Origin of the sequence: Microseira sp. BLCC-F43, assembly GCF_041929235.1 — a bacterium.
Classification (GTDB): domain Bacteria; phylum Cyanobacteriota; class Cyanobacteriia; order Cyanobacteriales; family Aerosakkonemataceae; genus Microseira.
This window is the reverse complement of record NZ_JBHFNP010000111.1, coordinates 1-57,671: the sequence shown is the minus strand read 5'-3', so window position 1 is coordinate 57,671 and position 57,671 is coordinate 1. Positions and strand designations below refer to the sequence as shown.

At 45.2% G+C, this 57,671-nt stretch carries 52 protein-coding genes; 29 read left to right on the top strand and 23 right to left on the bottom strand.

Annotation, left to right across the window (positions count from 1 at the left end):
* Positions 1–157 precede the first annotated feature (157 nt).
* Positions 158–1,180 (top strand): SDR family oxidoreductase, encoded by a 1,023-nt coding sequence (locus tag ACE1CM_RS16465; RefSeq protein WP_374878594.1) that lies wholly within the window; start codon positions 158–160, stop codon positions 1,178–1,180.
* Positions 1,181–1,269: 89 nt separating this feature from the next.
* On the opposite strand, the gene ACE1CM_RS16460 is transcribed toward ACE1CM_RS16465, so the two are convergent.
* Together ACE1CM_RS16460 and ACE1CM_RS16455 are read right to left on the bottom strand one after the other, a co-directional pair.
* Positions 1,270–1,671: a type II toxin-antitoxin system VapC family toxin gene (locus ACE1CM_RS16460; RefSeq protein ID WP_374878593.1), complete on the bottom strand. Its 402-nt coding sequence runs from the start codon at positions 1,669–1,671 to the stop codon at positions 1,270–1,272.
* A complete protein-coding gene (locus ACE1CM_RS16455; RefSeq protein WP_374878592.1) occupies positions 1,668–2,285 on the bottom strand; it encodes an antitoxin in 618 nt (205 codons plus the stop codon). Before ACE1CM_RS16455 ends, ACE1CM_RS16460 begins: the two co-directional genes overlap by 4 nt.
* Before the next feature lie 682 nt (positions 2,286–2,967).
* Between ACE1CM_RS16455 and ACE1CM_RS16450 the strand changes: the two genes are divergently transcribed.
* From ACE1CM_RS16450 to ACE1CM_RS16440, 3 genes are all read left to right on the top strand, one after another.
* Positions 2,968–3,321 carry a hypothetical protein gene (locus ACE1CM_RS16450; RefSeq protein WP_374878591.1) on the top strand — a complete coding sequence of 118 codons (354 nt, stop codon included), beginning with the start codon at positions 2,968–2,970 and terminating at the stop codon, positions 3,319–3,321.
* A 108-nt stretch (positions 3,322–3,429) separates the two neighbouring features.
* A complete protein-coding gene (locus ACE1CM_RS16445) occupies positions 3,430–4,620 on the top strand; it encodes a GTPase (RefSeq protein ID WP_374878590.1) in 1,191 nt (396 codons plus the stop codon).
* Positions 4,621–4,901: 281 nt separating this feature from the next.
* Entirely contained in the window at positions 4,902–6,122 is a 1,221-nt protein-coding gene (locus ACE1CM_RS16440) for a hypothetical protein (RefSeq protein WP_374878589.1), read from the top strand.
* Between the two features lie 110 nt (positions 6,123–6,232).
* Here the strand turns inward: ACE1CM_RS16440 and ACE1CM_RS16435 are convergent, their stop codons facing one another.
* The gene (locus ACE1CM_RS16435; RefSeq protein WP_374878588.1) at positions 6,233–6,799 is read right to left on the bottom strand and encodes a TetR/AcrR family transcriptional regulator; all 567 of its coding nucleotides are present in this window, start codon (positions 6,797–6,799) and stop codon (positions 6,233–6,235) included.
* A 99-nt stretch (positions 6,800–6,898) separates the two neighbouring features.
* Here ACE1CM_RS16435 and ACE1CM_RS16430 point away from each other — a divergent pair, with 99 nt between their 5' ends.
* Complete coding sequence (locus tag ACE1CM_RS16430) at positions 6,899–7,459, top strand: carboxymuconolactone decarboxylase family protein (protein WP_374878587.1); 561 nt, start codon at positions 6,899–6,901, stop codon at positions 7,457–7,459.
* Entirely contained in the window at positions 7,432–7,617 is a 186-nt protein-coding gene (locus tag ACE1CM_RS16425; RefSeq protein WP_374878586.1) for a hypothetical protein, read from the top strand. The genes ACE1CM_RS16430 and ACE1CM_RS16425 overlap by 28 nt, the downstream gene beginning before the upstream one ends.
* A gap of 344 nt (positions 7,618–7,961) precedes the next feature.
* On the opposite strand, the gene ACE1CM_RS16420 is transcribed toward ACE1CM_RS16425, so the two are convergent.
* Entirely contained in the window at positions 7,962–11,711 is a 3,750-nt protein-coding gene (locus ACE1CM_RS16420) for a HEAT repeat domain-containing protein (protein WP_374878585.1), read from the bottom strand.
* 31 nt (positions 11,712–11,742) lie between these two features.
* Here ACE1CM_RS16420 and ACE1CM_RS16415 point away from each other — a divergent pair, with 31 nt between their 5' ends.
* Positions 11,743–12,177: a hypothetical protein gene (locus tag ACE1CM_RS16415; RefSeq protein WP_374878584.1), complete on the top strand. Its 435-nt coding sequence runs from the start codon at positions 11,743–11,745 to the stop codon at positions 12,175–12,177.
* A gap of 24 nt (positions 12,178–12,201) precedes the next feature.
* On the opposite strand, the gene ACE1CM_RS16410 is transcribed toward ACE1CM_RS16415, so the two are convergent.
* From ACE1CM_RS16410 to ACE1CM_RS16400, 3 genes are all read right to left on the bottom strand, one after another.
* Positions 12,202–13,257, bottom strand: a complete 1,056-nt coding sequence (locus tag ACE1CM_RS16410) for a DUF1611 domain-containing protein (RefSeq protein ID WP_374878583.1) — start codon at positions 13,255–13,257, stop codon at positions 12,202–12,204.
* A 78-nt stretch (positions 13,258–13,335) separates the two neighbouring features.
* Positions 13,336–13,815: an SRPBCC family protein gene (locus ACE1CM_RS16405; protein ID WP_374878582.1), complete on the bottom strand. Its 480-nt coding sequence runs from the start codon at positions 13,813–13,815 to the stop codon at positions 13,336–13,338.
* 53 nt (positions 13,816–13,868) lie between these two features.
* Complete coding sequence (locus ACE1CM_RS16400) at positions 13,869–14,915, bottom strand: dipeptide epimerase (RefSeq protein ID WP_374878581.1); 1,047 nt, start codon at positions 14,913–14,915, stop codon at positions 13,869–13,871.
* Between the two features lie 139 nt (positions 14,916–15,054).
* On the opposite strand from ACE1CM_RS16400, the gene hemJ reads away from it, so the two are divergent.
* The 4 genes from hemJ (at position 15,055) to ACE1CM_RS16380 (ending at position 16,692) form a co-directional block, all read left to right on the top strand.
* Positions 15,055–15,624 (top strand): protoporphyrinogen oxidase HemJ, encoded by a 570-nt coding sequence (gene hemJ, locus ACE1CM_RS16395; protein ID WP_226582786.1) that lies wholly within the window; start codon positions 15,055–15,057, stop codon positions 15,622–15,624.
* Positions 15,625–15,840: 216 nt separating this feature from the next.
* Entirely contained in the window at positions 15,841–16,170 is a 330-nt protein-coding gene (locus ACE1CM_RS16390; RefSeq protein WP_374878580.1) for a DUF433 domain-containing protein, read from the top strand.
* Positions 16,171–16,231: 61 nt separating this feature from the next.
* A complete protein-coding gene (locus ACE1CM_RS16385; RefSeq protein ID WP_374878579.1) occupies positions 16,232–16,438 on the top strand; it encodes a hypothetical protein in 207 nt (68 codons plus the stop codon).
* Positions 16,435–16,692 (top strand): hypothetical protein, encoded by a 258-nt coding sequence (locus tag ACE1CM_RS16380; RefSeq protein ID WP_374878578.1) that lies wholly within the window; start codon positions 16,435–16,437, stop codon positions 16,690–16,692. Before ACE1CM_RS16385 ends, ACE1CM_RS16380 begins: the two co-directional genes overlap by 4 nt.
* Before the next feature lie 13 nt (positions 16,693–16,705).
* On the opposite strand, the gene ACE1CM_RS16375 is transcribed toward ACE1CM_RS16380, so the two are convergent.
* Positions 16,706–17,101, bottom strand: coding sequence for a hypothetical protein (locus ACE1CM_RS16375; protein WP_374878577.1), 396 nt, complete (start codon positions 17,099–17,101; stop codon positions 16,706–16,708).
* 95 nt (positions 17,102–17,196) lie between these two features.
* Positions 17,197–17,991 carry a 5'/3'-nucleotidase SurE gene (gene surE, locus ACE1CM_RS16370; RefSeq protein WP_374878576.1) on the bottom strand — a complete coding sequence of 265 codons (795 nt, stop codon included), beginning with the start codon at positions 17,989–17,991 and terminating at the stop codon, positions 17,197–17,199.
* Between the two features lie 144 nt (positions 17,992–18,135).
* Here surE and pheS point away from each other — a divergent pair, with 144 nt between their 5' ends.
* Together pheS and ACE1CM_RS16360 are read left to right on the top strand one after the other, a co-directional pair.
* The gene (gene pheS / locus ACE1CM_RS16365; protein ID WP_374878575.1) at positions 18,136–19,140 is read left to right on the top strand and encodes a phenylalanine--tRNA ligase subunit alpha; all 1,005 of its coding nucleotides are present in this window, start codon (positions 18,136–18,138) and stop codon (positions 19,138–19,140) included.
* Positions 19,141–19,400: 260 nt separating this feature from the next.
* Entirely contained in the window at positions 19,401–19,589 is a 189-nt protein-coding gene (locus ACE1CM_RS16360; RefSeq protein WP_374878574.1) for a hypothetical protein, read from the top strand.
* A 161-nt stretch (positions 19,590–19,750) separates the two neighbouring features.
* Here the strand turns inward: ACE1CM_RS16360 and ACE1CM_RS16355 are convergent, their stop codons facing one another.
* Positions 19,751–20,323: a Uma2 family endonuclease gene (locus ACE1CM_RS16355; RefSeq protein ID WP_374878573.1), complete on the bottom strand. Its 573-nt coding sequence runs from the start codon at positions 20,321–20,323 to the stop codon at positions 19,751–19,753.
* Between the two features lie 206 nt (positions 20,324–20,529).
* Positions 20,530–21,969 (bottom strand): RecQ family ATP-dependent DNA helicase, encoded by a 1,440-nt coding sequence (locus tag ACE1CM_RS16350; RefSeq protein WP_374878572.1) that lies wholly within the window; start codon positions 21,967–21,969, stop codon positions 20,530–20,532.
* A gap of 396 nt (positions 21,970–22,365) precedes the next feature.
* On the opposite strand from ACE1CM_RS16350, the gene ACE1CM_RS16345 reads away from it, so the two are divergent.
* Positions 22,366–23,103 (top strand): glycerophosphodiester phosphodiesterase, encoded by a 738-nt coding sequence (locus ACE1CM_RS16345; RefSeq protein WP_374878571.1) that lies wholly within the window; start codon positions 22,366–22,368, stop codon positions 23,101–23,103.
* A gap of 99 nt (positions 23,104–23,202) precedes the next feature.
* Positions 23,203–23,427, top strand: coding sequence for a Ycf66 family protein (locus ACE1CM_RS16340; protein WP_374878570.1), 225 nt, complete (start codon positions 23,203–23,205; stop codon positions 23,425–23,427).
* A gap of 17 nt (positions 23,428–23,444) precedes the next feature.
* Here ACE1CM_RS16340 and ACE1CM_RS16335 read toward each other — a convergent pair whose 3' ends face one another.
* From ACE1CM_RS16335 to ACE1CM_RS16310, 6 genes are all read right to left on the bottom strand, one after another.
* On the bottom strand, positions 23,445–23,891 hold the full coding sequence (locus tag ACE1CM_RS16335; protein ID WP_374878569.1) for a type II toxin-antitoxin system VapC family toxin: 447 nt from the start codon (positions 23,889–23,891) through the stop codon (positions 23,445–23,447).
* Positions 23,885–24,190, bottom strand: coding sequence for an antitoxin family protein (locus ACE1CM_RS16330; RefSeq protein ID WP_374878568.1), 306 nt, complete (start codon positions 24,188–24,190; stop codon positions 23,885–23,887). Before ACE1CM_RS16330 ends, ACE1CM_RS16335 begins: the two co-directional genes overlap by 7 nt.
* A gap of 118 nt (positions 24,191–24,308) precedes the next feature.
* Positions 24,309–25,922: a 2-isopropylmalate synthase gene (locus tag ACE1CM_RS16325; RefSeq protein ID WP_374878567.1), complete on the bottom strand. Its 1,614-nt coding sequence runs from the start codon at positions 25,920–25,922 to the stop codon at positions 24,309–24,311.
* Positions 25,923–26,057: 135 nt separating this feature from the next.
* The gene (locus tag ACE1CM_RS16320; RefSeq protein WP_374878566.1) at positions 26,058–26,183 is read right to left on the bottom strand and encodes a hypothetical protein; all 126 of its coding nucleotides are present in this window, start codon (positions 26,181–26,183) and stop codon (positions 26,058–26,060) included.
* Between the two features lie 98 nt (positions 26,184–26,281).
* Positions 26,282–26,800: an NYN domain-containing protein gene (locus ACE1CM_RS16315; protein WP_226582827.1), complete on the bottom strand. Its 519-nt coding sequence runs from the start codon at positions 26,798–26,800 to the stop codon at positions 26,282–26,284.
* A 337-nt stretch (positions 26,801–27,137) separates the two neighbouring features.
* Positions 27,138–27,338, bottom strand: a complete 201-nt coding sequence (locus tag ACE1CM_RS16310) for a hypothetical protein (protein ID WP_374878565.1) — start codon at positions 27,336–27,338, stop codon at positions 27,138–27,140.
* A gap of 552 nt (positions 27,339–27,890) precedes the next feature.
* Here ACE1CM_RS16310 and ACE1CM_RS16305 point away from each other — a divergent pair.
* The gene (locus ACE1CM_RS16305) at positions 27,891–30,479 is read left to right on the top strand and encodes a CHASE2 domain-containing protein (RefSeq protein WP_374878564.1); all 2,589 of its coding nucleotides are present in this window, start codon (positions 27,891–27,893) and stop codon (positions 30,477–30,479) included.
* 177 nt (positions 30,480–30,656) lie between these two features.
* On the opposite strand, the gene glmU is transcribed toward ACE1CM_RS16305, so the two are convergent.
* The 4 genes from glmU to ACE1CM_RS16285 all read right to left on the bottom strand — a co-directional run bounded on the left by glmU (position 30,657) and on the right by ACE1CM_RS16285 (position 36,483).
* Positions 30,657–32,012 carry a bifunctional UDP-N-acetylglucosamine diphosphorylase/glucosamine-1-phosphate N-acetyltransferase GlmU gene (glmU, locus tag ACE1CM_RS16300; RefSeq protein ID WP_374878563.1) on the bottom strand — a complete coding sequence of 452 codons (1,356 nt, stop codon included), beginning with the start codon at positions 32,010–32,012 and terminating at the stop codon, positions 30,657–30,659.
* A 1,195-nt stretch (positions 32,013–33,207) separates the two neighbouring features.
* The gene (locus tag ACE1CM_RS16295; RefSeq protein WP_374878562.1) at positions 33,208–34,326 is read right to left on the bottom strand and encodes a two-component system response regulator; all 1,119 of its coding nucleotides are present in this window, start codon (positions 34,324–34,326) and stop codon (positions 33,208–33,210) included.
* A gap of 322 nt (positions 34,327–34,648) precedes the next feature.
* On the bottom strand, positions 34,649–35,149 hold the full coding sequence (locus ACE1CM_RS16290) for a GNAT family N-acetyltransferase (protein ID WP_374878561.1): 501 nt from the start codon (positions 35,147–35,149) through the stop codon (positions 34,649–34,651).
* A 134-nt stretch (positions 35,150–35,283) separates the two neighbouring features.
* Positions 35,284–36,483: an RNA polymerase sigma factor, RpoD/SigA family gene (locus ACE1CM_RS16285; RefSeq protein ID WP_374878560.1), complete on the bottom strand. Its 1,200-nt coding sequence runs from the start codon at positions 36,481–36,483 to the stop codon at positions 35,284–35,286.
* A gap of 397 nt (positions 36,484–36,880) precedes the next feature.
* Between ACE1CM_RS16285 and priA the strand changes: the two genes are divergently transcribed.
* On the top strand, positions 36,881–39,502 hold the full coding sequence (gene priA / locus ACE1CM_RS16280) for a primosomal protein N' (RefSeq protein ID WP_374878559.1): 2,622 nt from the start codon (positions 36,881–36,883) through the stop codon (positions 39,500–39,502).
* Between the two features lie 95 nt (positions 39,503–39,597).
* Here the strand turns inward: priA and ACE1CM_RS16275 are convergent, their stop codons facing one another.
* Complete coding sequence (locus tag ACE1CM_RS16275; RefSeq protein WP_374878558.1) at positions 39,598–40,125, bottom strand: hypothetical protein; 528 nt, start codon at positions 40,123–40,125, stop codon at positions 39,598–39,600.
* Between the two features lie 243 nt (positions 40,126–40,368).
* Here ACE1CM_RS16275 and ACE1CM_RS16270 point away from each other — a divergent pair, with 243 nt between their 5' ends.
* Together ACE1CM_RS16270 and ACE1CM_RS16265 are read left to right on the top strand one after the other, a co-directional pair.
* Positions 40,369–41,277, top strand: a complete 909-nt coding sequence (locus tag ACE1CM_RS16270; RefSeq protein ID WP_374878557.1) for an XDD3 family exosortase-dependent surface protein — start codon at positions 40,369–40,371, stop codon at positions 41,275–41,277.
* A gap of 342 nt (positions 41,278–41,619) precedes the next feature.
* Positions 41,620–42,369 (top strand): PEP-CTERM sorting domain-containing protein, encoded by a 750-nt coding sequence (locus ACE1CM_RS16265; protein ID WP_374878595.1) that lies wholly within the window; start codon positions 41,620–41,622, stop codon positions 42,367–42,369.
* Positions 42,370–42,462: 93 nt separating this feature from the next.
* Here the strand turns inward: ACE1CM_RS16265 and ACE1CM_RS16260 are convergent, their stop codons facing one another.
* Positions 42,463–43,242 carry a tetratricopeptide repeat protein gene (locus ACE1CM_RS16260; RefSeq protein WP_374878556.1) on the bottom strand — a complete coding sequence of 260 codons (780 nt, stop codon included), beginning with the start codon at positions 43,240–43,242 and terminating at the stop codon, positions 42,463–42,465.
* A 413-nt stretch (positions 43,243–43,655) separates the two neighbouring features.
* Here ACE1CM_RS16260 and ACE1CM_RS16255 point away from each other — a divergent pair, with 413 nt between their 5' ends.
* The 10 genes from ACE1CM_RS16255 to ACE1CM_RS16210 all read left to right on the top strand — a co-directional run bounded on the left by ACE1CM_RS16255 (position 43,656) and on the right by ACE1CM_RS16210 (position 57,597).
* Complete coding sequence (locus ACE1CM_RS16255; RefSeq protein WP_374878555.1) at positions 43,656–46,340, top strand: Calx-beta domain-containing protein; 2,685 nt, start codon at positions 43,656–43,658, stop codon at positions 46,338–46,340.
* Positions 46,341–46,821: 481 nt separating this feature from the next.
* Positions 46,822–47,529: a hypothetical protein gene (locus ACE1CM_RS16250; protein ID WP_374878554.1), complete on the top strand. Its 708-nt coding sequence runs from the start codon at positions 46,822–46,824 to the stop codon at positions 47,527–47,529.
* Positions 47,526–48,482: a DUF1822 family protein gene (locus ACE1CM_RS16245; protein WP_374878553.1), complete on the top strand. Its 957-nt coding sequence runs from the start codon at positions 47,526–47,528 to the stop codon at positions 48,480–48,482. Before ACE1CM_RS16250 ends, ACE1CM_RS16245 begins: the two co-directional genes overlap by 4 nt.
* A gap of 105 nt (positions 48,483–48,587) precedes the next feature.
* The gene (locus ACE1CM_RS16240) at positions 48,588–50,888 is read left to right on the top strand and encodes a CHASE2 domain-containing protein (RefSeq protein WP_374878552.1); all 2,301 of its coding nucleotides are present in this window, start codon (positions 48,588–48,590) and stop codon (positions 50,886–50,888) included.
* 81 nt (positions 50,889–50,969) lie between these two features.
* Positions 50,970–51,839, top strand: coding sequence for a DUF928 domain-containing protein (locus tag ACE1CM_RS16235; protein ID WP_374878551.1), 870 nt, complete (start codon positions 50,970–50,972; stop codon positions 51,837–51,839).
* An 11-nt stretch (positions 51,840–51,850) separates the two neighbouring features.
* Positions 51,851–55,024, top strand: a complete 3,174-nt coding sequence (locus tag ACE1CM_RS16230; RefSeq protein WP_374878550.1) for a tetratricopeptide repeat protein — start codon at positions 51,851–51,853, stop codon at positions 55,022–55,024.
* A 48-nt stretch (positions 55,025–55,072) separates the two neighbouring features.
* Positions 55,073–55,246 (top strand): hypothetical protein, encoded by a 174-nt coding sequence (locus tag ACE1CM_RS16225; protein ID WP_374878549.1) that lies wholly within the window; start codon positions 55,073–55,075, stop codon positions 55,244–55,246.
* 24 nt (positions 55,247–55,270) lie between these two features.
* Entirely contained in the window at positions 55,271–56,536 is a 1,266-nt protein-coding gene (locus tag ACE1CM_RS16220; RefSeq protein ID WP_374878548.1) for an anhydro-N-acetylmuramic acid kinase, read from the top strand.
* 18 nt (positions 56,537–56,554) lie between these two features.
* Positions 56,555–57,001: a hypothetical protein gene (locus tag ACE1CM_RS16215; RefSeq protein ID WP_374878547.1), complete on the top strand. Its 447-nt coding sequence runs from the start codon at positions 56,555–56,557 to the stop codon at positions 56,999–57,001.
* Between the two features lie 284 nt (positions 57,002–57,285).
* A complete protein-coding gene (locus ACE1CM_RS16210) occupies positions 57,286–57,597 on the top strand; it encodes a helix-turn-helix domain-containing protein (RefSeq protein ID WP_374878546.1) in 312 nt (103 codons plus the stop codon).
* The last annotated feature ends 74 nt before the right edge of the window (positions 57,598–57,671 follow it).

Here is a 57,671-nt window from a genome sequence, read left to right as displayed (position 1 = left end):
GCATGGTTGGTAAAACCCGCCCCTACATTAGTTGAATGATATGGATATACATCAATCTACTTCTTTTAGAAGAGGATTGTTAAAAAGCTAAAAGATACTTTTAATGATTAGCGATCGCAAATCATTTGCAATTATTGTTTGTTTAAAGTAAAAAGTCATGGCTATTTCACTTAAACCGCTGCGAAACCAAGTCATTGTCATTACCGGCGCTTCTAGCGGCATTGGCTTGGTAACCGCGAGAATGGCTGCAAAGCAAGGCGCTAAGCTAGTTGTTGCAGCGCGGAATGAGGAGGCGCTGCGTCAACTGGTGGAAGAGATTCGCGCTTCTGGGCGTGAGGCAATCTACGTCGTCGCGGATGTGGGGCGAGAAGAAGATGTGAATCGGATTGCGGATGCAGCGATCGCACACTTTGGACGCTTCGATACCTGGGTTAATAACGCGGGTGTATCGATTTTCGGTCGCTGCATGGATGTTACGATACCTGACATGAAGCGCATGTTCGATACTAACTTTTGGGGCGTTGTATATGGTTCCCGCGCTGCTGTGAAACACTTTCAAGATCGGGGAGGTAGCGGGGCGCTGATCAACATCGGCAGCTTTTTTGGCGATCGCGCCACGCCGATCCAGTCCACCTACTGTACTACAAAGCACGCGCTGCACGGCTTTTCGGATGCGCTGCGGATGGAGTTAGAAAAGGATAAGATACCCGTCTCGGTAACGTTGATTCACCCCGGTAGAATCGACACGCCATATAACGAACATGCCCGCAGTTATATGGCAAAACAACCGGCGCATCGGGGGATGATTTACCCGCCGGAAGCGGTAGCAGAAGCAATTTTATATTCAGCCGAACATCCGAAGCGGGATATGTACGTTGGCTTCCAGGCGAAATTCTTTGCGGTGTTAGGTGCTTTAGCGCCGCGATTGATGGACAAGTTGATGGAAATTTGGATGTATCCTTCCCAGCAATCGGATCGCCCTTCGCGCGATCGCGAAGACAACGCACTCTACCATCCTGGCTATGGGATGCACGAAAGAGGAACCCACCAGGGATGGATTCGATCCGGTAGCTTGTATGTGAAAGCATCAAAGCATCCAGTTGCTACCACCGTAGCTGTTGTAGCAAGTCTCGGCGTAGCAATTTGGTGGCTGACAGCGTCCTTTTCCCAAAGTTTTTGAAGTAGGGTGCGTTAGGCGCATTTGCATATTTTATTTTTGGGCAATTAATTCATTTTTGCGCCGTAACGCACCGTCAATTTATTAATAATTTAATCTGCCCAATTTTCCAAACTTAATCCTGGAATTTGTGACAACTCTCTCACATTATTTGTAACTATAATCAGACCAAGGCTGATTGCTTGGGATGCGATTAACATATCCATCGAGTCGATTGCAATACCCCTGGGTTCCAATTCGGCTCTAATTTGTCCATAAGTCTGGGTTGCTCTTTCATCAAATGGCAAGACTTCTAGAGGAATTAAAAACTGACTCAAGGCGGCTCTATTTTGCTCTGAACGTTGGCTTTTGTAAGCACCATATTCTAGTTCTGCCACCGTTATGGATGAAACCCCTATATCAGATAGGTTGAGGGTTTGAAATTTTGCCAAAACTTTGGCAGGCTTCTGTTTGATGATGTAGATGCAAATATTAGTATCTAGTAAAAACCTCATTCCCATGCCTCTCTAATTTCTAGAATGGGTTGTTCTCTAGTTTCCATGAAGTCTTCAGAGAATAGGTTTAAACTATCAAACAAAGCTTGCCAAGGATTTTCTTTGGGAATCAGAACAATGACGCCGCCAATTTTTTTGATATAAACTTCACTACCTTGGATTTGAAATTCTTTAGGCAAGATGACCGATTGATTATCGCCATTCATCAATAATTTAACTGTTTCCATTTTTGACCTCTCTATCTGTACTATATTATCTATCTCTACAATTGCCTTTTGCTTGTAGCCAGCATTTTCTAGTATAACTGGAACTTCTTTCCAATTTCTCGGTCGCTTCTGGGTGAGAGTTTCAATATAGCGATACAGTCCTCTCGATAAGTCTACTCTCAGTCCCTTGATATCTCGGTGGAGTACTGTAGCAATTTCCGGAGGACTTTGACCGCAAAGTATTCCACGAAGATAGGCTTGTTCTAGAGGCGTCAGTTGTTGTTTTTGAATTTTCGTATACAGTCGCTTTGCTGCTGTTAAATCCTTGTAAAGTTGTGAGAGATTCCAGCTATTAGCCGCTTGGGGAAACTTTTCTGACTGTGATGTTAGGAGTTGGGAAAATGCCATATTTAGGGGTAAAGTATTCTGTGGCGATGGGCAAGAAAGTGATAGCTGCTACCCCAGAAACAATTTATTTATATTTATATCTACGTAAGTATTGAATATCAATCAGTAATTGACTGGAGTTTTATGGAATGTTTTTAATAAAAATTCAATAAATGCAGGTTTTTTTAAACTTTGCTTAAAAATTAGACGTACTTTTCCGGATGGGATGACAACCCCAGAGAAGTTAGTTAGATCGGGTTTTGAGCTTGGTTGACTACTGACAGGGGTTCAACCGGCAGCTTACAACTGCCTGTGATACACCCATATGACTTACGTAAAACACCTTTGTTTCTATGAAAAATCGTTGATTTGGCAACTAGAGATCTATACAGAAACAAAGGTGATAGCAAGGTCGTGCGTAAGTCCTGACCCAATTGAAAACCGTTGTAAGTCCGTATCTTTTTGGCGGTCAACCTGGAGCAAAGCCTGATGGGACAAGGTTTCAGGTGGTCTGACCTAACAAAACTAATAAACTATTGGAAAAAATTGCTAATAAAACAGCTAATAAGTGTTAGGTATATCTCGGAATTGCTTGTTTAAAGTATTAATTAAGTACTGATTATCCTGATGGGGGAGTAATACAGATATGGGGATTTCTTTTCCTGTCAATGGAGAACATCATGATGATGTAGGAGGTGGACATATGAACACCTCGTTTACCATCAACTCGAATGGTAATCTGTATGCTACCACTCGAACTTGGACGAATGTAAAATTGATGGGGTTTACAGGTGGTGTTTTCATCGCAATAACCGATGAACAAAAGTTTCCAATTTGGGCAACTGAGCAACACAGATATGGTGTTGATGGTAAATGGATAAAACGGAGCGATCGGACTGAAACCTGGCAATCAACAGTTCCGCTAGATATTTTATCCAGAGCAAAGGGCTATGCCATTATTCAACAGCATACTCCAAGACCTAGAGTATTGGATTGGCTTAAGTCAGAAGAAGGACAAAGAATTATTCTGGCTGCTGTTGTTATATTGTCGATGTAAATAAACGGGGTTATGCCAATCCAAACTTGATATTGTTCGCGCTGCTGTTGTGCTTTTGATGTTCTAAAAAACTTTGATGTTAATGACCCGCTAAAATGAGGTTAAATCATGTCACAGACTTCTCTCTCAGTTTCAATTAACGACTTTCAAAAACGCTTTCAAGAAAATATTCAGCAAGAATTCAACCAACTGAAAAAGCCAAATATTTTAATTATTGGGAGAGCAGGTGTTGGTAAAAGTTCATTGATTAATGCAATCTTTGGCAGCGATGTGGCAAGAGTCGGAGCAGGTAAACCTGTTACTTTGTCATACAAATGCTATTCTAGCCCTGATGTGTTAGTGAATATCTATGACTCAGCCGGATGGGAAGGGGGTGCTGAAGGAGAGCAGAAGTTTTTAAAGGATACAGAAAATTTTCTGAATCAGCGTCAAACAGCAAATTTAGAAGATCGCATTCACATCGTTTGGTATTTAGTAGATGCTCCAGGGGCGCGTTTTACAGACTTTGACGCTAGGATCGTTCGGAACTCACTGAAAGATATACCCGTACTGTTCATCCTATCAAAAAGCGATATAGCGGATGAAAATCAGATTGACAGCCTCAAAAATGTCATTGATGAATCGAACATACCCAACCAAGTAGGTATCATCGAAGTTGCAGCAAGTCCGATGATGAAACGCGGAAAACTTACCTGCGAACCTTATGGTCTTGATGAAGTCGTTTGTAAAACCCTGGAGATACTTCCCGACTTACTTAGACGTGCATTCATAGCTGCCCAGCAAGTAAACCTCAGTGAGAAAGACAAAGAAACGAGAGATATCATTATTGCAGCCACAACGGCTGCTTTCTGGATTGGATTTTCCCCTATCCCCTTCTCAGATACTCCTGTGTTGTTGGCTGGGCAAGTTGGCTTGGTTGCCCGTATAGCAGTCATTTACGGTTTCAAGCCTGTTCAAGTCGTGACGAGTTTTGTAGGAGGAATAGTAGGAGGAGTTTCTACTGCTGTTATAGGACTTCTCCTGGCAGACTTTCTCAAATTTATTCCGGGTGTAGGAACATCGCTTGGAAGCTTGGTTGATGGAACAATTGGTGCCATACTAACAGCCGCGCTTGGTTTCAGCTTCAGGGCGTTGTTCCGCGAGATTGTTAAATCCAATATTAAGGGTGAACAAGTGCAGTATACCGAGGAGTGGATGCAGAGTTTTCTTCAGAAGAGATTTCAGCAGGAATGGGACAGGCTTCTCAAAAATAAGAAACTCGATAAGAAACTCGATGACTACGAACCTCTAGATGAATAGGCTCTAATTCAGGGAAGCTAGGGTGGGTAAGTGTCCATCCAGCTTTTTGCTGCGATCGCACCAAACCCAACTAAATCATTAGCTTTGAGACAATGCAACAGGAACTTAGCTAGTTTTTGGAGCAAGGTATAGAGAGTGTTAGTGCTAGATCGATCGAAGGTGGGCTGCTAATTACTTTACAGTGACGAAATATGCGCGAATAGCCCTAATTTTGACAGCAGTTTTCAAGTCAACAAAAAACTAATTCAATCAAATAAGTTAGACATTAGTTGGAGCTTAAAATGCGTAAACAAGATGGATTTTGGGGTTTTCTCAATACCTTTAATCTTGGGTTATCAGGTTACTTAATTGCTTCTGTACTGGGTGAGTCTTTAGTCAAGACTAGCGAGAATTTAGCTGAAGCTACCACTAGAGCATCGCAATCTGTAGAACAATCAGCAGAATTATTATCTGAGACGACCAGAGAAGCTATCCCAAAAGTAATTATGAAGCCATCAAAAATGTTTATACCAGTGGTTTTTGCAATAACTACTTTAACTACCACATTAATTCTGGCAAAAACACCAAAATTGAATGCAGAGCCTAAACTTAATACAATATCTCAATCAAATCTTATATATGAAGATATACCACCTGCTCCTCCTCTACCTGTTCGTCCTTTTGTTGTTTTTGTAAATGGTTATCAGGACTGCTGTGCTTGGCGTATGAATAAGCTTGAATCAAGGCTATTGGCTATGAATGCTGAAATTATTAAAGTTCCTTATAGTGATTTTATAAATGGAGCAATAACTTGTAGGGGTATCGAACTAGGACGTTGTTTTACGAGTACTGATGTTGAATTTTTGAGAAAAGGTGAAGATTTTATCAATAACCATCTTGACAGAAACCGTCCTTTAATTTTAATTGGACATAGTTTTGGTGGTGATTCAATTTTGAAACTTTTACCTCGGATAAAGCGTCAAGTTCAATTTGTAGCTGTTATTGATCCTGTTACAACAGGTGGATTGCGGCTTACTTCAAGAAATATTCCAAGAAATGTAGGTTATTTTTTTAATAGATGGCAAACAAATTTTAGTTTAAATCCACGTAATTTGCCGGAAAATATTACTGTACTTCCAATTAATTTCAGGTGTTCAAAAAAAATTAATTGTAATGCAAGTATCTGCGATCAAGACGCTCAAAATATCGCTAGAAATGCTGACTTTTCTCCAATAAGAGATGGTAGATATCAAAAGAGAGTTACTCATCAAGGTCTTGCTGAAGATGAGTATATTCAAAAAATAGTTGGAGACAAAATACAAGTAGAATTGGGTATTATTACAAACGGTTTTTATAGACAAGATGGTAAACCAAATGTTTATCTCGTAAATGTAAATAATCGTGCTTTTTGTCACGTTCAGAGTCCTGCTCAAATGGAAAGATTTGGAGGTTTTGGTAGAGTTGTTGTTTTTCCAAATGACTCATTTAAAATAGGCTTAAGAGATGCTGGTGCGTGTTATTAGAAGAAATAAGCACTTCTTATGAGTAATGGTTAGCGATCGCTCTCAACTTCAAAAACTTTGTCAATCTGCAATAATTTTTGCAGCTAGGTTTAGAGATGTTTAAGCGATCGCTAACTAGCATCAATCAAAACAGACAAAATATTGCGAGCTTGTTGCGCTCCTGCCGGATTTCCTTCAATTGTTGCCATTAAACTAGCGCCCCCAATTAACAGTAAGTATTGCTGCGAGAACGATCCTGGATCGCGCACTCCTGCTTCAGAGGCTAACTGCATAATATATGTACGGATTGCCTCTCTTAAATCAACTGAAACTTGATGAACTGGATGAGCAGCATCGGCAATTTCTAAAACCGCGTTGATAAAAGGACATCCCCGAAAATCAGGTTTAGCATACCATCCTTGAAGCACATCAAACGTAGCAAGCAATCTTTCCTTCGCTGTATTACCTCTGTCAGCAACAGATTCCTCAAACCAGCGTATCCACTGTGCTGAACGATGCTGCATCACTTCCAGAATTAAATCATCTTTTGAGGGAAAGTGCCTGTACAGCGTTCTTTTGGCAACCCCCGAAGCGGCAATCACCTCGTTAATACCAACATTTTGAATTCCCTTTTGATAAAAAAGCTGCGACGCAGTTTCTAAAATTCTTTGCCGCGCAGCACTTGATTCGCCAGTCATGTTTTTTGCAGTAGACAGATTTGTCTCCATACAGCTATACTAGCATCTATGATAGGTAGACAGATTTGTCTACCTGAGAATTGTTTGGAGTGAAAACCGATGGAATTTACGATTCATACGCTGGAAACTGCACCCGCAGCCTCAAAGGAAGCCCTGATTCATGCCAAGGAGACATTTGGTTTAATTCCCAATTTGGAGGGAATCTTAGCAGAAGCACCCGCAGCCTTGAAAGGCGGAATGGCATTGTGGGATTTGTTTGCCTCCAGCAGTTTGACACCAATTGAGCAACAAATTGTTTATCTAACTGCAAATTACGAACATGATTGCCGTTACTGTATGGCAGCTCATTCCGGGTTAGCGAAAATGGTTGGTATGGCTTCTGAAGATATTGATGCACTTCGGAATGGACAACCTTTGGCAGATCCTAAATTGCAAGCATTGCGCCTATTTACGCAACGAGCGATCGCAACAAGAGGCTGGTTAGAAGATCGAGAAATCGAAGAATTTTTGGCAGCAGGTTATACTAAACAACAAGTTTTGGAAGTAATTTTAGGAATAGCTGTCAAAATTATCCACAACTACACAAATCATATTGCTAAAACACCTCTAGATAAAGCATTCCAGCCCTATGTTTGGTCAAAACCTGCAGTAGCGATGTAGGTAATCTGCTAACGGCGATCGCTTGCGGCGTGCGAGCGATCGCAATCCACATTTTGGACGCGCATAGGGTGGCTGAAGACCCAGCACAATATCTTCTCTTTGAACATCCATTTCTACCAGCGGGTTCGGAAACTGATGCAAGCTCTGAACAAACCTAAAAATTGACCAAAAACTGCAACACCTGCGTCAGTTAAAACCGACTGGTTTGATTGCATTTAGTCGGTTTTAACCGACTTGAGCTAAAAGCCTTTGAAATTTATTTCCGGGTGGGTTCTGATGCAAGCTCTGAACAAATCTAAAAATTGACCAAAAACTGCTACACCTGCGGCACTCCTAACAAATCTCAGGACTAAAGCTGCGTGTCAAAATTACTGGCTGGTGCGTGACGTTACAAGTCTCATTGCTACGTTGAAATATGCTCACAACGTCACGCACCCGGAGAGAAAAAATATGCCAGTTGCGTAAGTCCTTAAATCAGCAATCTGCAATCTGAAATCTCAAATCAGATCGTCATTTCATAATAAGGCAACGGATAGGGTGCAATACCTTCCCAACGCGCATCTGGTTTCCAAGCGCCGTTAAGTTCTTCGCGACGCCTTGTATAAACCGTCATCTTATTATCTTCAACTTTCATCAGATTGTATTGCAGCGGAAATCCGGGCGTCCACTCGCGCACGGGGGCGCCAAAAGTTCCAGCACCGATAATATTAAGTTTGCGTCCTCCTGCACTGACATCATAGCTGTAAAGACTCTTATCGGATTTGTGGACATGTCCGTGCAACGCAAAGCGGAAACCTCCTTTTGCTAACCGTTCCATAAAGCCGCTATCTTTGATTCGATCTTCAAACGGACTGGAGAGGGGATGATGCCAAACTGCCATCTTCAAAAAGCCTTCATAGAAGTCTTGATTGTCGCGAATTTTATTCAGGGCGAAGGTGATAGCATCGGGATGAATGCTAGCTTCTTTGGTTTCATTGCTATCTAATTGCCAAGAAGAATTTAGACCTAAAACTAATATTTTTAGCCTGGGCATGTGATACACAATCCCTTGATGTTCGTATTCCAAGGGATAAGATTCCATCCTGATAGCTTGATAAAAGTTTCTGAAGTGGTCAAAACGCCGTTGGTGTACCTCGTGATTGCACTTTAAAACCAACCTGCCATTTTCTCGACATTTTTCATAAGCTTTGTCGCCTAAATCCCAGTTGAGGTCGTGGTTACCGGGAACGATAATAATATTGGAACGCTTGATCCGAAATTCCCCAGCCAATTGGGTGATAAACTTTTCCGCAGCATGGTATTCTTCTTCCGTCGAGCGATTGGCAATATCGCCAGAAAGAATTAGCGCGTCGATTTGATTAAAATCGAGTTCCGATGACAAATCGTTTAAATCGTCAGCGAGGGTGCCGTACCAATTATTCGCCTCGGCGAGGGTGCCAAAGTGTAAATCTGAAAGGTGAAGAATGAAGGATTTGGGGACAGAAATAGTTTGGACGGTTGGCATAGATGCTGACTCTTCTACTGTAAGATCGATTGGGGTGAGTGTGAGGGTATGATTGTAAAAATTGCAGCGCTCTTGAATTGCTGCAATGGTATCGAGCCAATAAATTTCTTCTGTGGTCAGAAGAAACTCGTTCAGACGAGGTAATATTTCTGAACTGGATAATTTTTCTAACGCATAAGCTGCACTCCTACGAACGTCAAAATTTTCATCTTCCAATGCATAGCTAAGCACTTCGATTGCCGCGGCATTGTCGATTTTTCCTAACGCATACGCTACGCTTTTACGCACTTCAACACTTTCATCTCTCAAAGCGTAGAACAAAGCTTGCACCGCCTCTGCATTGCCTATTTCTCCTAACGCTGCAACGACGGTTATGCGAATATGATAGTTTGGGTCATTTAAAGCATAAAGTAAGGCTTTAGCAGCGGCGCCATTGCCGATTTTTCCCAAAGCATAAGTGGCATTTCTGCGAACCTCAACATCTTCATTTTTTAAACTAGAAAGCAGCGATTCAACCGCTGAAGCATCGCCAATTCTTCCCAAGGCATAGGTTGCACTTTTGCGAACATCAACATCTTCATCCTTTAAACTAAAAAGCAGCGATTGAACCGCTGCTGGATTGGGGATTTTTCCTAAAGCTTCCGCCGCCTTACTGCGAACGTTAGCATTTTCATCTTTTAATACCAAAAGCAGCGATTGAACAGCTGCTGGATTGGGGATTTTTCCTAACGCCTCCGCCGCACTACTGCGAACGTAATCATCTTCATCGTTTAAAGCCAAAATCAGCGATGAAACCGCCGCCTGATCGCCGATTTTTCCTAACGCTTCCGCTGCACTCCAACGCACGACATAATCCTCATCGTTTAAAGCATAAAGTAGGGCTGCGGTTGCTCCATCATTGCCAATATTTCCTAATGACTCGGCGGCGATGCTGCGAACGTAAGAATCATCATCGCTTAAAGCATCGAGTAGCGGCTCAACTGCGGTGTCTTTATTGATATTGGTTAATGCATCCGCCGCACTCCAACGCACATAATATTCTTGATCTTTCAAACCTTGTACTAGGGCATCGACAGCGGCAGCATTGCCGATATTTGCTAAGGCATCTGCTGCGCTGTTGCGAACATCGGAATCTTCATCGTTTAAAGCGGGGAGCAATGCTTCAACAGCGGCTGGATTGCCGATTTTTCCTAATGCTTCTGCCGCACTCCAACGCACCATATAATCTTCATCGTTTAAAGCTTGAAGTAGGGCATTTACGGCGGCGGTATTGCCAATTTTTCCCAGGGTGGCAACGACGCTGACGCGCAGGTCAGAATCTTCATCGTTTAAAGCTTGAACGATCGCATCGACAGCGGTTGCGTTGCCAATTTTTCCTAATGCTGTCGCGACGCTTCTGCGAACAATATAATCTTGGTGTTTTAAAGCGGGTAGGAGGGTTTCCGTTGCTGCTTCAGTGCCGATATTTCCTAATGCTTCAGCGGCAATACCGCGAACCACATAATCTGTATCGTTTAAAGCTTGCACTAAAGCGGTAACCGATGCTTCGGTGCCGATGTTGGCGATCGCATAAGCCACACTTCTGCGAAGATCGGAATCAGGATGCTTCATCGCTTGCACCAACGCCCCCACCGCCGCTTCGCTGCCAATCGCAGCTAACGCCTCCGCCCCCCGCCTGGAAACATCCGGATTTTGATGTTTCAGCACCTGTACTAACGCTGCTACTGCTGTCTCCGTACCAATAGCAGCAAGCGCTTCTGCTGCCCGCTTACAAATACGCGGTTCTTGATGTTTCAACGCTTGCAATAAAGTTCCAAGTGCTAAATCCGAGCGGGTTTTAGCTAATAACCGCATCTTGATTGGTAGCGGAATTTCCATCTGGGTAATTAACCCAACTGTTGCTACTTGAAACTCTGGTTTTGTCGCACCTGCCAATCTTGCTCCTAGCTGCAAGTCCACATCAATGGCTAAATTCACTACCCGCAGCGCCTGCTGTTGTTCGTTTACCAACTCCAACATCAGCGCTAAAGGTTCTGTCCATTTCAGATAGTTTAGGTATTGGCGTTTCAACTCCTCATCGCTGAGATGGGGTAATTTTTCCAGCAAACTTTCAGCGGTGTAATATTCCTGAATCAGCGGGTGCTGAAACTCAATTTGATTGCCTACCCCCAGTTGAATTAAGTGATGCTTGAGTAAATCTTCCAGTCGAGAAATAGCACGATCTCTAGGTTTATCAAACTGTTCATCCCGCAGAAACGCCGTCATAATTTCTTCCGCTTCTTGCCTGGGAATTGCCAATTGCAACTCAGTTTGTTTGTGTCCCTGGGTCATTTTAAACGCTAAATGCTGCAACAACGGCTGCCACCAGCGCCGCGACTCATCCATTACCGGGGCATCCTGCTTGAGTTTCTGGGTAAACTGGCGAAACACCAAACCCAGGTTAGAAGGCACAACTCCCGTGGCGCTAAACAGGGAACACAGCATCATTAAAGGCAGCGGCGTTTGCCCAAACTCCCGCAACCGCTTGCCCAATTGTCGCAGCATCTGCTCGCCCCCTTCTGGCAGATACTTGTTGACAAATTCGCGCATCTGTGATTCGGTCAGGGGCAGCATTTCCAACTTTTTGCCAATGTCTAAGTCGCCCCCCACACCAAAATCCCGCGTGGTGAACACCATCGGCGTGGTGGCGTTTTCGTGCCGAAACCTGGATAAATCTCGCCGCGCTGCCTCGGAAGGCAACTCGTTCAAACCATCGACTAAAAGCAGAAATTGCCTAAATATGCTGGAAAAGGAATACTTTTTCCTGCAAAACACGATTGAGGATTACAACAAGCAGATTTGGGCGATTAAAGCGCTGGGAATTAGCGGCACGGCAGGGGTTGTGGCGCTGATGTTACAGATGAAAATTAGCGCGATCGCTACCATTGGCTGTTCAATCCCCTTGTTTTTTTGGATACTAGAAAGTCAGTGGAAACACTTCCAACGCGGTTTCTATCCCCGCGTCGCCGAAATTGAAACACTTTTGCTCGAGTGTGGTTATTGTTCTCCGGGAATTTACGGAGGTTGGTCGCGTACTTTAAAACGCAGTTTGATTCCCAAGCGCCAAGGTTACCTTTGGGATGGATTGTTCAATCCCACCGTGTATGTGACTTACATTTTGCAAATAGGGTTTTTGTTGGTAATGGCGGCGATCGCACCGGGGTTTTTGAAGTAATTGCTAATTGCTAATTGCTAATTGCTAATTGTTCAAAATGCTATTAGCTATTACCGCATCTAATAATACTTCAGCACCAAACCTGACTGGATCGGTGCAGGTTAGATTTGTTTCAGCTTGGATTTGCGCGATCGCACCAATGGCGGCAGTATCATCTAAGTGTCCGGTATTGAGAGCGATCGCGGCTACTTTTGCAGGTTTAAATGCACCCGCCGCACTTGCTACACTTTCGTATAATTTAATCGCTTCTGGTAAAGGTGGAATTGGCACTTGGGGATGGTTGCGGATGTGAGATTGTCCCGCGCGATGGACTAATATCAAATGGGTGGGTTGCGAACCTCGAATTAAAGGTAAAGTTGCAGTTGAACCTGGATGGAGTAGGGAACCTTGTCCTTCAATAAATAGGATTTCATTATCTGCATTTCGCATTACTAACTGTTCCACTGCACCAGCGGCGAAGTCAACTCGGACTGCATCTAAAGGTATGCCATCGCCGGATATCATAATACCAGCTTGTCCAGTCCCCAGGAATTTGGAACGTAACCCGCGTTTTTGGGATGCTTTATTGAGTTCTAAGCTAGTGGACATTTTACCTACAGCCATGTCTGTACCAACTGTTAAAATGCGGAGACAAGAAATACTTCGCGCCTTAGCACTTGCTACACCTAACCCCGCAGGTTCTTGACGGACATCCCAAATCCATTGTCCGTCTTTCAACAAACTTTTTAATTCCGGATTATTCGCCATTGGCGTATGCAGTCCGTTGACAATTGATAACCCCGCCGCCACTGCTTCTTTTATTTCCGCTTGCCATTCTTCTGGCAAAATACCCCCAGAAGGTGCAATCCCAATCCCCAGAACATCGGGTGCATAAGCTAGCGCTTCCGTCACCGAAGCAACAATCGGAACATCGCGCGGAATGCGAGTTAATTCTGGCAAAGATTTACCAGCGCACTCGCGGTCAATTACCGCTACAATTGATGCTTCACTATAGCGTAAAAGCGTCAACCCAGTTTTGCCTTGAGGCCCAAGAATACCCTCGTGCAGTAAGATAGCTACTTTTTGGTGATTTTTTAGCATAGTTGTCAGTTATGTAGGGGCGGGTTTTACCTACCATATATAATCATAATCGACAATTGTTGTAAACCCGCCCCCTGGTTATACAACATTTTCCACATATTTTTTGATTTCAGCTAGACAACTTTGCTGTGCCTTTTGAAACTGTGCCGACATAATCAAAGCCACGATCGGGTAAGCCAAGACCGATGTCACTTCAAAGTAAAATTTCCAAGTAACTATTGTGGAATCATTAGACGGTGTAAGCGTCCAATCTCCCCCACCGGATCTAACCAAGTATGAAAAGGGCGGCTTGAATCCACTAACTATTTTATAGGTTTGTTTTGTCGGGCGCGTCAGCTTAATAATTTCTTCGTCAATGACTGAATTATCATAGTTTGTCACTCGACGTATTACCCCTGACCGCATTTCACCACCGCCCACAATTTCAGCACTCCGAATTGCCGGAATTACACCATATCCTTTAAATACTTTGGGCAAACTAGAAACCGCTGTGGCAAAGTCAAACACTTGTTCTGGTGATGCTTTGATTTCAATCGATGCTTGTGACTGGACTTTCATTATTCCCTTTTAGTTAAAGTCAATCTCAAATCCCAAATCTTAAATCTTAAATCTTAAATCTCAAATCCTTTAACTCCAATTCCTGGTAAATCATTTGGGATCAGACATCCATCTTGCATAAATGCACCCGTGAAGGGGTCATCAATTAGATTGAGATGACTGTCTAAATCTAAATAATCAGCTAGCGGCGAGAGGTGGGAAAGGGCAGTATTAGCAAGCGTACTATCGGAATAGCAACCGAACATGATTTGCAATCCACAAGCACGCGCTGTATTAATCATCCGCATCGCTTCAGTTAACCCCCCCGATTTCATCAATTTTATATTAATTCCATCGACACAATCTGCCAGATGGGGAATATCTTTGCTGCTGAAGCAGCTTTCATCAACAAAGATGGGAAGCGGTGAAGATTCTTTCAATTTGAGTAAATCTTTTTCCTGGCCTTTTGCTAGGGGTTGTTCTACATATTTAACGCCTAAATTGCCTAACCAATTGCACATTTTTACCGCATTTTCAAGACTCCATCCGCCATTGGCATCGATGCTCGTTGGAATATTTGGGGCTGATTCTAGCACTGCCATTAACATAGCTTTATCGGCTTCAATGCCATCGGGACTGCCGAGTTTGACCTTCAAAACCTGCACTTTTGTGACTTGAAACCAATCTCGCAGGCGCTGTCTTGCTTTTTCGGGCGAGTTAATGCCAATTGTGACAGAAGTTGGCACAATTTGGTTGCGATTTAAGCCCCAGAGTTGCCATAAAGGTAATCCGACTTTTTTACCCATCCAGTCGTGCAAGGCGACATCAATAGCAGCACGAGCAGCCGATGGTAATTGATTGTCTATCAAAATTTGCTCGATTTGTTGCCTGTCGGTTGGGGTAAAATTTTTCAAGATGGGAGCAACTTGCTGTAACGCGGCGACAATTGTTTCTGTAGTTTGTCGCGCTTCGCCGATAGAAAATGGGGAAGCTTCTCCAATTCCTTCAATTCCGTCTTGTTCTATAATGACCAATACATTTGTAGATTGGGCAGTGGTGCCGCGACTGATAGTAAGAGCGAAACGTTTGTTGACTGTAAAGGTTTGAATATGAATTTGCATCAGATGGGGTGAGAGGGGTGGTAAGGAGGGAAGCGGCGCTCAAGCGCCTACTACGAACGGCCTACTACAAACGGTGCGATCGCTTGGTAGAATCAGCCAAGTAAGCAAAAACAACTTGAATTGAAGGATAACACTAATCATGGCGTATTTCTGGTTTAAGGCTTTCCACATCATTGGCGTAGTGGTTTGGTTTGCTGGGTTATTTTACCTAGTGCGTCTGTTTATCTATCACGTAGAGGCGAACGAACAACCAGAACCCGCTCGCTCGATTCTTAAGAATCAATATCAGATTATGGAAAAACGCCTCTACAATATCATCACCACGCCAGGAATGCTGGTAACGGTGGCGATGGCAATTGGTTTATTGACTGTGGAGCCTGATATTTTAAAAAGCGGTTGGCTTCATGTCAAGTTGGGCTTGGTAGTTGTCTTACTCGGCTATCATCATTATTGCAGTCGTCTGATGAAAAAGTTGGCAGCAGATGAATGTAAATGGACTAGCAAGCAATTGCGAGCTTTAAACGAAGCACCGACTTTACTTTTGGTGGTTATTGTGATGCTGGCTGTGTTCAAAAATAACTTACCAACGGATTTGACTGCTTGGGTGATTTTTGGCCTAATTGTAGCAATGGCGGCAACGATTCAGCTTTATGCTAAGAAACGTCAGCGGGATAAAGAGAAACTCTTGACGCAAGCTGTTCAGGAATAGCTAGATAACTCAAGTTGCTAGTTATAAACTTGGGCGTTGCTAATAGCTAATTGCTAATTGCGAGAATGATGTGAAGCTCACAACAATAATATCCTCCATGAGCCATGAGCCATTAGCCATGAGCATAACTAGCAACTTGAGTTAGATAACCGACTTCTTGGAGAAGTCGGTTATCTGAGTGCTAATATCATCAATACAGTAGTAGCCCAAGTGCTTATGACATTGACAATTGCAGCCGAACCGGCGCCATTACGAGTTAACGCCGATGGTGTAGTTCTTGTCGGTAAAACCCGCGTACGCCTAGATACTGTGGTTTATGTATTCCAACAAGGAGCAACAGCAGAGGAAATCGTCTATCGCTTTCCATCGCTGAAATTAGCTGATGTATATGCCACAATTGCTTTTTATCTCAATCATCAGCAGGAATTTGAAACATATTTACAGCAAAGGCAACAAAAAGCCCAAGAAATTCGTAAAATGAATGAGGCAAAATTTGAACCTCAAGGCTTGCGCGATCGGCTACTTGCTCGCAAGGCAATGCAGTAAGTATGTTGAAATTGCTGGCAGATGAAAACTTTGATAACACAATTGTTAGAGGCTTGCTGTTATGAACATTAATACTCTGCAAGAAATTGAACGTGCGGTCAGTCAATTATCCCCAGAGGATCTTGCTGCTTTCCGTATCTGGTTTGCAGAATTCGATGCCGCTATCTGGGATCGACAGTTTGAAGCAGATGTGGCTGCGGGTAGGTTGGATGCGTTGGCTGAGAAAGCGTTGCAAGATTTAAAAGAAGGACGTTGTAGCGATTTGTGAAACATCGCGCAACTCCAGATTTTTGGTACTACTATCGACAGTTGCCGAGTGATGTTCAAGAACTCGCAGATCGAAGCTACGAGTTGCTTAAGCAAGATCCCCGGCATCCATCGCTGCATTTCAAGAAAGTGGGTCGATTTTGGTCAGTGCGAGTCGGTTTGCACTATAGAGCGCTAGCTGTAGCACAGGATACTGATATAGCTTGGTTTTGGATTGGTTCACATGCAGAATATGACAAACTTTTGGGGTATTGAGAACATCTAATTATTAATGACTTTCAAACGGAATTTGCCACCAATTTTCTAAATAAGAGCGCAATTGTTTTGAAAACTCCATCCGCAGTTCAAATTTCTCGCTTTTGGCTGGCTTTCTTTCTTCATCCAGCATCCACCCATAGTCGCTTCCCAAACGCAATTTTCCCTGCCAATCTGCAACGGAAATAACCAATTGAGAAGCGGGACTATTATCTACATCTTTAACCCGAAACACGTAATTGAAATTATTTTGCTTGCCAGATGCGACGGTGGAAGGTTGCCCAAATTTCTCTTTTAAGCATTGTCCCACTTTTTCCGCCAAGCCGGGTTTGTCCAAATCTTCTAAGGTTTTGACGGCTAAAGTCAGGGCAAAATAGAATTCTTCGACAGGTACAAATTCGAGTTGCATTGGTAATTGGTAATGGGTAATTGGTAATTGGTAATTTCAGATTTGAGATTTCAGATTAGAGATTTAAATGTAATCTAAAATCTGCAATCTGCAATCTAAAATTTGAAATTCCAGGACTGTAAGGTTTTGATCCCACCAGCACAGGTGAGGTCAAATTGCAAGGGGGTGACGGTAATGTAATTATTGCGGATTGCTTGCACGTCGGTTTCAATGTCGGGCGGTATGAAAGGATGGGGTGCGGGTTCTAATTCTTCCTGCAATTCCCCGGTTAACCAATAATAGGTTTTGCCGCGCGGATCGGTGCGTTTTTCAAACACATCGAAGTAGCGGCGCACTCCTTGGCGGGTGATGGCGACGCCAGCGATCGCTTCCCAAGGTACGGGCGGTACGTTAACATTAAGCAGCATCAACTGTGGTAAGGGATTTTCGCCTAATTGTTCCATCAATTGTTTGGCAAACTTTGCCGCCGCCGCAAAATCACGCATGACAAAACTGGTTAAACTAAACGCAATTCCGGGAATGCCTTCGATTACCCCTTCCATCGCCGCCGAAACAGTACCAGAGTATAAAACATCCGTGCCTAAATTGGAACCTTGGTTAATCCCAGACAGAACATAATCCGGTTTACTATCCAATAATGCCCACAGTCCCAACTTTACGCAGTCAGAAGGCGTTCCAGAACAAGCCCAAGCTTTCACAGTTGGATGGAAACCTGATTCTACCACCTCGGCGCGGATCGGATCGTGCAAGGTCAAGCCGTGTCCGGTTGCAGAACGCTCCCGATCCGGGCATACTACCGATATGTCGTGACCTGCTTCGGCTAGGGTATTGGCTAGGGCGCGAATACCAGGGGCAAATATACCGTCATCGTTACTAATTAGCAATCTCATGCGGTTCGATACACTTTAAAATAGGCATCTTCTTGTTGCCTTCTTAAAATACCGCGGATGGCGTTGCTTGCGATCGCGCCGGTCTAGTCTAAACTGGTAAATTGGGACAAGACTGTTAAAATAACGCCCCCGATTTTTCCTTGTATGACTAATCAGCCTACCGATTTAGAGGCACAACTAGAAGAACTCAAGCAACAAGGGCAACAAGCGATCGCTTCTGCTGCCACTTTAGATCAAATCGAACAGTTGCGCGTCGCCTATCTGGGTAAAAAAGGTCAACTGTCCCAGATTTTAGGGGGTTTGGGTAAATTATCCCCCGAGCAACGCCCTCGCATCGGGGCCGTCGCAAACGTTGTTAAAGAAGCTTTGCAAACAGCTTTAGAAGAAAAGCGGGAAGCTTTACAAGTTGCCCAAATTCAAGCTCAACTCGCAGCCGAAACCCTCGATGTCACCATGCCGGGAGTTTTCTTTCCCCAAGGTCGGTTGCATCCCCTCAATAGTACCATCGACCGCGCTTTAGATATTTTCGTCGGTCTTGGCTACACCGTCGCCACCGGCCCGGAAATGGAAACCGATTACTATAATTTTGAGGCACTCAATACCCCCGCAGATCACCCCGCCCGCGATATGCAGGATACTTTTTACCTGCCGGATGGAAATTTGCTGCGGACCCATACTTCTTCCGTCCAAATTCGCTACATGGAAGAAAACGATCCGCCGATTAGAATTGTCGCGCCCGGTCGAGTATATCGTCGCGATACCGTCGATGCTACCCACTCGGCAGTTTTCCACCAAATCGAAATTTTAGCCATCGATGAGGGTCTGACTTTTACCGATCTCAAAGGCACAATTCGGGTATTTTTGCAACAGATGTTTGGCGATGAATTGCCCGTCCGCTTCCGCGCCAGTTATTTTCCCTTTACCGAACCTTCGGCAGAAGTTGACGTACAATGGCGCGGCAAATGGCTGGAAGTCATGGGCTGCGGTATGGTCGATCCAAACGTGCTAAAAGCCGTAGGATACGATGCAGAAGTTTACACTGGATTCGCTGCCGGTTTTGGCGTCGAACGCTTCGCAATGGTGCTGCACCAAATTGATGATATCCGCCGTTTGTATAGCAGCGATTTGCGGTTTTTGCGGCAGTTTTAATTGGGTAATCGCTAATTGCTAATTGCTAATTGCTTATAGGAATATTTTCCAACTCTTCGATTAGCCATTAGCTATTAACCATTAGCTATTAGCGATTTACATCTGTCTTTAGATAGAGAAGTGCTTACTGCTATAAGTATTGAGTTGTTATACTTTTGTTAACGATCTATGTCGATCGGTTTTTAAACCTCTATTCTTAGCTGTAGTATCAAATCCAAATAAAAGATTAATTTTTTGTGGTAGTTTGTGAGGTAATTTCTATGGCATCCTCAACAGTGCATCAGCTTTTTGAATTCGGCTATAAAGACGCAACCAGAGGAAATCAGCCACAATCAAATGCCATTAAGTACTTGCAAGGATATGCCGCTGGTTCGGTAGCTGCTGATAAAGTACTGGTGGCGCGCTTGGATCGCATTCGACAAATTAAAGCCTCGCTGGTGTGGCATTAATCCGCAAGAGGTTAAGAAAGCAACCGAGTGGAGGCTCTTGCGTAGTTATACCTATTTCTAAAGTAAGATCGATCCCCCAGTCATGCTACGCTAACCCCACTCATTTCTCGCTTTATGGAGATTAAAGGGAATTGTTGTCAAAGTACGCGGTGCATTTGTCATTAATCAAACTCAAGAGGCCACAAATCTGATATGGCTAATTCCCAGCCAGGGAGTACTTCTGGCAGTGTAAGTATATCACCGCTTTGCAACACGACTGGATCTTGATTGAGTCGATAAACCGTTACCGTTAATTTGTCAGGGTCAATCAGAATACCAACGCTGCTTCCAAGTTGCAAAAATAGCTGAATCTTTGCTTCAAGTGGCTTAATGCGGTCAGTTTTGGACTTAACCTCTACCATCAAATCTGGCACTAATTGTACAAAGTCGCGCTGGGTTTTTTTGAGTCTTTCTGCACGCACAAATGAAACATCAGGTGCGCGCAGGTTTCTGGGTTCGTTGCCATTGGCTGTTTCTTCAAGACTCGGCAAAATAAAGCCTGCACTCGAACCAGTGACTCGTCCTAGCTTGCGTGGCTTTACCCAATTGCAAAGCTGTATGGCGAACTCAGTAGCAATTTCGCTTGATTGGTAATCGCTTGGACTCCTGATTAAAATGTTTCCTTCTACTAATTCCATTCGCCAATCGGGATGTTCTGCTTGCAATTTCTCCAAATCTGAAATAGTGAGAGACATAAGGGTAACCTCAATTCTGACATCATTATAATTTCAAATAACAGAATGGCAAATCTGCCATCTAATATCCAATCCGTTGGCATCTGAATTACTAATCTCTCTTCTCTTTCTCTGCGTCCTCTGCGCCTTTTGCGGTTTATTCATTCAGACACAACCGGAAACGATATAAAATCTAAAATCTGCAATCTGAAATCTAAAATCTGCAATTACTTACAGCGATCGCAACACCCACACCGCATTTTTTCCGCTTCTAAATTAAACCCAAACCCGCGTAATAAATACTTCCAGCGACAATCGCGAGTATTGAGATAATCCACCATTTGTTGTGCGGCGTCGAGTTGATTAGATGTCTGCATTTTCGCAGTATTATTGATCGTGTAATGAAACGGATCTTGCCAGGTTAGCTGTCCGGTACTGTGGAGGAGAGACAATGCGATCGCCCCCTCAGAAAATTGTCGCGCTACTGCATTCACTTCCCCGGTTTTGGGTAATTTTTTCGCCAGTTTTTGGGCTTTTTGTTGTTGCGATCTCATCATGTTCTCAAAATACTGTCGCCTTTGCTTATCTTCTGGATCTAACCATCCCGTGGGTTCGCTTACCAAAGTAAAAGCATCCGCTGCTTTCCCATCTCTTCCCGCCCGTCCAATTTCTTGTACGTATTCCGATAATAATAGCGGCGCGTGAAAGTGAATTACCCATCTAACGTCTGGTTTATTTATCCCCATGCCAAAAGCAGACGTGCAAACCACAAACTGCATTTTTCCATTTAACCAAAATGCTTCGATTTCCCTTCTTTCCTCTGGACTTAACCCCGCGTGATACGCTGCGGTGGCATATCCCAATCTACCCAACCATGCGGCTAAACTTTCGCTATCTTTTCGCGTGCGGACGTAAATTAACCCTGATTTTTGAGGTCGTTCTTGGATAAATTTTAGCAACTGTTGGCGGCGCGATCTCGGCGTGCAAACTCTTTGCACTTTTAGCCGCAAATTCGGACGATATGGGTTTAGTCTAAACACCTCTGGTTGTTGCAGTTGTAGCACCTCCCGGATCGTTTTTTGCGCCGCTGGGTCGGCGGTGGCGGTGAAAGCTGCGATCGCTATTACAGTCCCCGCTGGTTTAGACTTTAATAAAGCCGAACGCACCGTCCCCAATCTTCTATAAGCAGGGCGAAATGTATCCCCCCACTGCACCAAACAATGCGCTTCATCTAAAATTATGCCGTTGATTTTTATCTGCGGTTGCGATATCCTTTCCCACACTGGCGCACTCAGTAATGTTTCTGGAGAAAGATATAACAACCTCAACTTTTGTTGTTCTATTTTATATAGCGTCTGCTTCCGTTCTAAGGATGGCAGTTCGCTATGTAACAAACCCGCCGGTAACCCACGCTGGCGCAACTCTTGCACCTGATTTTCCATTAATGCCACCAGGGGAGAAACCACCAAGGTTAATCCATTTTGCAACAATGCCGGAAGTTGAAAGCAAATCGACTTTCCCCCACCCGTCGGCATCACCACCAATGCGTCTTTCCCCGATAACAAGCTGCTTACTATTTCCCCTTGCGGCGGGCGAAATTCTTCATATCCCCAAATCCTTTGAAACGCGGCGCGCACTTCCTCCCAGCTTTTTTCCCCTCGCTGCATCAGATTGTAAAGTAGTATGTTGTTATCTTGATTGTTCCCAAATTTCTGGTATACTTATCTCATAATCCTATGATATGCAAAATTTTTATAAAACTCAATATTCCCATTATAAATTTATTTTACCAAAAATACGCAAAAATTCCCACCCCTTGCTTTAATTTAAAACTTTTGATAATATATCTTATAATGGGAATCCGTGAAATTTTGTGAGAGGCGGCAAGATTTCGAGTATGAGATTAGTATAAACAAAAGCGGTCAAAAAGTCTAGCCCCTTGCCTGCCTGAAAAAACCTGATATAATATATCTTATAATGGGAATCGGTGAAATTTTGTGAGAGGCGGCAAGATTTCGAGTATGAGATTAGTATAAACAAAAGCGGCAAAAAAGTCTAGCCATATGCCCTTAGAAATTATCGCTCATCGGGGGTATTCAGCGATCGCACCCGAAAACACCCTAGCAGCTTTTTATGCCGCGATAGAAAAAGGTGCAAACTCGATTGAATTCGATGTCCAGTTATGCTCTGACGGAGAGTTTGTCATCATTCACGACGCAAGATTAGAAAGAACGAGCAACGGGATCGGTAAGGTCAGAGAAAAAACCTTAGAAGAGTTAAAACAACTGGATGCGGGTAGTTGGTTTGACCCAAAATTTGCTTTGGAAAGAATACCGACATTGAGAGAGGGGTTGGAGGCAATTAAAAATTTAGATAAATTTGCCTATCCAGAAGTGAAAGGATCGGAGAATTGGACAGATAGGGATGTAGACAAATTTGTGCAAATTTTAATTGAAACGGGATGGGAAGAAAGATGTATAGTTCTGTGTTTTAAAGATAAATTGCTAGAGCAAGTTAGAGAAAGGTCAAGCAAAATTATTTTAGGATATCTGGTTGCTTCGGAAGAGGTGTATGCAGAAAAGTTGCCCAAAGCTGCTGGGGATGGGAGAGCGGTGATGATGAGTCAATATAATACTGTACTAAAAAATCCCTTTTTAGTTGAAGCTAGCAGAAATCAAGGGATTGATGTAGGTGTTTGGACGGTGGATAGTCAGTCAGATTTGCAGAAATTAGTTAATCTGGGTGTGGTGCGGATTGCGACTAATTCGCTTGTGGAAAAACCGGACTTTTTTCGATTATAAACAGGTTTAAAAATGTTAAATATCGGTACTACTTTCGGAGGGATTTTCGGACTTATTTATCTGCTTTTGGGAATATTTTAGCCAAATTTAACCATAGTCGTGTTAGCTAAACGTTCAAATGAACTAAATAGCTTGGCTAAAGTACTCTATATCATTCAAGCGCTCGTTTCACCGCTCGTACTTTTACTTTGTGGCCTAATTTTAATATATCAGGGCTGGCGATTAGATGCAATTCTTGTATTTTCGCAATTTTTGTTGATGGTCTTAATTATTTATCTGGCTTTTAAAGATATTATGCTCAACTTTAGGGAGCGAGGTAGGTGATGAAAAGATGCGATCGCTCAAGCATAATTATTCGGATTATCCGTCACCAATCCTTCAGATTGAGCCATATTGAGCAAGCGATGATCGGCAGAGATAAACACTAATTGAGCGTATTGAAAGCGCAACGCAGACGCTAGTTGAACAGCATCATAGGCGCGTAGGGGATATTGAATAACCAATTCACCTGGTGTTTCAATCAGCGCTTGGTCAATTTCGATGACTTCGTACTGGTTTTCAAAGTCTTCGCGCAAGTCTTGCACCACTAAGTTGAGATCGCTCGCAGATAGACTTCCCTCGCGTTGACGGCGTGCTAAAGCGCTGAGTACTTCTACCCAAGTTATCTGAGCGAGCCCGATTTGGTTACCCGTAGCAACATCGCTAATAGATCTAATCCAATTACTCCCAGTTTCAGCAATATAGCGTTTCACCAAAGCGCTAGTATCCAAGAAGTAAGCATTTACCACGGGCCGCGTGCCTCTATAATCGTTTCTGAGAGCGGTTTTCCTGGAATTTTCACCAGTTTTCTAGCTTGTTGACGCCGTGATAGTTCAGCTTTATCAACTTGACCCCGTTTAGAAGATGGAAGACGCAGCAATCCTTGGTCAATCATCGACTGCAAAACCTCTTCTAACTCGTTTTTTGGTTCTCCTGGCGCAACTTCCGGCACTATTGTTAGTCGCACCGTTTGACCTTCACTCAAAGATACGGGATTTAAAGGACACAAAACCCCATTTTCATACACCGCAAGAATAATTTCAGACATAGTTTTAATTTGAATGCATAACTTTATTTTAAATCCGAGGCAGAGCCTCGACGACCTCGTTCCCAGGCTGGAGCCTGGGAACGAGATCCAGAGGCAGATCCTCTGGAAGAAATAGCACTTAAACAGTTGTGCCAGCAGGAGGTTTTTCCCCTGTTTGGTTTTGCTCTCGCTGCAACGCTGCATAAAGACGATTGAGCGCATTTACATAAGCCTGCGCCGAAGCGACGATAATATCCGTATTCGCAGCATGACCGGCGAAAATTCGCTCGTTATGTTTGAGACGAATTGTCACGGCACCAATTGCATCGATGCCATCAGTTACTGACTGAACGGAGAATTCAATTAACTGATTTGGCACGTTGACAACACGATTAATCGCCTTATAAACCGCATCGACTGGCCCGGTTCCAATTGCAGCATCGGTTAATTCTTCACCCTCTGGCGTGCGAAGCATTACAGTCGCTGTCGGACGCGCATTGCTGCCGCAAGAAACCTGTACTAATTCTAAGCGGAATAAATCGGGAGCTTGTTGAATTTCATCGTTAACAATTGCTTCCAAGTCCCAATCAGAAATTTCTTTCTTTTTATCCGCCACTTCTTTGAACTTGACGAAGGCTTTATTTAAATCTGCATCCTCCAGTTCAAATCCCAACTCTTTTAAGCGGGTGCGAAACGCATTGCGACCGGAATGTTTGCCGAGTACGATTTGATTATCCGTCAAACCGATTAACTGGGCATCCATAATTTCGTAGGTGAGTTTATTTTTTAACACCCCATCTTGGTGGATGCCAGATTCGTGAGCAAAGGCATTTGCGCCTACAATTGCTTTATTCGGCTGTACGAACATCCCGGTTAAATTAGAAACCAATCTGGATGTTTTGTAAATTTGGTGCGTGTCAATATTGGTTAGGGGTGCTTCCGATTCGGGTGGGCGTCCCAAGAAGGGATTAAAATATTGTCGCCGCACGTGCAACGCCATGACTAATTCTTCTAATGCGGCATTTCCGGCGCGTTCGCCAATGCCGTTGATCGTGCATTCTAATTGCCTCGCGCCATTTTTAACTGCTTCCAGGAAATTCGCTACTGCCAAACCCAAGTCATTATGACCGTGGACGGAGATAATTGCTTTATCGATATTGGGGACATTTTCTTTAATGCCGCGAATTAGGGCGCCAAATTCGGCGGGGGTGGTATAACCGACGGTATCGGGGATGTTAACAGTTGTTGCACCGGCTGCGATCGCTCGCTCCAATACTTCATAAAGAAATTCTGGATCGCTGCGTCCGGCGTCTTCGGGGGAAAATTCCACATCTTCCACCAAAGACTTGGCATAGGCGACCATCTCCGGAGCGATCGCCAATACTTCTTTGCGAGTTTTTTTGAGCTTATACGTAAGATGGATATCCGACGTAGCAATAAACGTGTGTATTCTTGGTTTTGCTGCGGGTTTGAGTGCTTCTGCTGCTGCTTGAATATCCTGCCGCGTGGCGCGTGCCAAACCGCATATAATTGGTCCTGTTTCAGTACCGACGGCTTTAGCAATTTTCTGTACCGCTGCAAAATCTCCCGGACTGGCGAAGGGGAACCCGGCTTCGATCACATCTACACCCAGTCGAGCCAGTTGACGAGCAATTGTCAGCTTTTCGTCTACGTTTAGGGTAGCTCCTGGCGACTGTTCCCCATCTCGAAGCGTGGTATCGAAAATGATGATGCGGTCTGGTTTAGCGTTCATAGCTGAATCTGAGAATGTTTGGACAATTGCTCTTGTTCTATATTTTAGAATGCGCCGTCAAACCCAAGCATTTTTGCGACTATTTTCTTAAATGATGCTCAATTTTCCCGTTCAACGTCAAAGTTTTTACACGAGTTAGATCGAACGCGGACTTGCTTGCTCCTCTGGCGCTTGACCGAACAGGGAGAGCGAGGGGGGAGATTTTTTTCCTGATGCAATCTTCGAGCCAAAGCAGGTAACAGTTCGCGCTGCTTGGTTCATCTGCTTTTGGCGTAACGAACCCAGGGATTGCGTACTGCGGGAAGGCCGCGTCTCCTTAGCTCTTTCGCAGCCATGTCCCAATTACCAATTACCAATACCTAATAGTCAACTTTTTCTATTTGTGGTCTAATATCATTCAAATCTATGTACTGATCCGTCGCATTACGTAATTCTCTTGCTATCATCCCTTCTGTTGATACAACTGTTATATGGGTATTTTTCGACCTTAACAGTTCAATTGCCCTTTCAAAATCGCCATCGCCGCTGAATAAAACCACTCTGTCGTACTGATCGACTGTATTAAACATATCCACGACTATTTCTATGTCCAAATTAGCTTTTTGCGAGTAGCGACCCGAACTATCATCATAATACTCTTTGAGGATTTTGGTGCGAACCGTGTAACCCAGACTAATCAAAGCATCTCGGAAGCCTCGCTGATCCTGGGGGTCTTTTAATCCGGTGTACCAGAAGGCATTGATTAGCTTTGTTCCCGGTTCGCTTGTAAAGTACTCCAAAACACGTCGAGGGTCAAAAAACCAACCATTTTTTTGTTGAGCGTAGAACATATTGTTCCCGTCTACAAAAATAGAAAGACGGTTCATTGAGTAACCCATAGAAACTTAGACCTAAAATTACTAGAAGAGAATTTAAAGCAATACTCGATTATACCAATTCTGCTTAAAGTTTAGTTAATAATTAACAATCTATCGGTGCGTTCAGCCTTTTGCTAACCTCCCTCTAGGGACAGAATTATTGGATTAATCGAGTTTTAAAGGCTGCTAGCCCTTGATTGAGTGGGAGTAAGACCACTCGTCTATCTAAAACTCTACCTTAAACGGGTAAAACATAGGACACTGTGCTTGGCAGACTTATAATTTCGTGACTTTTGCAACCCAGGCTCGTGGAAACCTGACGATACTTACTCAGCAAATCCGGCTGGGTGCAACGAGGTCAGCGCGTTATATTGCGATTACAACTAGCAAGGGAATATATCATATAGAGTGCAGAAGGCGAAAGCCGAAGCGGTTTAACACAGGTTGCTGGTTTCTCGGCTGGCTGGATAATTGGTTCTATAATCATAGCGATCGCTTTCTGGGTAAGCGTTGAAAAAGCTTCTGGTGCATCGGGTGCTGCAAGATCCGAAGTAAGCATACCTATAAAAAACAATTATGCAAAAAGGCCGAAGCTATTTTTTCCCGTTGTGCTGGTTCGTTGACGGTTGCGATCGTTCTTTCCCAGCACGCTCAAGGTCGGAATTTGACCACCTGGAGCGAAAGTGGGTGTTTAAGCTGGGGAATACTATAATTCACACTGGCACTTTCCTGACACGAAAGGTGGCGCGCGACAAGACTCCCAGAGCTAACAAGCTCGCCATTAGCCATTAGCCATTAGCCATTAGCCATTAGCCATTAGCCATGATTCACTATCTATGACCGCGTCAAGTATATTTGCTGGTTTTGGCCGGAAAAGCAACCCCAACCCCTAAGGGAAAGGCGTTCGAGTTACCTGGGAGTCTGGGTTGGTATGGATGCCGCTAGGGTATTGCAGATAGCATACTGGTGAGAGTAGCTGTTTGCTTTTAGCGCTGATGCCAGAACCAGCTATGGCTCCTCCACTTTATAGGTGAAGATGTTATCAATAATTTTTTTAAACTGAAGTGCGACTCAATCATTACTGTTACAGCAATCAATTGCAACCCCTGATATGGCAGATGAACGTACCCTAACATTAACCAGCTCCAATGCTTCTGCCAAGAGTTCTGCGGCAGCAAACCCCATCACCGGGGGGACGCGCCAATATTCCCGTCTGGCGCGCTTAGGCCATATACTGACGGGAGCTTGCGCTTTAGCAGCAGCGATCGCTACCGCAGCCAACACAAATTTAGTCCGGCTGATGGAATACCAGGCGCAAATGTTATTTTTTGAACTGCGCGGCCCGGTAGAAGCCCCAGAAAATATTGTCATCTTGGCGATTGATAACGAGTCTTTAAAGCAAGCAGATATCTATCTGAGTGCGCCCCAACAGTATGCTTACCTGGAACCGATACAAACTTGGCCTTGGAAACGCGCCGCCTATGCCAAGGCGATCGATAAAATTATGGCTGCTGGCGCTCGTTCTGTTGCGGTAGATGTAGTATTCGATCGACCCTCGAAGTACGGAGAGGCAGATGACCAACAGTTGCGCCAAACGTTGCAGCGCTATGCCGGTAAAGTGACTTTAGGCGCAATTTACGAAGATATCCAGTCGAACCAGGGGACGGTTAACCAGCTAACCCAACCCCTTGCCCAATTTTTGACCCAACCCTTTTCTGTTGGCTCGATTAATTTCCCCCTAGAGGCAGATGGCAGAATTCACAGATTGGGCAGCGAATACCGCAAGCTACTAGAACAAACGTACAAAAAGCAATTAGTTGATGAGTTTAAACACTTGTCGGTAGCAACGCCCTCGTTTGGGGAAGCAGCGTTAACGGCATCGGGATTAAATTATGCCAAACCAAAAGGGGATCGCATTCACTTCTGGGGACCATCCGGCACGTTTAAACAAATACCTTTCTGGTACGTACTCGACCCAATTAACTGGAATGGCTATCTGCAACAGGGAAGCTATTTCAAAGACAAAATAGTGCTAATTGGACCAACGGCGACCGAGTTGAAGGATTTTCACAAAGCACCGTTTTCCCAAAGTTGGCTGTATCCCGATCCCTTAGCGGGAGTAGAAATTCACGCCAATGCGATCGCAACTTTACTACAAGGCAAAACCCTGCAAGAAATCCTTCCCCACACCCCCCTCAAAGGTTTATTTGTCTTGCTGTTTAGCGTTGGTGCAGGCTGGTGGTTAAGCAAGCGCAAGCGCTCTTTAAACCTGTGTGGCTGGACAGTTGGGATTGTGGTCGCTTGGAGCGGGATCGGCTATATTGCCTTTGTTTATGGTGGCTTAATTGTACCCGTTGCCGTGCCGGTGTTTGCGATCGCCCTGTCGGGTGTTTCCTACCTCACCACGGGAGTCGCCATCTCCCAACTGAAAAAACACGATCTCCGCAAACGCTTAGAAAGCAATGCCACCTTGCCTGAAGTACGGGATATTCTCGATACTCTGGATGACTTAAACCCGCTACCAGTGCAGTCCAAAGCACCCGTAACAATTAAATCCCAATCTGCACAGCTCAATTCAGTTCCAGCACCCATCAATTCAATACCCGCAACGAACAACAAAATCATCGGCTTTCGCTACGAAATTGTCAGAGTTTTGGGACAAGGAGGTTTTGGCGAAACCTATATTGCTTGCGACATCCAACGCCCCGGAAAGCCGAGATGCGTCGTCAAGCAACTCAAACCCGCTTTTAAAGACGCCAAGCACATGAAACTCGCCCGACGGTTATTCGCCACCGAAGCCGAAGTCCTGGAAAAAGTGGGTCAACACGCTCAAATTCCCCAGTTGCTGGCTTATTTTGAAGAAAACGAACAATTTTATCTGGTTCAAGAATGCATCGACGGACATCCACTCGATGAAGAATTGCTCATCGGCAGACAACTCCCCGAATCTATAGCGATCAACATGTTGCAAGAAATCTTGCAAATATTGGAATTTGTCCACGGGCAAGGCGTCATCCACCGAGATATTAAACCCAGCAATATTATCAGGCGGGAAAAAGACGGTAAATTAGTTCTAATCGACTTTGGTGCGGTTAAAGAAATCAACACCCAACTGCTAGAAAACGAACGACAAAGCCGCTTTACAGTCGGAATTGGCACCCAAGGTTATGCCCCCAGCGAACAATGCGCGGGGCGTCCGCGATTCAATAGCGATATTTACGCCGTCGGTATGATGGGCATTCAAGCTTTAACTGGACTACCCCCCCATCAGTTAGTGCAAGACCCAGAAACGGGAGAAATTCTCTGGACATCCAAGGCACAAGTGAGTGAAGAACTGGCAGAAGTTATTAGCAAAATGGTGCGCTACGACTTCCGCCAGCGCTATCAAACTGCATCAGAAGCCAGGGAAGCGCTATTAAAATTAACTAATTTTTCCCACGAAAGCGTGACTCAGGCAGATGATATGATAGATAATTCCGATCCGGAAAACATAGACGACTTTACCAAACCTTGGTCCGATAGGCAAGAGGAAGAAGACGAGGCTACCAAACCTTGGACTGGTATGCCCCAAGAGGAAGAAGACGAGGCTACCAAACCTTGGACTGGTATGCCCCAAGAGGAAGACGAGGCTACCAAACCTTGGACTGGTATGCCCCAGGAGGAAGCAGAGGAGCAGGTGAGCACAAGAGCAGAGGAGTAGTGTTGGGGCGGGTTTTACCAACCATTCTGTGGAAAGAAACTGGGTTTGTGTGAAAAATTGTGGAGCAAGGAAAGAGATCTAGGTCGAAACCCGGTTTCTTTTCTCGTTAAACCCGCCCCTACTTGCGTTATTAGCTATTAGCGCTGTGACTCATAACCACTCACTATTGACTATTGACTACTGACTATTTTTCAACTGCCAACCCGGTTTAACAACCTGACGTGCGCGAGCAATAACTAGGCAATCATCGGGTACATTTTCCGTTACAACAGATCCGGCGGCAACGGTGACATCGGTTCCCAGGGTTAGTGGCGCAACCAAAACGCTATTAGAACCTGTTTTAGTGCGATCGCCAATCAAGGTAGGATGCTTCTTGACGCCGTCGTAGTTCGCCGTAATCGTACCCGCACCGATATTTACCTTAGAACCCAACATGGCGTCTCCCAAATAAGACAAGTGGGCGACGTTAGTGCGATCGCCCAAGGTAGTATTTTTCAGTTCGACAAAATTCCCGATGCGACAAGATTGTCCCACCTGGACTTGACCGCGTAAATGGGCATATGGTCCGATGCTAGTTCCACCTGCAACAACGCTATTGATCGCCACCGAATACAGCACCGTCGTATTCTCGCCGATGTGGCTATTTTCAATTAAACTACCGGGGCCGATACGACAACCCGAAGCGATCGTTGTATTCCCGCGCAAATGGGTTTGAGGTTCGATAATCGTATCCGGTTGGATCTGTACCGTATCATCGATGGTGATGCTGTCTGGGTCGATCAGCGTCACCCCCGCAGCCATCCACTTATCTTTGACCCGCGCTTGCAAGATATTGTAAGCCGTTGCCAGTTGCTTGCGATCGTTGATCCCCAGGACTTCCTCGTAGTCCTCCACATCCATCACCATCACCGGCGAGAGATAATTTACCGCATCGGTTAGGTAGTATTCTTTCTGATCGTTATTAGCCTGAAGTTGAGGTAAAACTTTTTCCAGATCTGCCCAACGGAAGCAGTAGACTCCAGCATTGACGCGGTGATTTTGTTTTTGAGCTGCCGAGCAGTCCCGGTCTTCTACAATTTGTTCAAGGATATTGTTCCCGTGGCAAAATACGCGCCCATACCCGGCAGGATTGGGCAGATTCGCCGTCAGGATTGTAGCTGCGTTTTGGTTGGATTTGTGAACCTCAAGCAGTTGCTCAAGGGTTTCCGGGCGCAGGAGGGGAATATCCCCGTTTAAAACCAGCAAATCTCCATCGAAGCCTTGTAGATAAGGCAATAACTGTTGAATAGCATGTCCGGTTCCTAACTGCTGCTGCTGTTCGACAAATTCCACATCCGGATGCGACTGCAACGCGGCTTTTACTTGTTCTCCCTGATACCCTACGATCGCAAACCGCCGCTTGGGCGCAAGACCTTGACAGCTATCGAGTACTCGTTCGACGAGACTTCGCCCGCCCAAAGAATGCAACACTTTGGGCAAAGTGGATTTCATGCGAGTTCCGCGTCCCGCCGCTAGAATTGCTACCGCTACCATAGACAACAACAGGTATGAGAATGGAAAACTGAGGAGTACTCAAAAGCGATTCTACTAGGAGAGGGAGTGGGAAGGGAAAAATTTTATCGGTAGCCGTTCCTCAAAACCTCTGCAAATCTCGGCAGAGATCGGCAGATCTAGGAACGTGCCGACTCAGCCTGGCACATGGGCCTGCCTACGTTGGGGAAGCCGCGACACCTACAGATGAACGCCAGTCTGTAGCAACTGTCGAACTAGGTTAACCAATAGCGACTCAGGTTTATAAGTCCGTGCCTAGTTCCAAGTAAGCTTCCTCAACATTGTCGAGGCAAACCTTTCTTAGCAATAAGGATGACAGAAGATGTCAAATTACGTTTCTCTTGAGGTTGAACATATTCAGCCAAAATCAAAGGGCCAGAAACTGCAACTTAATTCTTCTCCACTTCTACCCATAGCTACTCATTTTTGGGTATGTCTGATATGATTTGGTCAACTAATTCTCGCTTGCCGTTCTTTCCATTCAGGAACTGTTTTTAATTTTTCCCTTACACCTTCTCGAACATTAAACCCAACAGGTTTACGGTCAAAATGTTCGTCTGCTCAAGGTTTTGCGCCTAATTTGTGTTTTTTATCTCATGGCATACATAATCGCTGTAAATATTGCTATATTAATATATAACACCTTTAAAGGTTAACCGATGGCAACTCTCACGTATGTTAAAGGATTACCGACAATAGCAGCATAACTGAGTAGCTGATTCACAAATATGCAGATGTTTCTTGCTGCTTACAGTCTGGTCTGGTATTTCACTCTGGCGCGTGTGAAACAGCTAATCATATTCTGGCTGGAAACAATTTCAACAAATCCAGTTGGAACACTCACTTACAGACAACTTACGGAATCTCAAAGCGTCATGGCAATGGTGTTATTTCTGATGCTCAAGGCGCGGTTGACGCATCCAAAAAGCATCGAAAACTTGACATTGAGACATGAAAAGGTAAACTAGAATTTATCATAAACAAAAAGCGGTTTTCAGTTCGCCTTGAGTATTGCCAGCCAGTCCATCGAAGCGATGGATACACCTACGCCTAAATCTCTGCAAGCTCCCGTTATTTGCTCGAGTTATGAAGAGATTTTTGTACTCAGCAGTCAGCCCCAAAAAAGCAAAACGATCCGCTGAACTCGTTTGGGAACCGATGTCGCCCAATTGTCAACTCATGAAGCTAAAGTCGCTGTTTTTTCCACCAAACTGCTGGCTTTAGCGTTCTCATGCTTGACCTTTGCTTTCAGGACGACGGTGCGAATAAACTGGGTAAATTGCTCCACCAGTTCGGGATTGCGCCAACCTTTAGCAGTTTCTGCCGCAATAATTTCTAAAGCTTTTTCGGGGGTGAAAGCCACTTTGTAAGGCCGTTCGCTGGTCAGGGCGTCGTAGATATCGATGATTTGAAATACCTGCGCCAAAAAGGGAATTTCATCCCCGGCGAGGCGATCTGGGTAGCCCGAACCATCCCAGCGCTCGTGATGGTGGCGGATAATCGGTAGAACGCCCCGCATGGTTCGCAAAGGCTGGCAAATTTTTTCGCCGATCAGCACGTGCTGCTTCATCACCTCGAATTCTGTGGGTGTGAATTGGCCTTTTTTCAGCAACACGGCGTCGGGAATGCCCACCTTGCCGATATCGTGCAAATATCCCCCCCACATTAAGTCCCGGATTTCTGTCCGGGACAGATTGAGAAATTCACCGAAGGCTTTACCCATCGCCACCAGTCGTTCGCAATGGTCGCCGGTGTTGGGATCGCGGCTTTCGATGGAACGGGCAATGGAAAAAAGTACTTGTTCGGCGTGATCTAAGTCTTCGTTGAGGCGCTTCTGACGTACCAGGGACTTGACGCGCGCCGTCAGTTCCAGGCGGTCAAACGGTTTGGTGAGGAAATCATCTCCCCCAGCTTCGATGCCGCGAATGCGCGATCGCCTATCGTTGAGTGCAGTAACGAAAACAATGGGGATCAGCCGCGTATGTTCGTCCTCCTTCATACGCCGACACACTTCAAACCCATCCATTTCCGGCATCATTACGTCCAGCAGCAACAGATCCGGCTTGGTTTCGGCTACCATAGACAGCGCATGAGGACCGCTTTCTGCTTCCAGCACTTGATACCCCTCTACTGCTAGTAGCGTCGCCGCCGTCATGCGACTGGTAGGATGATCGTCAACCACCAATATTAAGGGTTGTTCTGATAAGCCCCCTTTATCGGCATCAGACCAGCTACTCAATGAGGTTACAGTGCCTAACGAATCAACACCCATACCAAAATCGGGACTTGCGATCACAGTTGCCTTCCTAATACTTCCAGGATGTTCACTTCAGCTAAAGACACAATCCAATTTTTACCAATAGTAAAGAATTTCTAACCAAAGCGGTCAAGAAGAGTAAAGCAGTGTCAGGAGCGCCTAACACGGAGCCATCTAACCATAAGAAAATATATTATTCAAGCCCTAGCTGTGAGACAGCACTCGGATTTTTTGTGATGCAAATCACAAGGGGTTATGGGAGCAAGACATGGCGCATGTTTTGGCTATTGGGCATGGGGAATCGGACAATTAAAAATCAGTCGGACGATTGATCTTGAATTGTACAATTCCATCCGAGGGCTTAAAACTGAGTATCCGCTTTTTGAGCCAATTCGGTGAGAGAAGCGCCACTGACGCGACAAATGCGCCACTCTTCTAAGATAGAAGCTCCCATGCGTTGGTAAAAAGCGATCGCCGGAGAGTTCCAATCCAAAACGCTCCACTCCAGTCGCCCGCACCCGCGCTCAACTGCCAGTTTGGCAATATAACCAAGCAGTGCTTTACCAATCCCTTGTCCTCGGTATTCTGGCAGCACAAATATATCTTCTAAATATATTCCTGGTTTAGTCAAAAATGTGGAATAATTATGAAAAAATAAGGCAAACCCAACAACTTGTGCTTCTAACTCAGCCAGAATAGCCTCAGCATAAGACCGCTTCCCAAACAGGTGTTCCTCCAGGGAAGCTGGACTACCAGTGACGGCATGAGAGAGTTTTTCATACTCCGCCAGGGCCACAATTAAATCAAATAATACCGGCACATCAGTTGGCGTAGCCGGTCGAACCAGCGCTGGAAAACCCATAGTCTAATTTAAGATTGCAGATTTAAGATTGCAGATTTAAGATGTAAGATTAACTCAATCTGCAATCTTAAATCTTAAATCTGCAATTGATTGTAGATTAACTCAATCTGCAATCTTAAATCTATCATCCGCCATTAGCTAAGCCAGTTTTTCAACCGCTGAGCGATTTGGGGGCGTCTCAATTTCCGCATCGCTTTGCTTTGGATTTGACGCACCCGTTCCCGCGAAAGATTATACAAGCTGCCGACCTCTTCTAAAGTACAAGGTTCGTTGGTAGTCAAACCATAGCGCAGGGAAATGACATCCTTCTCCCTGGGGGTGAGGACATCCCCCAATACTTCCCAAATCTCCTGACGCATCATCGCATCGCTCATCTGCTTTTCGGGCGATTGAGTATCGGTATCTTCCAGGAGATCGACGAGTTCGGTGTCTTCTTCTTTACCAACGCGATGGTTGAGGGAAAGCGATCGCCTCCGCAGCTGTAACAACTGGCGCAGGTGTTCGGGGGAAATATCTAAAGCTTGTGCTATCTCAACTTCGTTGGGATTGCGCCCCAGTTTTTGCTTGAGTTCCCGCTGCACTTTTTTGAGTTTGTTCAGCTTTTCGACGATGTGGATTGGTAGGCGTACCGTGCGCGCATCGTTAGCGATTGCCCGCGTAATTGCCTGCCGAATCCACCAGTAAGCATAGGTAGAAAACTTATATCCTTTATCCGGATCGAACTTCTCGGTGGCGCGATTCAATCCCATCGCCCCTTCCTGAATCAAATCCAGAAACTGTACGCCCCGGTTTAAATACCGCTTGGCAATTGAAACCACTAACCTCAAGTTCGAGCGAATCATCCGCCGTTTCGCCACTCGCCCTTGATAAAGCCGATTTTCCAATTGCCGTTCGGTTAACCCACACGCCGCCGCTAGTTCTTCTGTGGTAGGCTTTCTCCTCAAGGCAGTCTGTAAGCGTTTTTGCTGTTCGTCTAATTTAACCAAAACTTGGATGCGGCGGGCTAATTCTATCTCCTCGCTGGGTTTCAGGAGTGGATAGCGCGCCATTTCCTTGAAAAATGCGCCTACAGCATCATCGGCAATCGTTTTTTGATAGCCTGACGTGCGAACTTCTACCAATTCACCTTCATCCCCTAACTCGATCGCTTCTGCTTCCGCTTGTACTTCAGCTAGATCTGGTTCGGAAGGCTCCAAATTGCCAGAGGATGTCAAATTCATATCTACCAATACTGGATCGGTATTCTGGTAATCTAACTCAGCAATATTCATAATCAGGTCTGTTTCGGATTCGGGTAACGACTGGTTGTTCAAAAGTGGTTTTTGTTTATACATTCTAACTAAGTCCGCTCCACCTGTTAAGGATTTTGCTTGATGCTTAACTAGATTCTTTTATAGAGAACCTATTACTGTTTTGCCTGCTGTATTATTTATGGCATTAAAAGGAAAATTTAACTAATAAGGTTAATGTTCTATGACATAACTTATAAATGAGTCATCCTTAAACTTTTAGTAAGCTTTCAGGCTGTAATCAAAGCATCTCATATACTAGAAAATTTTCTTCTCTATCGTCGGGGGTAAAACACGCACTATGCTACGGACGGAAGTGTCAGCGGGCGCTACAATTATAAATTAACTTAAAACTCCGCCTCCAGCAAGATTAATGGATGGGATTAACTCAGTAGTTGCGAACCGGCTAAAATACAACATAAATCTGGTTAACAAGAGCTGTATGTATACTACCCATTTGAGCGGCAACTTGCCTTTAGTCGCCGAACCTGGATCGTCTTATGAGACTGCTTCGTCTCCCAGCAAATGGGTGGAAGCGCTGGTATATTGTCCAGGGATTGGTGAAGACGCTCAAAATGGGGAAGATTCCCGGAGTATGCAGTTATATACTTACAGCTTGCCGCCAGAGATGGAAGTGCAGCCAGGGGATATTTTAACCGTGCCGTTTGGGACGCAGGTGTTGAGAGCGATCGCCATTCGCATCATTAACCAACCCCCCGCCAATCTAGCGCCGGAAAAAATCCGCGATATAGATGAGGTCGTTAGCCCCGGATTTTTACGTGCTACCTATTCAACCCTGCTGTTGCGCGTAGCTTCTTACTACCACGCGCCGCTGATGACGGTAATTAAAGCCACGTTACCGCCTGGGTTACTAGATAAACCCCAGCGTCGCCTTCGCCTCAATCCGGATACTATCCCTACCGGCGCAGCTGCCTTTCTCAGTTTATCGGCGCGAGGGATTTTAGAGGTGCTACAAGCTTCTAAAACCTCCGATTGTGCCTGGAACTACGTTAAACAGCAATTGGAGAAACAACATCGCATCAACCGCAACGGAGCTGAGCGAGGATTAAAAGAGTTGCTCAAACGCCGTTGGGTGAAAAGCTATCTCGAAATCGCCCCAGCTACAAAGCCGAAATTAAGAAAAGCGATCGCTCTCTCCGCCAATGCATACTCTAGCAACGTCACCCTCACATCCCGCCAAAGAGAGATTTTAAAATTTCTCAGCACCCAAGGCGGGGGCGAAATGTGGCTCGATGATTTGATCAAAACTTACAAGACAACCTTGTCCACCCTAGAGACACTAGCGGAAAACGGCTGCGTTGTGATTCAGGAACAGGAAATCCTGCGGAAATTAGCCGAACCAGAAGTAGCAGCCAATGCTGACAAAGTATTGACAGATAGACAAGCTTATGCATTAGAAAATATTAATAATTTAGCAGGATATGCCCAAGTACTGTTGCATGGGGTGACGGGTTCGGGGAAAACAGAAGTATATTTACAAGCGATCGCTCCGGTTCTCGCCGCTGGTAAATCGGCGCTAGTATTAGTACCGGAAATTGGACTGACACCGCAGTTGAGCGATCGCTTCCGCGCCCGCTTCGGCAGTAAAGTTTGTATTTATCACAGCAATCTTTCCAAAGGCGAACGCTACGACACCTGGCGTCAAATGCTGGCAGGGGAACCCCAAGTCGTCATCGGCACACGTTCAGCCGTATTTGCCCCCCTACCCCACCTGGGTTTAATTATTTTAGACGAAGAACACGATTCCAGCTTCAAACAAGACCAACCCACCCCCACCTACCACGCGCGCACCGTCGCCCAATGGCGCGCCGAGTTAGAAAATTGCCCGTTAATTTTAGGTTCCGCCACCCCTTCTTTAGAAACTTGGGTAGAAGTGAGCGAGCGGGGGAGCAGGGGAGAATTATCCAATTACCAATTACCAATTAGCAATTACCCATTACCAATTACCCATTACCTATCCCTACCAGAAAGAATTCAATCGCGTCCATTACCGCCTGTAGAAATAGTCGATATGCGGCAAGAATTGCGCGAGGGTAACCGTTCAATTTTTAGCCGCTCGCTTCAAGATGCCTTGCAACAATTGCAAGAAGAACAAAAGCAAGGAATTTTATTTATCCATCGACGCGGACACAGTAGCTTTGTCTCTTGTCGCAGTTGCGGATATGTGATGGAATGTCCCAACTGCGATGTTTCCCTTTCTTATCACTACACCTACGAAGGCGCGCCCCAATTGTTACGGTGTCATTACTGTAACTTTGTCATAGCTCACCCAAAAACTTGTCCGGAATGCAGTTCGCCTTATTTTAAATTCTTCGGCAGCGGTACTCAGCGCGTCGAACAAGAATTGAAAAAGCAATTTCCTCAGTTGCGCTGCATTCGATTTGATAGCGACACCACCCGCAATAAAGGATCGCACCGCACTTTGCTAACCCAGTTTGCTAACGGGGAAGCAGATATTTTATTAGGCACTCAAATGCTAACTAAAGGGTTAGATTTACCCCAAGTTACTTTAGTAGGTGTTGTAGCAGCTGATGGACTGCTGCATTTATCAGATTACCGCGCATCAGAGCGGGCATTTCAAACTTTAACTCAAGTCGCAGGTCGAGCGGGAAGGGGCGATGACCCTGGGCGAGCAATTCTGCAAACTTATACACCAGAACATCCAGTCATTCAAGCGGCGCAACATCACGCCTATGAATATTTTACCCGCTCAGAATTGCAGCAGCGAGCCGCATTAAATTATCCCCCATATGGACGTTTAATTTTATTTCGCTTGAGCAGTTTAGATGAAGTTGAAGTTGAAAATACTGCCTTGATGCTAGCAGCTCACTTGCGTCCAGTAGAAGAGAACGCAGCAAGTTACGAAATTTTAGGGCCAGCACCTGCTAGTATTATGCGAGTTGCCAATCGATATCGATGGCAAATTTTAATCAAGTTTCCACCAAATATTCCCCTGGACTTACCAGATTTGACTGAGTTGCGAAACTTGTGTCCTGATTCAGTTAGCTTGACGATTGATGTTGACCCGCTCAATTTTATGTAATTGTGGGGTGCCGTACTCCAGATATGCTGGAGATGGTGCGTTACACTGCGTTAACGCACCCTACATATAGAGATGTTGCGTCAGTCCTGTCAATTCTAAATACTACATGGTAAATCTACTTTTAAACCAGATAAAAAGATTTGCACGATCCATTCATCGCCAGTCCACTCACCGCCTAAAAACCTGTTCAAAGATTGACAAATTTCCGCTTTTACTGTCTGTTCAGATACAATTTCAGGTTGTGCTTCTTCTACAATGGGAAGTGGCTCGCTACTTGACTCAAATTCATTAATGCTGGATACAACCTCAAATTTTCCATCGGCGTAACAAACAGCGCCTTTGTACTGGTTCAAAATATCTAAATAGACAATTTGCAACCTGTGCTGCATTCCTCGTTCAAACCGCTGGAAAAGTGATGGTTCAAAGGTTTTTTCCCAGTTTTTGATAAACTCTGAGTTGTTTCGTAACTCCGTCTCTTTACGTCCCCTTAAGTCATCTATTTGGTAATTAATTCCCATGCGGATAACATCCGCTACGCTGGTTCCCAAACTTTTCGCTTTTTGCTTTAACAAATCGTCTTCTTCTTCCGTCAACCTGATGCGATATTGCTTGATTCTTTTCATAGAGCTATCCAATGGATATCCAATCTACGTTTCCCAGTATAGCTGGGAAGGGTTGTTGACGGCGCGCAGCTGCCTCCGACTTATTACTGAATAATCAAGGGATAATTGTATAATTAATTACATAAAAACTTGCGAAATTATGATTATACTTTCGCAAGTTTTGACAAGTGCTACGGGATTATAAGCTTTGAGCTGGGTAGTTTTACAGGTAAGCTAATCTCATCAGCGCAATAGGACATCAGGGTGCTAAAAGCAATCAGATCTGGCAAGGTATCAAATTTACTCAAGATCGTAGCAGTTGCTGCCGGTATTATTTGTATAACAGGGTCAGCAAATGCGGCTAGTTTAACGCGGGGGACTACATTTAATACATTCGTTGAGTGTTTCAACGACGGCGTCGGCCTGGTTATAGGGCAAAATTCTACTATTAATGGCTGGCAGTATGCATTTGATTCCAATTCCGATGGAGTCAACGGTATGTGGGGAATTGGTGCTGCTGCTGGGCAGAGAAATCCTTATGATATTTTCGGCATGGCTGTTAAAGAAACTGCCGACAGCATTATCGTAGTTCTTAACGGGAATATGCCTTTGACAGGAAGCCCAGAAGCGAGTGTAGCATCTGGACAAATTGGATGGGGGGATTTATTTTTCAACCTTTCTGGTCAAGACTTTGCATCAGCGATGAATAGCGGGGATTTGTTCGGTATTCGCTTTTCTGATGTGAATGCTTCTGGGATATCAAAACTCGGTGTTTACGGAGGCGTTCAAGCTAAAACCGTTACTGATATCAAAAATGGCTACACAACTGCTGCTGGTGGGATATCGGGATATGAGAATTATGTCACCAGACTAGGTGGTACGGTGGGTTATGGAGATTTGTCCCGTAGCTATTTAGGGACGAAAGATGGGAAATTTAATTTGAATGCGATCGCTTCCGGCAATTTTCTCACAGATATTACCTTCCTCGCCAAAGGTGATGTGACGCCACAGTTACTAGCCACCGGATACGATACTAAAAACCTTGCTGGAGCGCACACCATCGCGTTTAAGTTTAATCAGTCGGCACTCAGTGGATCCACCTCCGTACCCGAACCTTCGAGCATTATTAGTTTAGCAGCGATTGGCTTGGCGATCGCTTGCTGCAAGCAATAGCCACCATTGTTTCACTCATACAGTGCCTGCATCCGTACCCTACAGATGCAGCATTTATACTTATATAAGTAATAAAAAACATAGCTAACTATTTCGGTAAATACCCAATAGAAGTTCAACGGTAATTTTAAAAAGAGAAGTGGATTTACGCTTTTTTTCTGAAGATTCCGTTTCCTATGCTTGGAACCTGGAACGGAAAAACAGACCAAACCAAAAGGAAATAGCATGAAATCCTCTTTGCTCAAAGCTCTCTTCGGTGCTACTGCAACTGTTGCTGGTTTAATCTCGATGACTGGGAACGCCAATGCTATCAGTTTAGGCGGATCAACCCTCTCCATCGCCATGGAGTGCAACAACGACATGATGGCAATGGTGCTGGGTAACAGTCCCAGGGGTGAGTGGCAGTATGTTAATGATGCGGTAGGAGATGCTTATGGTGGCGAACACTATGAATTGTATGGAATGGGTTTCATGGAAGATGCCACTCACGTTTATTTCGCGATTAACACCCACGACATGGGGTTGAATGCAGGTCAGGACACCATAAGCAATGGACGCACTCAATACAAAATTGGCTATGGGGATCTGTTAATTAACACTACTGGAACCAACCTAGCAACAGCTAACGGCAACCTATTTGGCGTTCACTTCGGTGCTAATAGTGGGGGAGTGACTCAAGTCGGTCTTTATGGTAATGTAACGGCTAGGAGCGTAGGGGGACAGCACGTTAGCTCCCAGGCGACCATCGATGGCTACCTGAGAAATATGCCTGCAAATGCAGCAACTTCGGCAAATTTCTTTGGCAGCTTATCTCGCGAGACTGGTCCTAGCTATTTCGATCCAACTGGTTTTAATGTGATTCAGTCGGGAAGATTGCTTTCGGGAATTGAAATGCTGACGCCCAATCAGTTACAAGGCGTAGGTTACAATAGCAACCGCTTCCAAGGTGGTACAACTGTTGCATTCCGTATCGCTCGTTCATCCTTTGGTCCGGAACAATCAGTTCCCGAACCTACAACTATCCTTGGTTTAGCAGCTATTGGTTTAGCTTTGGCGATTGGTAAGCTGCGTAAGCAGAATGTGGACGAGTAATCATCACAGGGTGCTGACGGCAAAACTAGCATGAAGTTTTTTCGCAAAAAATATCGCCGGAGTCACCAGGGTCAGCTGACTCCGGCATTGCTTTTAAGTTATTACGGTTGAACCGCGTTCGAGCCGTTGTAAAATGCGATCGATTTGCTCGGCTTGGTCGCTTTTACCTTGAGCTTTGAATAAATCTCTAGCTTTTTTTAATACCTCTACAGCTTCTCGTCGTTGACCTTGTCGAGTCAAAGTAACGCCTAAATTAGCATAAGCTTCGGCAAATTCGGGATTAACGCGGATTGCTTCCCGCCACTGAGCGATCGCTTGTTGTCGCTCCCCAAGTCTAGCCAGGACGTTCCCCAAATTATAGTGAGCTTTAGCGTAATTGGGATTAATCCGAATTGCTTGAGTATATTCTTGCGTCGCTTCTGTGAGTTTGCCTTGTTGAGCAAAGGCATTGCCCAAGTTATGATGAGCTTCTGCCAAATTAGGATTAGCGCGAATCGCTTCGCGATAGGCAGCGATTGCTTCTGGTTGCTTGCCAATACCTGCCAAAGCTGCTCCCATATTTAGGTATGCTTCTGCCATGTTGGGATTGAGACGAATCGCTTCTTGGTATTGAGCGATCGCCGCTTCCAACTGTCCTTGCTGCTGAAACGTCACCCCTTGGCGATAATAACCCAATGCTTGCTCTTGGTTTTCTGGGCGCGAGCCATTCCTGGGAACAGGCGCTTGATTTTTTTGAATATTTTCCAAGCTTGGCAATGCCAGTGCTTGAGGTGACGTTGTCAAACTCAGACTGCTGACAGCGACAGCGAGTAGATTAATCCACAAACAAGTTTTTTTACCCATCGGCTTTAGTAGCAGATTTTCATATTTCATCTTGCCATATTACACCAGTTTTTTTGGCTAGGATCAAGTCGGTAATCTGGCATCTAGCTTAGGGCATAGAGACTAGGGGAGAGAAAGTATTCACTCTCAGCTAAAAAACGATTGGGCGTCCCTAATTTTGCATAAATTTTACCAGAGAGCCTGAGCCACATGGAGAAGCTGCCTGAGCAGCAGAAAATCGACTGGGGGAAGGAACTTTTAACAATGGTGAGCGATCGCATCCGAAGTTTGCATAATTTTTCCCAGCTTGCCTGAGAACTAAATATAAGAGCGACTGGCAATAGGACATCAGTCAGCGGTCATGACCTACAACTCATGACCAGAAAAGTTCTTATGGGGGTGTAATAACTCGATTTGTTACGACACCTATTAACTTTTTTGTGCGATTTTAAGGAATCAATACGATGGCTGGCGAAATTTCTGGGATTAAATGGAACGACCTCAATAATAACGGCGTAAAAGACTCCAACGAATCTGGTTTAGCAGGTTGGACAATCTACCTGGATCAAAACAAAAACGGTCAGTTGGATGCCGGGGAAAAATCTACAACAACCGATGCCAACGGCAACTATAAATTCACCGGACTGACAGCAGGCGCTTATACAGTAGCCGAAGTGCAAAAGCCCGGTTGGGCGCAGACATTCCCAACGGTAGGAGAGAGTACGCTGATTCCAATTAAAGACAGACGCGACTTAATTTTCGACCCGTCGCGCAAGTTACTTTATATGACAACTAGCGATGGAGATGTGGAACGTTTTGATATTAATTCCAAGTCTCTATTAACTCCCTTTGATGTCGGCAACTCGTTAAACGGTGGTGATATTACATCCGATGGCAGTGCTTTATACGTTGCGGAAAATCAAACAGGAGCAACACAAGGCTTCATTCGCAAGGTCAACCTGAATAATGGTAGTGTCACCAACCTGACCTATAACTTAGAGTATGATGACAGACCTAGCGATGTAGCAATTGGCTCAAATGGTATCGGCATAGTTCACTCGTTTGGGCAGTGGCACCCAATGCGCGAACTGAATTTGAACACCGATCAGATATCGAAACGGACGGATAAAACTTCAGTCTATGGAGGCGCACAAATTGTGCGTAGCGTAGACCGCTCCCTCTTTTTTATCACACAGGATGGCATTTCGAGCGGTCCCATTTTTACTTATGATGCCGTCGCCAATAAATTTTCTAATGACAAATGGACGAATGCATATCTTGGGAATAATTTGTCGGCGGTGAACCGCAATGGGTCGCTGATTGCACTCGAATGGGGTAACGGGATTTCAATTTTGGATCGAAACCTTAACTCGGTTGAGAACCTTTCCGGTGTTGATGGTGGAATGGCATTCGATCCATTAAAGGATGTTCTCTATGCTGCTAACTCCACTACGGATCAAATAATTGCTTTTGATACAAACACCTGGAAAGAGCTGTATCACCTGGACATTGGGGAAGATATTAAAAATGATTGGGACAATTCTTCCCGACCCTTTGGCAATGGGATGATGACAACGAGCAATGACGGGCAACTCCTGTTCATGTCCACCTCGTCTGGGGTGCGGATGTTCAACGTGACGGACGCACCTGCTGGTACTCACAAGGTTGACCTCAGCGATAGTCAGGTTGTCACCGACATCAATTTTGGCAATCACCAGACTGCGCCTACTGCAAAACTTTCTATCGACAACGTTACGGTAACCGAAGGCAATAGTGGCACTAAAGATGCAGTTTTCACAGTTAGCCTTGACAAGGCAAGTACTCAAACGGTGACGGTAAACTATGCTACTGCTAACGATAGCGCGATCGCCGGACAAGACTACACAGCCAAAGAAGGTTTGCTCACCTTTGCTCCCGGTCAAACTAAGCAACAGATTTTAGTGCCAGTAATCGGCGACACTTTAGTAGAACCGAACGAAACCTTCAAAGTTAACCTAACCAAGGCGACAAATGCAGAAATCGTCACCAGCGTAGGATTAGGTACTATCCTCAATGATGATTCCTTCGTCCTACCACAACTGTCAATCGGCAACGTGAAGGTGACCGAAGGCGATAGCGGCGCTAAAGATGCAACGTTCGACGTCAGCCTATCCGCAGCTAGTACTCAAACAGTAACGGTAAATTATGTTACCGCTGACGAGAGTGCTACAGCAGGCCAAGACTACAAACAAACCAGCGGCATCCTTACCTTTGCCCCCGGTCAAACTACGCAAACCATCGCCGTACCAGTAATCGGCGACACGCTCGTCGAACCGGACGAAACCTTCAAAGTCAATTTGAGCAATGGGACTAACGCGACAATTGCCGTTGCTTCAGGAGTAGGTACTATCCTCAATGACGACAGTATCGGTGGCAAATCGGGCAATGATGTGCTGATTGGCACATTGGGTCACGATACCCTAGATGGTGGCGCAGGTCACGATACTATCGAGGGATTGGCAGGTCATGACTGGCTCAAAGGCGGGTCAGATCATGACTGGATCGATGGTGGGGATGGTCACGATACCGTAGATGGCGGTAGCGGTTACGACACCATTTACGGTGGTAAAGGCAATGACAGCCTGATCGGCGGCGAAGGCGATGACGAAGTTTATGGCGGGCAAAACAATGACTTGCTCAATGGTGGCGACGGTGACGACATCATCTATGGTGGTCAAAATAAAGACACCGTCATCGGTGGTGCTGGGGATGACGAACTTTATGGCGACAAAGGCAATGATGTTGTTATCGGCGTTGATTCATTAGATGGTGCGCCCGGAGTGGGCGAGTTAGATACCCTGACGGGTGGGGAAGGCATAGATCGGTTTGTTTTGGGGGATGCGATCGCCGGAGCCTACTACAATGATGGCAAAGCCAAGAGTAGCGGCACTGCTGATTTCGCCCTGATAACCGATTTTAATATTGCCGAAGATTTTATCCAGCTAGCAGGAACAGAAGCAAATTACGTTCTGTCCGCAATTGGTGGCAATACCAATATTTACCTAGATAATGATGGTACTCTGGGCTTGGGTTCCAAGGATGAACTGATTGCTCGCGTAGCAGGCGTAACGAGTTTAAACCTCACTGATAGTTACTTCCTCTACGTCTAAACTCAAGATAAAAGGTAGGTAGGGGCGGGTTTTACCAACCAATCCGCCTAAATCACCTTTGTTTCTCTGAAAAATCGTTGAGCAAGGATAGAGATCTAGGTCGAAACCCGGTTTCTCGCCTCTATAAACCCGCCCCCAAATGTGGCACATTCATGGGAAAACGGTATAATTCCGCCGATGCAACCGGAAACGATATGATATCATTTTCCCTTCTTGATGCTACAGATCCGATCCCCCCTAACCCCCCGATGCATTGGGGGGAACAGAAGAAGTTAAAGTCCCCCTTTTTAAGGGGGATTTAGGGGGATCTGTGAAGGGAAAACGGTATGACAAAGATTTCGCAAAAATAGTCTGACTTTTTGTTAAGGGCGAATAGATAATTGTTCAGGCTAATAGTAAAATGCTTCTGACGCCAGATCGCCTTAAAAATTAGCAATTAGCAATTAGCCATTAGCAATTACCAATTACCTCCCCCAGAGCAATGACAATCGATGAACAGCTAAGACAACTGATTGCAGAAGTTTGCAAATACCCCCCTCAGAGTTTGGCAAGAAAGAAAGCTCTGAATCGGCTGCTCATTCAAATCCAATCTCTTCCCGGATTATACAAATCTAAGCACCCAGATTATTTACACGCCCTGAATCGAACCTGGGAGTGGGTGAGCAAAAATATTCAAAACTTCAAGCCCCGCCCACCCTCAATTCAAATCAGCCTGGTAAAGTGGATTAACGGTTACCTTTACTGGCGAATTAAAGATTTGTACGCACCCGATGACAAACCATCTCGCAGTTTCGACGAACCCCTTTGGGATGATGAAGAAGGTGCAACTTATTTGGATAGATTGTCAGAAAGTGGTTTTTGCACTTTTTCCCTCAGCGGAATTGACGCCTACATCGAACAAATTCAAAACCAAGAAACACAGCGCATTGGTTTAGAACTAGAACAGTACATTGAATCAGATCCAGATGGTAAACTGAAAAATTGCCATCTCAAAGCCAAACCTGAATGCAACTGCATGTTACTCATCCAAAGGCTACGCCTGAAAAACCCTCCAGATAAATTGGCAGATATTGCCAGAGATTGGAATGTTAAATATCAAACCCTCGTCGCCCACTGGAAAAGAAATTGCTTACCAATGCTGCAAGAAATTGCACTAAATTTAGGATATGAACCCGACATCGAGCCATGAACAACACACAAGCGCATCTGTTAAAAGTCCCCCTGGGTTACGAAGCTCATCGCCTCGCCCAGAAATTTGCCGCCCAACAAGCCAACCGCCAAAAAGGGAAGCAAGTTTACCTCAATACCCTAGCTGTCTATGCCGTCCACAGTTATTTAAAATGGCTGCAAATTGAAACAAGTTTAGAGCAAAGTGAGAGTTGGCATCCGGTAAAACGGGCGATATTTGATGTCGCAGATTTGGTTTTACCAGGGATTGGTCATTTAGAGTGTCGCCCGGTTTTGCCACAAGAGACAGCTTTGGATTTACCCCCCGAAGTCACAGAAAATCGCATTGGTTATGTGGGCGTGCAGTTCGAGGAAAATCTATCAGAAGTAGAGCTTTTAGGATTTGCACCTGCTGTCGATTATAACAATCCACCAGAGCAACTGCAAGTTTCAGAATTTCAGCCGCTGGATGTCTTGTTAGACCATATTTATCACCTGAAAAACCTCGCAGTTACAGTGGGGAAAACAGATTTACCGGCAGAAATAAGAGCGAATTTGAGTCAATGGTTTGATAATATATTTGATGCCGGTTGGCAAGCTGTAGAAACAATTTTAGGTCAGCCACAAACTGAACTCGCTTTTAGATTTAGAAACCCGGAAGGTAGCGTTAGGCGATGCAAGTTAATCGAATTAGGAATGACTGGTCAATCAGTTGGTTTAATTGTCGCACTGACGCCAGAATCCGAGCAAGAAATGGATATTATGGTCGAGGTGCATCCCCTCAAAAATCAAACCTATTTACCTACCAATCTCCAGTTGATGTTGCTCGATGAAGTGGGGGAAATGGTGATGGATGTTCAAGCGAGAAGCGAAAATAAGCAGATTCAATTGCAGTTTAGTGGCGAAATAGGAGATTGTTTTAGCGTCAAATTGGCTGTGGGTGATGTTAGCATAATGGAAGAGTTTACGATCTAGGTAATGGCTAATGGCTAATGGCTAATGGGAAAAAAACACCGCTTACCCAATTAGCCATTAGCTATTAGCAATTAGCCATTACCCATTACCAATCCCCAATTACCAATGGGAAAATTAGCTGTTCTCAAACTCGACGGTGATTTTGAGCAGGGTTTTCGAGTTACCCTGGAAATTGCAGCGGAAGGCTCACGCTCGTTTACAGAGATCGGCGGTATGTTACCTCCCGCACCCGAACTGGTGACTCAATATAGCCACTGGCAGTCAGTTTATCGCGGTCTGGGGAAGTCCACAAGGGCAATTAAAGCTAAAAAGGTCAAATTTGATGGATCGATCAAAACCCAGCGTCAAGAGTGCCAAGACTTAGGGCTGAAATTGAAATCCCATCTCAATTCCTGGCTTAAATCTGAGTCTTTTCTCTCGATTCGCGAGCAATGGTTGGAAAAAATCAGCACGTCGGAAGAAGTACGAGTGCTAATTCGCACCGAAAACCCCCAACTCAGACAACTTCCCTGGCATTTGTGGGATTTATTGGAACGTTACCCTTCCGCTGAAATTGCCCTCGGTGCGATCGCTTACGAAAAACCAAATCAAGTAAAAAAACAAACTTGTACTAACTCAATCAAAATTTTGGCTATTTTGGGAAATCAAGACGGTATTGATGTCCAAAAAGACCGACAGTTACTAGAAAAATTACCCCAGGCAGAAACCACCTTTCTGGTACAACCGCAACGCCAAGATCTAACCAACCAACTGTGGGAACAATCCTGGGATATTTTATTTTTTGCTGGGCATAGTAAAACTGAAGGAGAAACAGGCAGAATTTATATCAATCAAACAGATAGTTTAACAATTGAAGAAGTAGAGTTAGCGATTAAAAAAGCGGTTGAAAGCGGGTTAAAAATCGCAATTTTTAACTCTTGCGATGGGTTAGGATTAGCACGCAAGTTAGAACAGTTAAATATACCGCAAATTATTGTGATGCGGGAACCAGTACCGGATAAAGTAGCACAGGAATTTTTAAAGTATTTTATCAAAAGTTTTGCTTCTGGAGCGTCTTTTTATCTGGCAGTGCAGTCAGCGAGGAAAAAATTGGAAGGATTGGAAGGTGATTTTCCTTGTGCTAGTTGGTTACCTGCAATTTGCCAGAATCCGGCAACAATACCGCCAACTTGGCAACAATTGTGGGGAAGCGAGCGCATCCAATTCCAAACCCCATTAATTGCCAGTTTAGTAATAACTATTTTGGTCATGGCAGTGCGACAGATGGGAATACTTCAGGGATTAGAATTTCAAGCGTTTGATCTGTTAATGCGCCTGCGTCCAAATGAAGGGATAGATGAGCGCTTGTTGGTAGTTGAAGCAACTGAAGAAGATATTAACCGCTATGGATTTCCGCTACCGGATGGGATTTTAGCTGATGCGATCGCAAAATTAAATTCCTATCAACCGCGAGCGATTGGTTTAGATATTTTTCGCGCTCAACCTGTACAATTTGGTAATTCAGCGTTAGTTAGCCAGTTTCATCACAATCAAAAACTCATCGCTATTTGCAGCGCCAGGGAAACTAACAATCCCAATAAACCAGGGATTAAACCTCCGCCTAAACTGCCAGAAAACCGCTTGGGATTTAGCGATGTGGTAGTAGATCCAGATGGCATTCTCCGCCGCCACCTCGTATTTATGACGCCACACCACACCGATCCTTGTGCAACAAACTACTCTTTCAGCATTAGAGTAGCACTGCATTACCTAGCAGCAGATGGGATTTATCCGCAACTGATTGGTAATAATAGGGTAAAGCTGGTTAAGACTGTTATAAAACCTTTAAAACTTGATACAGGTGGATATCAAAATCTCGACAATCGGGGGTTTCAAATATTACTTAATTATCGAGCATCTGCTGATATTGCTAGGCGAGTTAGAATATCAGAAGTATTATCGGGAAATATTAAACCAGATTGGGTAAAAAATCGGGGGGTTCTGATCGGCGTAACTGCTCCTATTTCTAGCGATGATTTTTCCACACCATACAGTACAATGAAGTGGCCTTATGAGAAAATGCCAGGGTTAATTGTACAGGCGCAAATGGTGAGTCAAATTATCAGTGCGGTGCTAGATAATCGACCTATTTTGTGGGTTTGGAATGCGTGGGGAGAGGCGGTTTGGGTGTGGGGTTGGGCAATTGTTGGGGGTGCGATCGCCTGCTACTATAAGAGAATCCTATATTGGGGATTGGCTACGGGAGCAGCTATAAGCATTTTATCCGGATTGTGCTTTGGCTTTTTAATTCAGGGCGGATGGGTGCCGCTAGTGCCAAGTGCTTTCACATTGGTAGCGACTGGTGGATCTGCGACTCTTGCCCGTGCCTTAGAAATTCGCTTACAATTATTTGCAAAATTGCCTTGAACGTTTCGGGAAAAATAAAAATACTCGCTGAAGTAATTGTTGAAGTTGAACTCAATACTTCACCTCAAAAGAGGTGCATTTATGACCTCGCTCAAATTTAATCGCGGAGGAATCATTTTTAAAGCGGATGGCAGGCGCATGAGGTACACCTTCGTTTGTATAGCGGCAGCATTAATGCTGCCGCTATACAAACAAAGCCAAAAGGCTGTAGCTCAATCGCTGGGAATTTGCTGTAAATTCGCTCTGATTTTGGCAGTGTTTGGCTGTGGCTTTTGTACTCCTGCTATCTCTGCTAACCCGGCGGCTTCCCGGTTGCTTTTAGCATCAAAATTCGAGCCGCCAAACGATGGCGCACCGGGACGTAGATCGGACTCTGGCAGCCGCCCCGGCTGCCCTCAATCAACCAAACCTTTCACAGCTTTAGTACCTGCTACTAATCTGGGAAAAACCATTTCGGAACGTCCCACTTTTTGGCTTTACATTCCCTATCAATCGGGTGCTGTTGAGTTAGTACTCAAGGACGAAAATACAAAAAATACAGTTTATAAAACTAGATTCCAAGTCACTAAAGGGCAGGGAATTGTAAGCTTCCGCCTGCCGCAAACTGCGCCACCTTTAGAGAGTGGGAAAAAGTACCGTTGGCAATTTTATTTCTTTTGCAATCCGACAAGTCAGTCTGACTATCTTGTCGTGGATGGGGTAGTGATGCGAGAGTCAGTGACTGCCACATTGAAGAGTCAGTTAGAGACGGCAACTCCACAACAGCGGGTTGACCTTTATGCGGCTAATGGTTTTTGGTACGATACCCTAACCGAATTAGCTCAACAGAGGCTTGCCAACCCGCAGGATGTTAAATTGGCTGCCCAATGGGCGGATCTGTTGCGGCATCCATTTGTGCGCTTAGAGAATACGATTGAAGAGCCTCTGGTTCCTTGCTGTGCGTCTGAATAACAGGCATAACTATGAAATTGACAAAAATTTCATTCGTCGCAATTCTCACTTCTTTGGCGACCGTGTACGTGCCTTTGAGACTCAATTTGCCAACGCCATTTGCTAATTTACCTGTGTTGGCTCAAACCCAATCGGATCGGAAAGTAGAAGCAGATCGATTGTTTCAGCAAGGACTTGAGCAAGCTGGGAATAATCAATTTCAAGCTGCTATAGAGTCTTTTCAACAGGCAGCGATTATTTATAGGGAAATAGGCGATCGCCAGAGTCAAGCCAATACCCTGGGCAGTATTGGTTTAGCTTATGATTCCCTCAAGCAATACCAACAAGCAATTGAGTTTTATCAGCAGGCTTTGGCAATTGCACGATCGATTGGCGATCGCCGTGGAGAAGCTGCTTCCCTGGGCAATCTGGGCGTAGCTTACCAAACTCTAGGGCAACACCAGCAGGCAATTGAGTTTTCTTCACAGTCGCTGACGATCGCACGGGAGAGTGGCGATCGCTCTGTGGAAGCGAATTCTCTCACCACTTTGATCAAGGCTTACGATTCCCTGAGACAATACCAGCGGGTGATAGAGTTTGCCACGCAGTCGCTCGCGTTCGCCAGGGAGAGAGGCGATCGCCAGACCATCGCCTACAATCTGAACAATCTGGGCGGCGCATACCGCAATCTGGCGCAATACCAGCGGGCGATTCAGTTTTATCAACAGTCTTTAGCTGTTGCAAGGGAGATCGGCGATCGTCTTTTGGAAGTCAATTCCCTAAGCAATCTCGGTCAAACTTACTATTTCCTGTCACAATACCAGCAGGCGATCGAATTCTATCAACAGTCCCTCCAGATTGCACGGGATGTAGGCGATCGCAAGAGCGTTGTCAATTCCCTCAACGGTATAGCTAATGCTTACGATACCCAAGGACAACACCGGGAGGCGATTAAGTACTACGAACAGTCCCTGGCTATGGCAAAAGAAATAGGTTACTCCCAGGGACAAGCTGCTGCTCTCAACGGTATCGGCATTAGTTACTATCAATTAGGGGAATATCAGCAGGCAATAGAGTTTTATCAGCAGTCTTTAGATATTAAACGCAACATCGGCGATGTCTCTGGAGAAGCTAATACTCTGAACAATCTAGGCGATGCTTATAGTTCCCTGGGGCAATATCAACAGGTACTAGAGCTTCATCGGCAGTCTCTAGCAATTAAACGGAAAATAGGCGATCGCTTTGGGGAAGTCCGTGCTTTAGGTAATTTAGGCGTTGCTTACTTGTCTTTAGGGCAATACCAAGAGGCGATTAAGCATTTTGAGCAGTCTTTGGCTCTGGCAAGGGAAATAGGCGATCGCGAAGGAGAAGCTTCTTCGCTATATATTTTGGGCATTGCTTACCAATCTCGCAGGCAGTATCAGCAGGCGATGGAAATTCATCAGCAGTCCCTAATAATTGCACGAGAAATTGGCAATCGCCCGGGCGAAGGCTATTCCCTCACCAGTATGGGCAGCGTTTATTCTGAGCTTGGGAAATACGAGCAGGCAATTGAGTTATATCAGCAAGCGTTGAGCATCGCACGGGATTTAGGCGATCGCCGATCGCAAGCCGAGTTACTTAACAATCTCGGACTTATTTTTTTTGAACAAGGCAATCTCGCCCTAGCAGAGAAAACCCTACTCGCTTCAATTGAGATGATGGAATCGTTGCGGGAGAAGTTGAACGATGCCAATAAGGTGACAATTTTTGATTTTCAAGCAAGTCCCTACATCGGTTTACAAAAAGTTTATGTCGCCAATCAGAAGCCCGATCGAGCTTTAGAAATTGCCGAGCGAGGTCGAGCAAGAGCTTTTGTGGAGTTATTGGCAAAGCGCTTCTCTGCTTCCCCAAATGCTCAACTGAATATCAATAAACTCACCATCGGGCAAATTCAACAAATTGCGAAAGACCAAAATGCCACACTGGTTGAATATTCAATTCTTGATACTGAATTTAAAGGTATAAACAAATTAGAACTCTTGATTTGGGTAATCAAGCCCACAGGTGAAGTCGCGTTTCGCTCTGTTGACCTCACCTCCCTGGATATTCCGATAAAAAACCTCGTTCCCGACACCCGTCAATCCATTGGCGTCAGAAATCGCTCTCAAAACCAACAGCAGCTAGCTTTTCTCCCCGGCGATTTAGTCAAACTCAACACCGACGCCCCTGATTCGGAGCCTTGGGAGGTGGTAGCAGTTGATACTACTGGCAGGATGCTGACAATTAGACAATCTTCGTTTCCTCCAGATGTGACTCTAAAACGTCCCATCGCTGATGTAACAGCTAAAGTAGACTCCCGCCGCAGCAATAACCCCCGCTTGCAGAAACTCTATCAGTTGCTCATCCAACCAATTTCTGACCTATTACCAACTAATCCAGAATCCCGCGTTATCTTTATTCCCCAAGGGGCATTATTTCTAGTTCCTTTTACCGCTCTCCAAGATGCCCAAGGGAAGTATTTAATCGAGAAACATACTATCCTCACCGCCCCAGCAATTCAAGTTTTGGAATTAACCCATCGGCGACGGCAACAACTGCCAGGGAATGCTAAAAATATGCTCATAGTTGGCAATCCTACGATGCCCAAAGTCTCCATCATGCCGGGAGAAGCAGCACAGCAGTTAGGGGCGTTGCCGAATGCGGAACGAGAAGCAGTTGCGATCGCTTCTATTTTCAATACCCAACCCCTAATCGGCAACCAAGCTGTAAAATCTGCTGTAGTGGCAAAATTGCCCGCAGCCAGAATTATTCATTTAGCCACCCACGGGTTATTAAATGATATTCAGGGATTGCAAAGCGCGATCGCTCTCGCCCCTTCTGGCACCGATAACGGTTTGCTCACTGCCGAAGAAATACTAGAATTAAACCTCAACGCTGAATTAGTCGTCTTGAGTGCCTGTAATACTGGCTCTGGGCGCATCACCGGCGATGGCGTGATTGGTTTATCTCGTGCGTTGATTACTGCCGGAGTTCCCAGTGCGATCGTTTCTTTGTGGTTGGTTCCTGATGCCCCCACAGCCGCTTTAATGACTGAATTTTATCAACAATTCCAGCGCACTGGCGATAAAGCCCAATCCCTGCGCCAAGCTATGTTAACCACGATGCAGCAACACCCCAACCCCAGAGATTGGGCAGCATTCACCTTAATTGGCGAAGCTGAGTAGGGGCACGGCAGCGAAGTCTTTGGAGCGGGTACAAAGATTGTCGATGCCGTGCCCCTACAGATCGTGGCTGTGGCGATCGTTGCCGGATTGGGCACGGCAGCCAAGTCTTTTGATCGGGTACAAAGATTGTCGATGCCGTGCCCCTACAGATGGTTGATGCTGTACCTCACTCACTTGCAATCTGCTGTATCCTGTGGGATGGGCATCCTGCCCGTCCGGTGATATTTTTGAAGTCTATTGATAACAATGCGCGTAATTGGTTTAATCAGCGGCACCTCTGTCGATGGCATCGATGCCGCAATGGTTGAGATTTCCGGTACTGATGTCGATTTAAAAGTTGAACTACTCGCGGGGGCAACTTACCCTTACCCAGAAGCTTTACGAGAGCAAATTTTAGCTGTCTGTGCTGGGGCGGCGCTGTCAATGGCAGAATTGGCTCAATTAGATGATGCGATCGCCAAAACTTTCGCCCAAGCTGCCCAAACTATCCAAACAGATCGTCCACCAGCCCAACTCATCGGTAGTCACGGTCAAACAGTTTACCATAGACCTCCTGATGTGCAGGTGGGAATTCCCCAAATGGGATACAGTCTCCAACTCGGACGAGGCGCGTTAATTGCCCATCTGACAAATATTACAACCATCAGTAATTTTCGCGTCGCCGACATTGCCGCAGGCGGACAAGGTGCGCCCCTCGTCTCTAAAATAGATGCCTGTCTGCTCAGTCATCCCCAAGAATCTCGCTGCGTCCAAAATATCGGTGGCATCGGCAATACCACATATTTACCTGCGCGTCAATCCCCCCATTGGGAAGATAAAATCCAAGGATGGGATACGGGTCCTGGAAATGCACTCGTAGATTTAGCAGTGCAGCATTTATCCGGCAAGACAAAAACTTACGACCAAGATGGCAATTGGGCTTCTGGCGGCACACCCTGTCAAGCATTAGTAGAAAAGTGGCTCAGCCATGACTTTTTTCAACTGCCGCCGCCCAAATCTACAGGGCGCGAGTTATTTGGAGTAGACTTTTTCCAACAGTGTTTGGCAGATGCAGAGCCTTATAATTTAAGTGCCGCTGACCTGTTAGCTACCCTCACCGAACTAACCGTCGCCTCAATCGTTCACAACTACCAAACTTTCTTACCGAAGATGCCCGATCGGGTGCTATTGTGCGGCGGCGGCAGTCGCAATCTTTATCTAAAACAGCGATTACAGATTTATCTATCCCCACCAGGAGAATCTACCCAATTACCGATTACCCTCGTTCCCAGGCAGAGCCTGGGAACGCCATTACCAATTCCAGTCTTGACTACCGATGAAGTCGGATTAAATGCAGATTATAAAGAAGCGATCGCGTTTGCCGTTCTGGCCTATTGGCGACATCTGGGTATCCCCGGTAATCTTCCCCAAGTAACCGGCGCCAGCGCCAGCGCCCTTCTGGGGGAAATTCACCTTGCGATGGCACAACCGCCGCATGATAGCATAGACTCTGCTTTGGCAGTGAGCGATTAAATCAAGGAACACACAGCAGTGGCTCATACCTTTTTATTGGAGGCTGGGCGTTGGAGGTTGCAGGGAAGTTGGCTTGAGCGCAACGAGATGCCCATCGGTGTTAGAGGGCTAACTTTGGTGGCGTGGAGTAAGGATAATTGGTTTACGATGGTGACCAAGCTAATGTTTCCCGATAGCGATCGCGAGGAAATAGCCTTCCAATATCGAGGGCGTCTAGATGCTGGGGAACTCCAGTATACTTTTGTGTTGCAACATAGTTTACTGGGTCGCGTGGAAGGTGAGGGGTGGATTGCTCCAGAAACAATTGTGCAGCGCTACTGGGTGCTAAACGACCGCCAACGTCGCAGTGGCTTTGAAACCATGCACCAGATCGATGAAAACAAATATTACCTCAGCAGCAGCATCCTGGCAGGTCATTACCTCACCAGTATGATGGAAGCAACCCTAGAGCGTCAGCCGGAATAACATTATGCCCGATTGTAGATACAGTTGTTCGTTCTAATCTGTTGCAGCTAGAAATTGGGTTTGGCTAAAACAATTAGAACGAAGCTTTAGCTTGCAACCTGTCGCAGCCAGGTTAACTTTCGGTGGGGATTTGGGGGAGGCAATAAAGTCCTCGCGCGAAATCGTGGGATACATGGACATCCCCCAAGCAAATTTTGGCAACTCTTGCCCGACAAAATTTGCCAACCTCCTGAAGTTTTTAGAACCAATAGTATATAATATTAAAACCAAGGAGGTGATGTTAGGTGTTACACAAGGTTGTCAAAGTTAGCCTATATCCAACGCCAGAACAACAAGTGCTGTTAGCTCAATCATTGGGTTGCGATCTTTGGTGGTGGAATTATGCGCTATCACAATCTATCGACACCTACAAAGAAACTGGCAAAGGTTGGCGCCAGTCAGCACTTAACGCTCTCCTTACGGGCTTGAAAAAAGCTGAAGAAACTAAGTGGATTGGAGACTGTTACAGTCAAAATTTGCCAGATGTCACTCGCCACCTGAAAACTGTCTACAAAAAGTTATTTGATGGTCAAGCAAGATTCCCTCGGGTCAAGTAAAAGCATGGTAGGCAGTCTATCCAGTACGCTCAAAACGATCCCCCCCCCGCCCCCCTTAATAAGGGGGGCGGGGG

What these genes read in the sequence shown, in the direction of transcription:
- ACE1CM_RS16410 (WP_374878583.1), bottom strand. Translation starts at nt 13,257, where the DNA reads ATGCTAAAAAATCACCAAAAAGTAGCTATCTTACTGCACGAGGGTATT.
- ACE1CM_RS16275 (WP_374878558.1), bottom strand. Translation starts at nt 40,125, where the DNA reads ATGAAAAGAATCAAGCAATATCGCATCAGGTTGACGGAAGAAGAAGAC.
- ACE1CM_RS16385 (WP_374878579.1), top strand. Translation starts at nt 16,232, where the DNA reads ATGAACATTAATACTCTGCAAGAAATTGAACGTGCGGTCAGTCAATTA.
- ACE1CM_RS16355 (WP_374878573.1), bottom strand. Translation starts at nt 20,323, where the DNA reads ATGTCTCTCACTATTTCAGATTTGGAGAAATTGCAAGCAGAACATCCC.
- ACE1CM_RS16460 (WP_374878593.1), bottom strand. Translation starts at nt 1,671, where the DNA reads ATGAGGTTTTTACTAGATACTAATATTTGCATCTACATCATCAAACAG.
- ACE1CM_RS16325 (WP_374878567.1), bottom strand. Translation starts at nt 25,922, where the DNA reads ATGAACGCTAAACCAGACCGCATCATCATTTTCGATACCACGCTTCGA.
- ACE1CM_RS16310 (WP_374878565.1), bottom strand. Translation starts at nt 27,338, where the DNA reads ATGCTTACTTCGGATCTTGCAGCACCCGATGCACCAGAAGCTTTTTCA.
- surE (WP_374878576.1), bottom strand. Translation starts at nt 17,991, where the DNA reads ATGAGATTGCTAATTAGTAACGATGACGGTATATTTGCCCCTGGTATT.
- ACE1CM_RS16230 (WP_374878550.1), top strand. Translation starts at nt 51,851, where the DNA reads ATGAAATTGACAAAAATTTCATTCGTCGCAATTCTCACTTCTTTGGCG.
- pheS (WP_374878575.1), top strand. Translation starts at nt 18,136, where the DNA reads ATGACTAATCAGCCTACCGATTTAGAGGCACAACTAGAAGAACTCAAG.
- priA (WP_374878559.1), top strand. Translation starts at nt 36,881, where the DNA reads ATGTATACTACCCATTTGAGCGGCAACTTGCCTTTAGTCGCCGAACCT.
- ACE1CM_RS16455 (WP_374878592.1), bottom strand. Translation starts at nt 2,285, where the DNA reads ATGGCATTTTCCCAACTCCTAACATCACAGTCAGAAAAGTTTCCCCAA.
- ACE1CM_RS16445 (WP_374878590.1), top strand. Translation starts at nt 3,430, where the DNA reads ATGTCACAGACTTCTCTCTCAGTTTCAATTAACGACTTTCAAAAACGC.
- ACE1CM_RS16315 (WP_226582827.1), bottom strand. Translation starts at nt 26,800, where the DNA reads ATGGGTTACTCAATGAACCGTCTTTCTATTTTTGTAGACGGGAACAAT.
- ACE1CM_RS16350 (WP_374878572.1), bottom strand. Translation starts at nt 21,969, where the DNA reads ATGCAGCGAGGGGAAAAAAGCTGGGAGGAAGTGCGCGCCGCGTTTCAA.
- ACE1CM_RS16465 (WP_374878594.1), top strand. Translation starts at nt 158, where the DNA reads ATGGCTATTTCACTTAAACCGCTGCGAAACCAAGTCATTGTCATTACC.
- ACE1CM_RS16250 (WP_374878554.1), top strand. Translation starts at nt 46,822, where the DNA reads ATGACAATCGATGAACAGCTAAGACAACTGATTGCAGAAGTTTGCAAA.
- ACE1CM_RS16400 (WP_374878581.1), bottom strand. Translation starts at nt 14,915, where the DNA reads ATGCAAATTCATATTCAAACCTTTACAGTCAACAAACGTTTCGCTCTT.
- ACE1CM_RS16245 (WP_374878553.1), top strand. Translation starts at nt 47,526, where the DNA reads ATGAACAACACACAAGCGCATCTGTTAAAAGTCCCCCTGGGTTACGAA.
- ACE1CM_RS16305 (WP_374878564.1), top strand. Translation starts at nt 27,891, where the DNA reads ATGGCAGATGAACGTACCCTAACATTAACCAGCTCCAATGCTTCTGCC.
- ACE1CM_RS16390 (WP_374878580.1), top strand. Translation starts at nt 15,841, where the DNA reads ATGACATTGACAATTGCAGCCGAACCGGCGCCATTACGAGTTAACGCC.
- ACE1CM_RS16360 (WP_374878574.1), top strand. Translation starts at nt 19,401, where the DNA reads ATGGCATCCTCAACAGTGCATCAGCTTTTTGAATTCGGCTATAAAGAC.
- ACE1CM_RS16320 (WP_374878566.1), bottom strand. Translation starts at nt 26,183, where the DNA reads ATGAACCAAGCAGCGCGAACTGTTACCTGCTTTGGCTCGAAGATTGCA.
- ACE1CM_RS16375 (WP_374878577.1), bottom strand. Translation starts at nt 17,101, where the DNA reads ATGCAACTCGAATTTGTACCTGTCGAAGAATTCTATTTTGCCCTGACT.
- glmU (WP_374878563.1), bottom strand. Translation starts at nt 32,012, where the DNA reads ATGGTAGCGGTAGCAATTCTAGCGGCGGGACGCGGAACTCGCATGAAA.
- ACE1CM_RS16440 (WP_374878589.1), top strand. Translation starts at nt 4,902, where the DNA reads ATGCGTAAACAAGATGGATTTTGGGGTTTTCTCAATACCTTTAATCTT.
- hemJ (WP_226582786.1), top strand. Translation starts at nt 15,055, where the DNA reads ATGGCGTATTTCTGGTTTAAGGCTTTCCACATCATTGGCGTAGTGGTT.
- ACE1CM_RS16265 (WP_374878595.1), top strand. Translation starts at nt 41,620, where the DNA reads ATGGAGTGCAACAACGACATGATGGCAATGGTGCTGGGTAACAGTCCC.
- ACE1CM_RS16345 (WP_374878571.1), top strand. Translation starts at nt 22,366, where the DNA reads ATGCCCTTAGAAATTATCGCTCATCGGGGGTATTCAGCGATCGCACCC.
- ACE1CM_RS16290 (WP_374878561.1), bottom strand. Translation starts at nt 35,149, where the DNA reads ATGGGTTTTCCAGCGCTGGTTCGACCGGCTACGCCAACTGATGTGCCG.
- ACE1CM_RS16330 (WP_374878568.1), bottom strand. Translation starts at nt 24,190, where the DNA reads ATGTCTGAAATTATTCTTGCGGTGTATGAAAATGGGGTTTTGTGTCCT.
- ACE1CM_RS16220 (WP_374878548.1), top strand. Translation starts at nt 55,271, where the DNA reads ATGCGCGTAATTGGTTTAATCAGCGGCACCTCTGTCGATGGCATCGAT.
- ACE1CM_RS16435 (WP_374878588.1), bottom strand. Translation starts at nt 6,799, where the DNA reads ATGACTGGCGAATCAAGTGCTGCGCGGCAAAGAATTTTAGAAACTGCG.
- ACE1CM_RS16405 (WP_374878582.1), bottom strand. Translation starts at nt 13,815, where the DNA reads ATGAAAGTCCAGTCACAAGCATCGATTGAAATCAAAGCATCACCAGAA.
- ACE1CM_RS16255 (WP_374878555.1), top strand. Translation starts at nt 43,656, where the DNA reads ATGGCTGGCGAAATTTCTGGGATTAAATGGAACGACCTCAATAATAAC.
- ACE1CM_RS16285 (WP_374878560.1), bottom strand. Translation starts at nt 36,483, where the DNA reads ATGTATAAACAAAAACCACTTTTGAACAACCAGTCGTTACCCGAATCC.
- ACE1CM_RS16235 (WP_374878551.1), top strand. Translation starts at nt 50,970, where the DNA reads ATGACCTCGCTCAAATTTAATCGCGGAGGAATCATTTTTAAAGCGGAT.
- ACE1CM_RS16450 (WP_374878591.1), top strand. Translation starts at nt 2,968, where the DNA reads ATGAACACCTCGTTTACCATCAACTCGAATGGTAATCTGTATGCTACC.
- ACE1CM_RS16260 (WP_374878556.1), bottom strand. Translation starts at nt 43,242, where the DNA reads ATGAAATATGAAAATCTGCTACTAAAGCCGATGGGTAAAAAAACTTGT.
- ACE1CM_RS16430 (WP_374878587.1), top strand. Translation starts at nt 6,899, where the DNA reads ATGGAATTTACGATTCATACGCTGGAAACTGCACCCGCAGCCTCAAAG.
- ACE1CM_RS16415 (WP_374878584.1), top strand. Translation starts at nt 11,743, where the DNA reads ATGCTGGAAAAGGAATACTTTTTCCTGCAAAACACGATTGAGGATTAC.
- ACE1CM_RS16240 (WP_374878552.1), top strand. Translation starts at nt 48,588, where the DNA reads ATGGGAAAATTAGCTGTTCTCAAACTCGACGGTGATTTTGAGCAGGGT.